Raw genomic sequence first — 56,181 nt, 5'->3', positions numbered from 1 at the left:
TGATCTGATCGAGGATGGCGGCGAGGTAGTTCAGGAGACGCGTCTGTTTGACTCGAAGCTGGGCGAGACCCGCTCCATGCGCTCTAAGGAAGAAGCGCACGACTATCGCTATTTTCCGGACCCTGATCTTTTGCCGCTCGAACTGGCGGACGACTTTATTGAAAAAATCCGCGCGACCTTGCCGGAACTCCCCGACGCCAAGAAAGAGCGACTGGTGTCGCAGTTTGGTCTCAAGCCCTATGACGCCGGCACGCTGGCGGACGACCGTGCGGCGGCTGACTACTTTGAAAAAGTCGCTGCGGGCCGCGATGGACGCGTTGCCGGCAACTGGGTGATGGGCGAGCTGTTTGGCGCGCTCAACAAACTCGGCCTGGATATTTCGCAGTCGCCTGTTTCAGCCGAGCATCTGGGCGAGCTGATTGACCTTATTTCCGATAACACGATCTCAGGACGCATCGCCAAGGATGTGTTTGAGATCATGACACAAACGGGTGAGGCGCCGGGCAAGATTGTTGAGGACAAGGGGCTGAAGCAGGTTACCGATACGGGAGCCATTGAGGCGATCGTGGATGAGGTGATTGCTCAGAATCCGGATAAGGTGGCCGAGGTGAAAGAGAAGCCCAAGCTGGCAGGCTGGTTTGTCGGCCAGATCATGAAGGCCAGTCAGGGCAAGGCCAATCCTGCAGCGGTCAACGAGATTCTGGCTAAGAAGCTTGGGCTCTAGGCAGCGGGTTTTCCCTTCGGTTCAAACCATCCGCGTACCTGCTAAGATTGTGGCGGGTGAAGTGGCATGGGGAGCAGTTCAATGAGGCGTGTATTTTCAGGATTTGGCGGAGCGGTTCTGGCGGCGCTGATATTTGGCGTGGTATCGCCTGCTGATGCGGGCATTGCCAAAATCAAAGGCCTGCATGACGACCATGAGCGGCCCGCACCGCTTATCAAGGCACCCGTGATGACGCTGAAGGAGCGGGGCAACATCTTTGTCATCATTGGCGGCGACTACGGCTTTGATCTGTTTGATGAGGGCGGCTCGCAGGTTGCCTCTTTTGCTGACAGCGACAGCGCAATCGGGTTTGAACTGCAACCGGGTCGTTACAAAGTCATCCCGCATATTGAAGGCGACGTTCATCATCACCAGTTCATTGAGGTGCTTATCAAGACGGACTGAGGTTTGTTCCTCGGCCGCATAAAAACAATTCGGGGGAGACTGCGGTGATTGATCTTTATACGTGGACGACGCCAAACGGGCGCAAGGTTTCCATCATGCTGGAGGAGGTGGGGCTTCCATATACTGTGCATCCGGTGGACATCAGCAACGGAAAGCAGTTTGAGCCCGCGTTCCTGAAGATCAGCCCCAACAACCGTATCCCGGCGATTGTCGATCAGGATGGTGAGGGCGGGCCGGTATCGGTTTTTGAATCCGGCGCCATCCTTGTCTATCTCGCTGAGAAGACCGGCAGGTTTCTGCCTGCGTCCGGTGCTGAGCGTGCGAAGGTGCTGGAGTGGCTGATGTGGCAGATGAGCGGCATCGGCCCGATGATGGGGCAGGCCAGTCACTTTGCGAACTCAGCCCCCGAACAGATTCCCTATGCCATTGACCGCTACATCTCTGAAAGCGGGCGGCTGATCGGTATTCTGGACAAGCAGCTTGCGGACAATGCGTTTGTTGCCGGTGAATATTCGATTGCAGATATGGCGATTTATCCCTGGGTTTCGGTGGGTTTCGAGCTTATTCGTGGCGCCAAGCCGGAGATTGTCGGCGACGGCAAAAACACGGAACGCTGGCTTAAAGCAATGGCAGACCGGCCCGGCGTCGCGGCTGGCATGGCAATACCTCCGGCACAAAACTAGGGGTGGTGTGGCGTTTACGCCTGCGAATCCCAAAAAAGATCGCATCTTTCCAAGTATTTGAATCGCTTAACTGATTGTTTAGGCACTCAGGCCAGCATCGCACCTGCAAGCATGTTCCAGAAGGAGCATGGGCAGCGCTTGGGGTGCTGCGGGCTCGTTGCCGGATCTGATCCGGCTTTGAGGTCTTGTTTCGTTCAGGGCGTCGGTAGGAGGACACCATGGCCCGTGTGGAACTTGATGATCTGAAGCGGTTTGAACTGGCAGCCGAGAAAGGCACCAGCGGGGCGCTTTACAATCTGGGGCTGATTTTCTCAGTCGGTAAAGGCGTCGAGCCTGATCTGGTGACGGCGCATAAATGGTTCAATCTTGCAGCCCTTCGCGGTTCTGATGAAGCTAAGGCGCAGCGCAAGGAACTGGCGGACATGATGTCAGCAGCCGAAATTGCCGAAGCCCAGCGTCAGGCACGTGAGTGGATGGCCAGCCACGCCTGAGGCCGCGGTTTTATGCATGGCAGCAGGCGTGAATGCGCCTGTTGACCCGACGATGTTCCCTGATGCATGACACACGCCGCATCGTGACCGCTGATTTCCGGCGGGGCGACAGCGGCGTTTTGCGTTTCATGCCACCACCTTTGGCCGTAGGAGGGGACACCCCATGTCAGACCAGGTCGAAAGCCTTTTGAACCTGCTTGATCTTGAGCCGATCGAGGTCAATCTGTTTCGCGGTCAAAGCCCTGCGGACTCTTGGCAGCGGGTGTTTGGCGGTCAGGTCATTGGTCAGGCGCTTGTGGCCGCGCAACGCACCGTTGACGAAGACCGTCACTGTCATTCGCTGCACGCCTATTTCATCCGTCCCGGTGATCCCAAGGTTCCCATCGTGTATGAGGTGGACCGCTCACGCGACGGGCGCAGTTTCACCACGCGGCGGGTGATTGCCATTCAGCACGGCAAGCAGATTTTCAATATGGCTGCGTCGTTTCACGCGCACGAGGAAGGCTACGACCATCAGTTTCCCATGCCGGATGTGCCTGGGCCTGATGATCTGCCGACTGAACTTTCCATGCGTGAAGCGGTGGTGGACCGGTTGCCCGAAAAAATGCGCGACCGGTTTTTGCGCCCGCGCCCGATTGAACTGCGCTTTGTCGAGCCGCCAAGCTATTTTGATGCTGAAAAGCGGGACCCGATCAGTCATGTCTGGTTCCGGGCCGTAGCGCCGGTGGGCGACGATGTGGCGCTGCACCAGTGTGTGCTGGCCTACGCCTCCGACATGACGCTGCTCGACACCTGCATCAACCCGCACGGCGTTACGTGGATGGACGGCAAGATACAGTCAGCCTCGCTGGATCACGCCATGTGGTTCCATCGCCCGTTCCGGGCCGACGAGTGGTTGCTCTACGCACAGGACGCCCCCTCAGCCTCGTTTGCGCGCGGCTTCAACCGCGGCAATATCTTCACGCGGAATGGCGTGCTGATTGCTTCCGTAACGCAGGAAGGTCTGATCCGGCCAACGTCGCGTTAGCCGCGCTGCGTCTTCAGAAGATCGCGGATTTCTTCCAGCAGCACCTCATTGCGTGGTGGCGTGGGTGCTTCGGCGGGCGCTTCATCCTGCTTGCGTTTCATTTGGTTGATCGAACGAACGATCAGGAAAACCACAAACGCGACAATCAGGAATGAAATCACGGCGTTGATGAAAAGGCCGTAGTTGAGCGTTGCCGCGCCTGCTTCGGTTGCTGCGGCCAATGATGCATAGGCATTGCCGTCGAGCGGTATGAAGAGGTTCGAAAAATCAACGCCGGCCAGAATGAGTCCGATGGGTGGCATCACGACGTCTGACACCAAAGACTTCACGATGGCTGTGAACGCACTGCCGATCACAATACCCACGGCAAGGTCTATGACATTGCCGCGCGATATGAACTCCTGAAACTCTTTGAACATGGGTTGCTCCCCCCGTTGGACGCCTTGATGGACGACTCAGTCGCGTGGACAAGTATGCCGTGGATGGGGTGGGGGCGTAAGTCAGGTCTAATTCTGGTAGTATTACGCTCATCGTCCGCGATCAGAAACTGTGAGCAATGCACCCATGAACATTGGTGAAGCGGCAAAAGCATCCGGCGTTTCCGCCAAGAACATTCGTTACTACGAAAGCATCGGGTTGATACCTGAAGTCAGTCGCACGAGTGCTGGATATCGCGTCTATGAGGAAGCGGACATCCACACATTAAGGTTCATTCGGCGGGCGCGGGGCCTTGGATTTTCGGTCAAGGAAGTAACGCAGCTTCTCACACTGTGGCAGGACCGCGACCGGGCAAGCGCAGACGTCAAGGCACTTGCGCTGGCGCATGTGGAAGAACTGCGGGCGAAAATCGACGAGCTGGAAGGGATGGCCAACACACTGCTGCACCTTGCCGGCAGTTGCCAGGGCAACAATCGTCCGAATTGTCCGATTCTGGATGATCTGGCGGGGCGCTAGTCAGCCTTCACAGCCGCGCGCTCACACAGGCCTTGACCTTCCAGTCACGGGAAGGTGCAGAGTTGTCAGTCAGAAGCGCATCCGTATGGGTGTGCGAATTGACAGGCGGCGCTATGACATCTCAGACCTCTCATGAAACGTCCCACCCGTGTCACGATGATGCGTCCCATGGCTGTTGTCACGGCAGTTCACGCCCGCCGGGTGAGCCTGCTGGAAAATACGATGTGGTGCCTGACGGGTATGGCGGTCAGGTCTATACGTGCCCGATGCACCCGGAGGTTCGTCAACCTGGACCGGGGGCGTGCCCCTTGTGCGGTATGGCACTTGAAGCAGAGGGCATTCCCGCCGTTGAGGAAGACACAACAGAACTGGACGACATGACGCGGCGCTTTTGGGTAAGCGCGGCATTGTCGTTTCCGCTGTTTGTCTATGCGATGGGCGATATGCTTCCCGGCAAGCCGTTTGATGGCCTCGTCAGTCCGGCGGCGGGGCAGTGGCTTCAGGCACTTCTTGCAACGCCGGTGGTGCTGTGGGGTGGCTGGCCGTTTTTTGTGCGCGGGGTTCAGTCTGTGCGCACGATGAACCTCAACATGTTCACGCTTATCGGGCTTGGTGTGTCCGTCGCCTTTGTTTTCAGTCTGGTGGCCATGCTTGTGCCGGGGGTTTTTCCGGCATCGTTTCGCGGGGGCGATGGGCGCGTTGGTGTTTACTTTGAAGCGGCTGCCGTCATCACGACGCTTGTGCTGCTGGGGCAGGTGCTTGAGTTGCGCGCCCGCAGTGCCACATCCGGTGCCATCCGCGCGCTTCTTGAGTTGGCTCCTCCCTTTGCCCGGCGCATCGGCAACGATGGGTCTGAGCGTGATGTGCCGCTTGACGATCTCGCCCTGAATGATTTGCTGCGCGTCAGGCCTGGTGAAAAAGTGCCGGTGGACGGCGTCATCGAAGAAGGTCGCAGCACGCTTGACGAAGCGATGGTGACCGGTGAGCCGATGCCTGTGCAGAAAGGCACGGGCGACCAGGTTACCGGCGGCACCGTCAATCAGGCGGGCGGTTTCACCATGCGGGCAACGCGAGTGGGAGACGACACGCTTCTATCGCAAATCGTGCGGATGGTGGCTGAGGCTCAGCGCAGCCGGGCACCCATACAGCGGCTCGTGGATACTGTGGCTGGTGTGTTTGTGCCCGTGGTCATTGCCGTGGCGATTGTGACATTTGCCGTGTGGTCCCTGTGGGGGCCTGATCCCGCAATGGTTTATGGGTTGGTCAACGCGGTGGCGGTGCTCATCATTGCGTGTCCGTGTGCGCTGGGGCTGGCAACACCGATGTCCATCATGGTGGGAACCGGAAAGGGAGCGCAGAACGGTATTCTCATAAAGAATGCTGAAGCACTCGAAACGTTCGAACGTGTGGATACAATTGTTGTGGACAAGACCGGCACCCTCACGCAGGGACGCCCGGAGCTTGTCATGGTGGAACCTGTAGCCGACGTCACTGATACCGAGTTGCTGCGCTTTGCAGCCTCACTTGAGCGGGCAAGCGAGCATCCGCTTGCAGCCGCGATTGTTGAAGCCGCGCAGCAACGCGGCATTGTATGTGACGACGTAACAAACTTCGTCACTGTCACAGGGCGCGGCGTGTCCGGTCATGTTGCCGGGCGTGAGGTTGCGGTTGGCAATCAGGCCATGATGCAGCGATTGTTTGAAATTGACGCGCGATGGGCTGCAAGGGCCGAGCGCGCCCGCGCCCAGGGCCAGACAGTGATGTATGTCAGCATCGACGGCGTACTTGCGGGCCTTGTCGGTGTCGCTGACCCGATAAAGGAAACCACGCCTGCAGCACTTGCTGCGCTGCATGAGGCCGGGCTTCGTATCATCATGCTGACGGGTGACAGCGCGGCAACTGCGCACGCCATTGGTGCGCAACTTGGCATGGACGAGATTCATGCCGATGTTCTGCCCGAAGACAAAAACCGTATCATACGCGAACTTCAGGAGGCCGGGGCCATCGTTGCCATGGCGGGGGATGGTATCAATGATGCGCCCGCACTGGCCCAGGCTGATGTTGGCGTTGCCATGGGTACGGGCACCGACGTTGCCATGCAAAGCGCCGGTGTCACGCTGGTGGGGGGCGATCTTACAAGTCTGGCCAAGGCGTATACGTTGAGCCGCGCGACCATGCGCAATATCCGACAGAACCTGTTTTTTGCATTTGTCTATAATGCTTTGGGTGTGCCGGTCGCAGCTGGCATCCTGTATCCCTGGTTCGGCCTGCTGCTCAGCCCGATGATCGCCGCCGCCGCCATGAGCCTCAGCTCTGTCAGCGTCATCAGCAACGCATTGCGGCTACGCGGCGTGCGGTTGTGAGCGCTTCATCCTGGAAACTGGCGGAGAGGAAGGGATTCGAACCCTCGATACGCTTTTGACGTATACTCCCTTAGCAGGGGAGCGCCTTCGACCACTCGGCCACCTCTCCACCGCCGGGGATACGCGGGAAGCTGTGGTTTTTCAAGATGCAATCTTTGCCCGGCGGCAAAAACGCTGATCTGAGTGTTTTGGCTCAGGCGGCGCGCTGGGAAATGGTGGTGCGGTGGAGCAGGCGGTCGTGGCCGTCATAGCCGCCGCTGGCGCGGTGCAGCAGGCAGCGGTTGTCCCACATCACCAGCATGTTGGGCTTCCATTTATGGCGATACACAAACTTGTCCTGAGTCTGGTGAGCGTAAAGACGCACCAGCAGGTCGTTGCTTTTGTCGGGGTCCATACCCTTGAAGCCCTGAATATAGCCGAAGGTTGAAAACAATGCCGGGCGGCCGGTTTCCGTGTGCGGACGAACCAGCGGGTGCTCGTGCTTCAGGCGGGCTTCCTCTGAACTGATGATCCGCATGGAGCGATCCTGTTCGGCGTCTTTCTCCTGACCATACATGCCGTCCGGTGCGTAGGCCGTTTCGGCGGAGTGGATGGCGATGGCACCTTCCACGTCGGCCCTGAGGTCAGCAGGCAGGTGGTCATAGGCCATATGCTGATTGGCGAAAAATGTGTCGCCGCCCTGGGGCGGAATGGTGATGCCCATGAGGCAGGTGCCGATGGGGGGCTTTTCCTGAAAGCTCCAGTCGGTGTGCCAGCCTTCGGCAAACAGGGGCGATTTTTCATCTGCGCGACGAACAATGGCGGCAATGTTCTTGCGGCCATCAATGGGGGCAAAAAACGGGTCGTGCCCGAAGTCGCCAAAATACAGCGTGAACCGTTCCAGATCGTCGTCAGTCATGGGCTGATCGGGAAACGCCAGCACGTGGTGCTCAAGCCACGCGGTGCGTATATCGGCAACGGTTTTTGCATCCAGCGGTTTTGTCAGGTCGAGGCCGGTGACGAATGCACCGCAAGCCTCGCCGGTTGGTTTCACAGAAATCATGATGGGGTTTCCCTTTGCCGACTTTTATTTTTGCCAAGTTTGCCTGTTTCTCCACCACCTGTCATTCCCCAGCTTTCGTTCCGGCCCCAGCTTTCGTCCCGGCCCCAGCTTTCGTCCCGGCCCCAGCCTTCGTCCCGGCCCCTGCTTTCATCCCGGGAGGTGTGGACTTAGGGTTGTGGGATGAGCAAAAAACCAAATGCAGACTTTGATGCGGTTCTGGCTGCAGCACCCAAGGCGGCGAAGCCTGCTCTTACCCGCATACGGACACTGGTTCATGAGGTTGCTGCTGACATTGCTGCGACGGGTGGCGTGGTTGAGACGCTCAAGTGGGGGCAGATGTCATTTCTGCCAGCCAGACCCCGCGTGGGCACCACTGTGCGCATGGGGGTGGCAAGTGCCAACCCACCGCTTTTGGGGCTCTATTTTCATTGCCAGACCACGCTTGTTGAGACGTTTCGCGAAATCTATGCGGATGCGTTCGGGTTTGAAGGCAACCGCGCACTTCTTGTTGATCTCAGGAAGCCGTTTCCCGACGCCGAACTGCGGCATTGCATCGCGATGGCGCTGAGCTATCACGCGACCAAACGTGCGGCCAACAAGGCTGCATCGCGCTAGATATCGACAAACTTTGACACCACCAGAATAACAATGCCCAGCGGCGCGACGTAGCGCAGGCAGATGGTGAGGTACGTTTTGACGGGACCATCACCCAGTCCCGGCACAATGGCGCGGCTGGCGAAGATGGCCATGCCCAGGCCGCTGGCAGGCAGCAACCAGGCGGACGTGGTTTCATCGAGGAAATCAAGCAGGCCAAGCCCCAGTATCGTGATGTGATCCCACGCATTGAGCGAGAGGGTTACAGCCATGCCACCCAGCCATGTGAGTGCTGTTGCTATCAGAGTTGCACCCGCGCCCCCCAGCGGTGTGACTTCATCTATCCAGTGGCGCGCGATGATGAGCAGCGCAATGAGTGATGAGAACGCGGCGAGGAATGTGGCTGTGAAGAAGGCAAAGCCCAACCAGTTGCCCGAGGGCAGAAGCCCAAAGCCCTGAGGCAATGCAATGAACAGCAGGCCCGGTCCCGCGCTGGCTTCAAGGTCAAACGCAAAAACGATGGGAAATATGATGAGAGCTGCTGCAAACGCAATGGCCGTGTCGATAGCTGCAACAGCAAAGCCAAGGCGCGGCACGTTGGCACCGTCATCCAGATACGCGCCGTAAATCAACATGCCGCACATGCCAACGCTCAGGGTAAAGAAAGCGTGGCCCAGTGCCTCACCGAACGCTGCGGGGGACAGGGCTGAAAAATCAGGGGCGAACATGTAGGCGAGGGCTGCACCAAACTCGCCGGTGTTGGCGGCGACGAGCACCAGCATGACGATCAGCAGAACAGCAAACAGGGGCGCGACATAGCGCATGACGCTCTGCACGCCGCGTGTGACATCGAAATACACCACGATGCCCGCCGTTATGGTGATGATGGTGACGGCGATGAGTTGCAGGACCGGGTCTGCCAACATCGCGCCAAATGCGTCTGCACCGCTGCGCGCGGCGTCGCCTCCCAGGGCGGCGATGCCAAAATCCACCGCATAAATGCCGACCCACCCGGAGACGACGCTGTAGAACGCCAGAATAAGAAGCGCGATCAGTGCGCCCAGAGCGCCAAGCCCTCCCCAGGCAGATGACATGGCTTTTTCTTTTGCGGTCCGCAAAAAGGCGCGCGCTGGGTATTCGCCACCCTTGCGGCCGATCATTATCTCGCCGATCAACAGCGGCACTCCCAGCCCGATGAGGCAGGCGAGATAGAGCAACACAAATGCACCGCCGCCGTTCTCGCCGACAATGTAAGGAAACTTCCAGATATTGCCGAGGCCGACGGCGGAGCCGGACGCGGCAAAAATAAACATCAGCCGCGACGACCAGTGGGGCAAAGTGGGTGTTGAGGTAGCGATACTCATTTGCGGCGCTTTTTCCGGCCAAATGCACGGGGGACTTTATGGCAAGGGTCGCCCGTGGCAGTGTTGAAGCTAAACAATAACGCAATAAGCGGGACTGGGGGCAAGAGGTCTATGGCGAATATTCTCGACAAGCCGGTGGTGGACGATGTGTGTGCCAGCGCGCGGTGCAGTCATGATGCGCATGTAGGGCATGACAATGTCGTGCAGGGGCACGATGTGGTGCAGGGGCACAATGCACACCTGCTGGAAAATGACCTGTTTGGCTGTCCGTGTTGCGCACCAGAGATGGGCGAAGTCGGCATACTGTCGCTGCCGTATATGGCTGCTGCGACGAATGCCGCAGCCTGGCGAAACGACAGGCTGGGTGTGCCGCCTGTTGCCGTTGCCAACACCATTTTTGCAAATGCAACGGTCATAACTGCCGATGCGGGTTTCTCTGTTGCCGAAGCTCTGGCGGTGCATGACGGAAAGATTGTCGCTGTAGGGACGCTCGACGATGTGCGCGCGGCCATGCCTGATGATGCAACAGTGGTGGATGCCAGGGGCAAAACCATTCTGCCCGGATTCATCGAACCGCATATGCACTTCTTTATGATTGCCATGCTGGCGGGGCTGGAAGACGTAGGCGCCATTGCGTGCCCCACCGTGGATGCTGTGGTGGAGCGCGTGGGCAAACTTGCTTTGGCCGCCAAGCCCGGAGAATGGGTAATGGCGCGGCAGTTCGACCCGTCGTTGCAAGATGGCCCGGATGCCCTGACGTGCGATCTGCTCGACCCTGCCACCGGCGATGTGCCGTGTGTTGTTTTCAATGCTTCACTGCATATTGCCTACGCCAATTCAGCGGCGCTGAAGATCGCTGGGCTTGATGAGAATACGCCTGACCCCGATGGGGCAGCGTTTGGGCGCAACGCGGATGGGTCGCTCAATGGCGTGTGCCAGGGGGGGGCCGCGTTTAGCCAGGTGGTGTCGCACAACATGACCGCCATGGCGTTGGATGATGTTCCTGCCGCCTGCAAGGCTGTGTGTGAGAAGGCCAACAGTGTTGGCATCACAACGTTCTGCGATCAGGGTGCCGGCAGTTTTCAGGGCAGGGGCGAGGTTGATACCTTCAAGGCGTTTGCCAGGTCCGGCCATATGACGACGCGGCTGCGCTATTCGCTGTTTGGCGCGGTGGCGCATTTGTGGGATCAGCCGGACTTCACTGTGACGTTTGGCGATGGTGATGAATACGCCCGCGCCACCGGCTGGAAGTTTGTGTCTGACGGCTCCAACCAGGGCCGCACCGGGTTACAGCGCGAGCCGTATCTGGGCCGCGACTTTAACGGGCTGGCCTATGTGGAGGCGCAGGAGCTTAAAGAGCAGGTGACGCGCCGTGCGCTTGAGGGCTGGCAGGTTGTGGTTCATGCAAATGGCGACAAGGCGATTGATAATGCACTGGATGCGTTTGAAGCGGCCTACGCGGCGGGTGCGCCACGCGACATGCGCTACCGCATTGAGCATTGCTCGGTGTTGCATGACGAGCAGATCAAGCGGATGGCTGAGTTGGGCCTGTCGCCAAGTTTTCTCATCGGGCATGTGCACTACTGGGGCAAGGCGTTCAGGGATGAGATTTTTGGGGCGGAGAAATCAGACCTGCTTGGGCGGGCGCGCTCGTGCGATGAGGCAGGTATTCCGTGGACGGTGCATTCTGATGAGCCGGTGACGGAAATGGGGCCATTGCGCTGCATTGAAAATGCTGTCACCCGGCGCATGTGGCAGGAGCCTGAAAGTGTGCTCAACCCGGACGAGCGGGTGAGTGTGGAAGATGCGATTGTAGCTCTGACACGCACGGCAGCCTGGCAATGCCACTCAGACCACGAGGTGGGGACGCTTGAAGTGGGCAAGTTCGCTGATTTTGTCATTCTGGAGAAAGACCCGCGCATGGTGCCGGAAGACGAGATTTCCGCTATCCGTGTGCTGGAGACATGGACAGGCGGGCGCAGGGTTTTTGTTGCCTGATGGTGCTATGGGTACTCGTCCTCCCCCTTTTCGGGCATATGCTTTGCCATGACAAAAATCACTGACCTTTTTGTGCGTAACCGCCTTTGGGCGGAACGCATGAAGAGCATAAACCCGGCCTTCTTTTCATCACTTGCCGACCAGCAAAACCCGGAGTTTTTGTGGATAGGCTGCGCGGACAGCCGGGTGCCTGCGAACGAGATCATTGATCTGCGGCCAGGTGGCGTATTTGTTCACCGCAACATTGCCAACGTAGTGGTGCCGTCTGACCTCAACTGCCTGTCGGTTATTCAGTATGCGGTGGAAGTGCTGGGCGTAAAGCACATCATTGTGTGCGGTCACTATGGGTGCGGCGGTGTGCGTGCCTCAATCGACGAAGCGGATCACGGACTGATCGACAACTGGCTTCACCACATCCGGGATGTTCACCGCCTGTATGCCTCTGACTTTACGCCTGACATGAGCGAGGAACAGAAGGTGGACCGGCTGTGCGAACTCAATGTAATTGAGCAGGTGCGCAACGTGGCCAACACAACGATCCTGCGTCACGCCTGGGAGCGCGATAACCCCATTGAGGTTCATGGCTGGGTGTATTCCATCAAGGACGGGATCATACATGATCTGTGCACGCATACTGCTGACGGTCTAAAGGCCCGGTAGCGACGCGCCTGCCACAAATCCTGGTTTGGTGCGTCTGTTTACCTTTTGGATACTATTGGCGCGCAGAGTTTGATTTGCGGTTCATGCTGACCGCTCATCATTGTGCGAGATTCCGATGGCTTTCTGCCAGCTGGCCTATGTAAGCAATGTCGCAGCGCCCTATGCGCCTGATGAACTGTCGGCGCTTGTAGCCTGTGCCCGCCGCAACAATGTGCGGGATGACATTACAGGGCTTTTACTCGCCGGGCGGGGCGGTTTTGTGCAGGTTGTTGAAGGACCACATGCACAGATCCACTCACTGATTGACCGGCTGGAAAGCGACTACCGTCACACCAACATGGTGTTGCTGCAAAAGCGCGACGTTCATTTGCGGGCGTTTGCCGACACGCCGCTGGCTGTGCGTCAGGCGGATGCGGATTCATTGCGGCGGTTGGAGCAGGCGTTGCCGGTGCTGGCATCGGGGCTTTGTTCGCAGCTTACCGCTGAGGCTGTTGGGCTGGTTTACTAGGGGCCTAGTTTGACAGCGGAATGCACGCAGCGCCTGCTGCTTTGAGCGTCTGGCAGATGCCGCGCGCCGTTGCTTCATCCACACCCAGATATTTTGCGCGATACAGCGTGCCGGTTGCGCGTTGCAGCGGCTCAACCCTGAGGGTGGCGTTGGCGAGTTGCGGGGCGGCTTTTGCGGCTGTTGCAAGCTGTGCCTGCGCGGCGGCTTGCGTCGAGAACGCCCCAAGCTGGACACCCCATGTGCCGGGCAATACGCCTGCGGTCTGGATGGGGTCAGTAGCAGGCAGAGCAGGTGTTGGCCCTGCTGCAATGGTGCCCGCCTGAGCGGCGTTGAGTGCAGAGACAATCATCTGATCAGCAGCGGCCGGGGTCTGTGCGTTCCATACCACCGCAATAACGTCGCGGTCGCCGGCCCGGCCTGTTTGCGCGCGGTTGACGGCTGGCTGCACGGGGGTGGTGGCTGGCGTTGCAGAAGCATTTCCCGACAGGGCACTCAAAAAGTTGCGCGGGCCTTCATAGGTTTTGCCTTTCCAGGCAAAGCTGGTGCCGACCAGACCTTTGGCGCGTTCGGGGTAGCTGCGCATCAGCGCAAGCGAAAAACGGATCATGTCACGCGGTGTGGAAAACTGCTGCGGGTGCGGTGCACCGGAGATGTTGGCAAAGCTAGTGTTGGTCAGGCCAAGCTCGCTTGCCTTGGCATTCATTTTTTCAACGAAACGGGCTTCCGAGCCGGCCAGAAACTCTGCCAGCACGGCGGCCGCATCGTTGGCGGAGGCGGCCAGCACGGCGTTAAGCGCATCGCCTGCGCTGATGGTATCGAAGTGGTCGAGGCCCAGTGATGGTATCGGCTGGCGAATTGCCTGGCCGGATACGAAAATATTTGTGTCGGGCTTCACCGTGCCGGCTTCAAACGCCTCGAACATCAGATAGATGGTCATCAGCTTGGGCAGGGCCGGGGCGGGCTGGCGGGTGTCTGCATTATCCGCCACAAGTACATCACCATTGCGCGCGTCCAGCACAACGGCTGATGCGGCAGCATTGGCCGCGCCGCCAGCCGCAAGTGATGTGCTCAGCGTGGCTAAGCCAACTAAAATATATTTTGCCAGAACGTGCATAACCGCCGGTTCCCGGTTGGTGTGTGGTGACACAAGATTTACCCGCTAACCTTACAATCCACTTAAAAAGCTGTCAGTTGGGTGAATTATACCGGCTCGGCATTCCGATAATGCAACATTGGGGCGTGGGAATGGGGCGGTTATGTGATTGGCCCCCATATTTGGCTGCACAGCAGGTGCCTGTAAAACACCTTATTCTGGCAACACTTCCTTTACCCCGTTCAACGAGCATAGGCCTGTACTTCCATTTCGGGGAGAGGCCCCATGCGCATGTATTTTGACATCGGTATTTTGAGCCACGGCTGGTTTGGTCGGCTTGTCGCGTCCCGCGAAGCCATCAACACTGCTTTGGCTGCGGCGCTTTTGTTTGCGCTGGTTGTCGGCATGGCAGGCAAGGCCCACGCAGAAGAAGTTGTCGAAGAACTGGGCTCCTATGATCGCCAGATGCTCACCTCGCTTATTGAAGCGGTGATTGCAGTCGACGAGGGCGACGTGCTGGTGACGGCCGCGTTGCCTGAAGCTGCGACAACCGGCACTGGCCCCAGAAGCATTATTCCTACCCGTCGTCCTGATGTGGTGGCGGGGGCACTTTCCGGTGCGCCTGTTGCTGACCATTCCGATAATTCCCGGGCAGCGGCATCTGTGGTTGATCCCGGATTTGCGTTGCAGCTTGGCTCGTTTGCGTCGGCTGAAAACGCCCAGCGCGGGTTTGAAACCGCCAATGCGCAATATGGTTCCGTTCTCACGGAACATACGCTGTATGTGCAGCCCGTTGATCTTGGCAGCCGCGGCGTATTCCATCGCCTTCGTATTGGTGGCTTTGAAACCCTGCCGCAAGCCTCAACTGCCTGCGCTACGCTTGGGATTGCTGCAGCTGACTGCATGATTGTTTCCGCCACCCAGCTCTAAGCACAGATCCAGGTCTGACACTGTCCTGCTCAGCTTGCCGCATTGCTCTTTATGGGGTTGATGCGGCAAGCTTTTTTGTTTGTGCAAGGGCTGGGGACAATGGCCATGTCTGAAACACCCGATACACTCAAGCGCGCTGTCGGGCCTGTCCTGCTGACACTCTACGGTGTTGGTGTAACGGTGGGCGCGGGCATTTATGTGCTCGTGGGCAAGGTGGCCGGCGAAGCGGGTATGGCGGCGCCGGTTGCGTTTTTGATTGCCGGGATACTGGCCGGTCTGTCTGCGTTGTCGTATTCCGAAATGGCAACGCGGTTTCCCAGGGCCGGGGGCGAGGCGACTTACGTCAATGCCGGCTTTGGTCTGCCGTGGGTGACGTTGGGTGTTGGCCTGCTGGTGGTCTTTACAGGCGTAAGCTCTGCGGCGGCTGTGCTGCTGGGTTTCGTGGGCTATCTCAACGAGCTTGTTGCCGTGCCTACAATCTTCACGCTTGTTGGCGTGGTGGCCGTTCTGGGGGCCATCACGTTCTGGGGGGTTGCCCAGTCACTTGTTGTTGTGGCGCTGACAACACTGCTGGAGATCGGTGGGCTTTTGCTGGTGATTGGAGCGGGGCTTCCCTCATTTGGAAACCTGCCTGCAGCGTTGCCGGAGATGTGGCCGGGGCTGGACGCTATCGTCTGGCTTGCTGTTTTGTCGTCCAGCGTGCTGGCGTTCTTTGCGTTTATCGGCTTTGAGGACATTGTGAACATGGCCGAGGAAGTGCGCGAGCCGGACCGATCAATACCGCGCGCCATTATTGCGACCCTGCTGATAAGCACCGGTCTGTATATCGCGTTGGCCATTGTCTCGGTACTGACCATCGCTCCTGAAGTTCTGGCGCAAAGCGACGCGCCGCTTGCGCTTGTGTTTGGGGCCAGCGGCGGCAATGCGGATATTCTCAGCAGCATCGCCATTCTTGCCGTCGTCAATGGAGCCCTCATTCAGATCATCATGGCCTCGCGCCTGATCTATGGGCTTGCTCGTCTGGGGCGGCTTCCGGCCATTCTGGGCCATGTGAATGCGCGCACGCGGACGCCTGACGTTGCGATACTTGTTGTCATGGCGATTGTGCTGGTCTTTGCCATATCGCTGCCGATCGTTGAACTCGCATCATATGCATCACTGGCGGTGCTGCTGGTGTTCACCAGCGTCAATGTGGCGTTGCTGGTCATGCGCCGCCGACCGGACGATCGGCACGACGGGTTCCGCGTGCCCATAGCCGTGCCCGTTGTCGGTGCGCTGGCAAGCTTTGGCCTCTTTGTTTTTGGCGCAGGCCAGCAGGTTGCGCCGCTGTTTTATTGAGCAGGGGCGGGCGCTATCGGCACGGCTGCGGGTGGTGCTGAGGGCACAATGCCTGCGCGGTGCAAGTCTCTCACTAGTTCGACCGGCACCGGGCCGCCAGCAAGGCGGGCGCGGTAGATCTGTGTGTTTTCAAGAACCCGCTGTACGTAGTTGCGGGTTTCCGAAAACGGGATCTGCTCAACCCAGTCGATGGGGTCTATGCCCGGCGTGCGCGGGTCGCCATAGGTGGCGATCCACTCGTTCACGCGTCCGCCACCGGCATTGTAGGCGGCAATGGTGAGCACGTAAGAACCGCCAAACTCATCCAGCAAATCACCCAGGTGGGTTGTGCCGATCTGTGCGTTGTAGGCGGGGTCTGTCAGCAGGCGGGCGCGGTCGTAGGGCAGACCGTAGGCCTGCGCTGTGCGCTGTGCTGTTGCCGGCATAAGCTGCATCAGTCCGCGTGCACCTGCGTGGCTGACCGCCTGGGGATCAAACTCGCTTTCCTGCCGTGAGATGCCGAACGCCAGGGCGCGCTCCACAGGCGACCCGGCGGACACTACATTCGGCAGCGCGTTTACCGGATAGGCATAGTCCGGTAGCTCGATGCCTATGCGGGATGCAACCTTGGCCGTGCGCACGGCAAGGTTGGGGCGTCCTGCCTGCAACAGCCAGCTTGCCATAGCTTCCAGATCGCCTGCATCGGTGAAGTACCGCGACAGGTGGTAGAAGAACGATGTTACCAGGCGCTCCTCACCCAGCGCGTTCAGCATTTTCATGGCGTTGGCCGCGCTCGACGTTGTGAAGGTCTGAGGTTTCTGGCTCGATGTCGCAATGATGTTGAGAGACGTGTCGCCACCCAAAAGCGACTGGCGGGCCAACTGACCATAAAATGTCGTGTCGTGCTCGGACGCGCGCTGATAGTAAAATGCAGCGTCCTCCATGCGGCCATCCGCCTGGGCAGCGCGACCCGCCCAATAGGCGGCGCGCGCCTGGCTGATGGGGGTCTGCACATTGTTCAGCAGTGTGCGGAAATGGAAATAGGCACTTGTCGGATCATTGAGAAACCGTAGCGCCAGCCAGCCTGACAACCATTCACCTTCGGCAAAATCAACGCCAGCCGACATGCCGTGGCCGCGAACCAGATTGTAGGCGGTCTGATAGTCGCGCTCCTTGATGAGCCTGCGGGCGTGCAAATGCCGTTCACGCCAGAACTCGTCCGGGCGCACCATTTCATCGGCTGTTGTGGGGGCGCGCAAAATCAGCGGTACGGCGTCGTCCGGGGCACCGTTACGGCGGCGCCAGCGGGCGCGCTCGAACAGTAACCCGGGGTTGTCGGCAAGGCTGGCGGGCACGGCATTCACCGCGGCGTCCACGCCTGCGCTGCGGTTGATGAGGCGGATGCGTGCTTCTGCCAGAGCGGCTTGTTCAGCCCCTACCAGTGATGCCATCTGGCGGGCGTCGGTTGCGTCATTGTCCCACAACAGGCGGTCAAGGCGGCTGATATGGTCTTCGCGCCTGAGGACGGATGCATACTGGCGTACAATCTGGGCTTCGCGGGTGCTTTCAAAATCGTGTTCAATCCAGCCGGCGCGGATCATGTCAGCGCCGCGTTGTGCGTCACCGGCGGCAATCAACGTGTCGCCAAACCGTATTTTGCCTTCGCCGGTGATCGGCGGGTTCATGTCGAACCAGGATAGGATTGCTCCGTTGTCGCGCGTTTCGTCTAGCAGGGCCTGTTCAGCGCGGCGCTCCAGCCGGTCACGGCGGGGCCAGTCCTGATTGGCATTGAGAAACGACACGATCTCGGCGTGGCTGTTGCCGGCATTCTTGTCCTGAAGCTCCAGCCAGCGGATGATTTTTCGGGCGGTCTCATCGCGAATGCGGGCCGCGCTGGTGTTGGCGGCTGTCCAGTTTCCGGCCTGCGCATCGGCCAGAGCGGCCTGCACGAGCGCATAGTCGGACTGGGTAAGGTTAAGACCGGGCAGCGGCACCGTTGCGCCCGGATCAATGGCAGGCGGTGTCGGGCGGGCGGAGGGCACAGCAGGGGTTTGCGACTGGGCAAAGGAAATGGAAGCCGTGGCGGGCAGCAAAAGCACTGAGGCAAGTATCGCGAGGCTAAGGGTCGTCATAGGGCGGGGGGAACGCAGAACTGGGAACAACGCCATCTCTCCGGATCAGGGGGGATCACCAGTATAGACCTGAAATATGTCCGACGCTTGATGGAAATGCCGGGTTCGTAATGAATTGTATCCTGCCATTTATGCAACTGCTGCAAGGCGTCCCTGCGTGAACTAACGTTGCGGTAGCCGGTGGGTTCACATAATGTCCGCGCCCTTGGTGCAACAACGCCGAATACGGCCTGCACCTTCAATTTTTTGCGCTGCTGTCACTCAGGAACAAGTTCGATGTTCAAAGGTTCAATCGTCGCCCTTATCACGCCCTTTGACGGTGAGGCCGTGGACGAAAAAGCGCTGCGGGGCCTTGTGGATTGGCATGTGGAGCAAGGCACCCACGGCATTGTGCCCTGTGGCACCACCGGCGAAAGCCCGACGCTGACCCATGATGAACACATGCGGGTGACGGAGATTGTTGTGGAGCAGGCGGCAGGCCGCATTCCCATCATGGCGGGTGCCGGCTCAAACTCCACGGTGGAGGCCATCGAGTTTACCCGCCACGCCAAACAGGTGGGGGCGGACGGGGTGCTTGTGGTTACGCCCTATTACAACAAGCCGTCGCAGGAGGGCATGTACCAGCACTTCATGGCGGTGGCGGATGCCGCTGACATTCCGCTGTTCATTTACAATATCCCGCCGCGCAGCGTTGTTGATATGAGCGTCGAGACGATGGCGCGGCTGGCGAAGCACCCCAACATTGTGGGCGTGAAAGACGCCACCGCTGAGATTGACCGGGTGTTGCACACCCGTGCCGCCATCGGCCCTGATTTCATTCAGCTTTCCGGCGAGGACGGCACCGCGCTGGCGTTCAACGCCATGGGCGGTGTGGGCTGCATTTCGGTGACGGCCAATGTGGCTCCGGCGGCGTGCGCCGAGTTTCAAAATGCGTGTCTGGCCAAAGACTACGACCGCGCGCTGGCGATGCAGGACCGGCTGATCGGGGTGCATCAGGCGATGTTCTGCGAGACAAGTCCCGCGCCGGTAAAGTATGGCGTGAGTCTGCTGGGGCTGGCCGCCAACAGTGTGCGTCTGCCGTTGGTGGCAGCATCTGCGGCGGGCGAAGACCGTGTGCGCAAGGCAATGTCAGACGCAGGTCTGCTCAACAGCTAGAGGCTGTAAGGAAACGCACAATGGCACAGGCAAAAAAAGGGGCAGCGGGGCAGTACAAGATTGCTGCTGAAAACCGCAAGGCTCGCCATGCCTATGAGATTGGCGACACGTTGGAAACCGGCATTGCGCTTCAGGGAACCGAGGTAAAGGCCCTGCGGTCAGGCAAGGGCAACATTGGCGAGAGTTATGCGTCCATCGAGAATGGCGAATTGTACCTCATCAATAGCTATATCCCTGCCTACGAGGCCGCCAGCCGCTTCAACCATGCACCACGCCGGCCGCGCAAGCTGCTGGTTCATGCGCGTGAACTGTCCAAACTTTTCAACGCCGTGCAGCGCGACGGCATGACGCTGGTGCCGCTCAAGGTTTATTTCAACGAGCGTGGGCGCGCCAAGCTGGAACTCGCGGTGGCGCGTGGCCGCAAGGCGCACGACAAGCGCCAGGCCGACAAGAAGCGCGACTGGCAGCGCGACAAGGCGCGGATCATGCGCGAGCGCGGCTAGGTACTGCTCATATCGTCCGTGATCTGACGGAAAACATCTTCAAACATCTGCGTAGTCAGACGTCCGGTGTTCGTGTTGTAGCGAGAGCAGTGGTAGCTGTCATACAGGGTCACATCACCAAGGGCGTGTCGGCTGCCGTGCCCGAACGGGTGGTCTGCAAGTCTGTAGCCACCCATGCGCAGCACGCTTTCGTGAGCGACACGGCCCAGCGCCAGCATATGCGTGAGGTTCGGCAGAGCCTCTATGCGGCCCTCAAGGAACGCGCGGCAGGTGTTAATCTCAAGCGGTGTTGGTTTGTTTTGCGGCGGCACACACCGCACGGCATTGGTAATCATGGTGTTGTGCAGGGTCAGGCCGTCGTCAGGGCGGGCAGCATAAGTGCCCTTGCTCAGGCCAAACTTTTCAAGCGTCGCATACAGCAGGTCGCCCGCGTAGTCGCCGGTGAAGGGGCGCGCCGTCTTGTTGGCCCCCTGAAGGCCCGGCGCGAGACCGACGATGAGCAGGCGTGCCTTCTCATCGCCAAATGACCTGACGGGTCCGTTATGCCACTCAGGGTGGGCGGCGCGGTTGGCTTTATGGAACGCTACCAGGCGTGGGCAATGTGGGCAGGAGTAGTCAGGCTCCGGCGCAGGCGTGATGTCGGGAACGGACTTTGATCTGGTCATGCGGGATCATAGTCGTGTTCCCTCTCGTCGTCATACTCATAGGCATCATCATTGTCGTCGTCTTCATCGTCGCGGTCATCGTGCTGGTTACTGGCACCAGTGTTGCGGCCGATGAGGGCTTGCAGTGACTGAAGTTCAATGAAGCGGTCGGCCTGACGGCGCAGGTCATCGGCAATCATCGATGGTTGTGAACGGATGGTGGAAATGACGGTGACGCGAACGCCCTTGCGCTGGACGGCGGCCACCAGTGCGCGAAAATCGCCGTCGCCCGAAAACAGCACCATATGGTCGATGTGGTCGGCCAGCTCCATGGCATCGACGGCAATCTCGATGTCCATGTTGCCTTTGGTTCGGCGGCGGCCCTGCGCGTCGGTAAACTCCTTGGTGGGTTTTGTGACCATCGCGTAGCCGTTGTAATCAAGCCAATCGACAAGCGGGCGCAACGGCGAGTAGTCAGCTTCCTCGTTGAGGGCGGTGTAATAGAAGGCGCGGATCATGCGCCCCTGTTGGGAGAACGCATTCAGCAGGCGCTTGTAGTCGATGTCGAAATCAAGCGCCTTGGTGGCTGCATAAAGATTTGCACCGTCTATAAACAATGCAAAACGCTCGGACGGGTGAATATCGATTCCGGTGGCCATCGGGTGTCTATCCAAAACAAACAAAAATGCATATGTCGGCTCCAGATCAGCCGCGCTGTATAGGTCGGGAGATAGGGCGTTTGCCGTGAATGCAAAGGGAGACCAGGAAAGGTGATGGCCGACCGGATTTTTATCGGCTTTGGCGGCAATCTGGCCGGGCCTGCGGGCAGTCCGCGCCAGAGCATTGCTGCCGCTGCGCGCTTGCTTGGGCTGCGTGGCATTCATCTGGTGGCACAATCTGCGCTGTATGAAAGTGAGCCGTGGGGGGGCATTCGCCAGCCGAGGTTTGTGAATGGTGTCTGGGAAGCGCGCTCGCGGCGCAGTCCACAGCAGGTTCTGGGCATCTTGCTGGACGTTGAAAAGCAGCTTGGGCGTCGCCGCCGCGTGCGGTGGGGCGCGCGGGTCATTGACCTTGATCTGCTGGCGTACGGGTATGTCTCGGGTCAGTGGCAAGCGCCGGTGGCCCTGCAATTGCCCCATCCCGCTATCGCTCAGAGGGCGTTTGTGTTGCGTCCCTTTGCTGATCTCGCGGCGGGCTTTCAACCTGGTGGGCCAGGGGCACCGAATATCGGGCAAATGGCTGCCGGACTGCCGGTTTTTGCTCGCGCCGCAACGCGCCGGATCGTGGCGACACAGGGCTGAAACACTTGCTTTTGTGCAGTGCAAGGAGTACCTAGAGCTTACCGAATAACCAATGCCTCGTCGTCGTGGGCAGCATTTGCTGTTCACGCGGGAGGTTTTTGCGTCTCTCAGGCCTCGCGGATATCCGCTTGAATTGTCTGGGAAACCGCGCAAAACCGTCTTTCAGGAGTTGCCCCCAATGGCCCGCGTTACCGTTGAAGACTGCATCGACAAAGTCCCAAATCGTTTCGAGCTGGTGCTGCTGTCGGCCCGCCGGGCCCGTGCCATGTCGTCGGGCGCGGCGCTGACCATTGACCGCGACAACGACAAGAACCCCGTTGTGGCACTTCGTGAAATTGCCGAGGAAACGGTTGACTGCCAGGAGCTGCGCGAGGACGTGATTGCGGGCCTTCAGCGCCACGCCATGAGCGAAGACTTTGACGCAGATGGCGCCGAGGACGGTGACGTGGCCGTTCCGCTGCAACTTGGTATGGAATCCCGTGCGGATGACATGCCCGCCGGTGACAGCTTTGGTAGCCGCGACATGAGTGATGAAGACCTGCTGCGCGCCCTGCATGATGCCGGCGAGAAGACAGCAGAACGTCCTGCAGGCAGCGATGAGGAATACCCGGACCTCTAGGCCCAAAAAGCCACCGGCAAAAAGCCGGACGATTGAGCCTGGCGCAGACCCTGTTCAGGGGGGCGCCAGTGCCGGTGCCTTGGGTAATTCTCCGGCTCGCGGGGTGCCGCCATTGCCATCATCTGGCGGTCAGGCTGCGGTTCCTCCAAACACTGACTCTTCAACCGACGTATCCGCCTCTGTTCGGGTTGCGGACATAAATCAGCCTGTTCTGCCGGTAGCGAAAAAGCCGCGCGAGCGGCGCAGGATGATCCGCCAGTATGATCTGGTTGAGCGGGTCAAATCCTACTATCCCGCCGTCGACGAATCTCTTTTGAACCGTGCGTATGTTTACGCGATGAAGATGCACGGGTCGCAGAAACGCGCATCGGGGGATCCGTATTTTTCGCATCCGCTTGAAGTGGCCGGCATCCTGACGGACCTCAAGCTGGACCCGGCCACCATTGTGACTGCGCTGCTGCATGACACGATTGAGGATACCGAAGCCACTCATGAGGAAATCGCCAGGCTGTTTGGCGAGGAGATTGCGCAGCTTGTGGATGGTGTCACCAAGCTGACGCGGCTTGAACTTACCAACGAAGATTCCAAGCAGGCTGAAAACTTCCGCAAGCTCATTCTGGCGGTTGCCAAGGATGTGCGGGTGTTGCTGGTGAAGCTGGCAGACCGGCTGCACAACATGCGCACGCTGGAGCACATCAGGAAACCTGAATCACGCCGCCGCATCGCGCAGGAAACCATGGACCTCTATGCGCCATTGGCGGGTCGCATGGGTATGCAGGGGTTCCGCGATCAGCTTGAGGATCTGGCGTTTGCGGAGCTTAACCCCGAAGCGCGCGATGCGGTGAAATCGCGCCTTGACCTCAAGCAGGAAAAAAGCCGCGATCTTGTGGTGCGTATTGCCGACGAGATCAAGCGCCGTCTGGCGGCTGTCGGTATCGAGGCCTGGGTATCAGGCCGCACCAAGACGGCATACTCGATCTGGAAGAAGATGGAGCGCAAGTCGATTGCGCTTGAACAACTTTCCGACATCTATGGCTTTCGCGTGGTGGTGGACAGCGTTGACGACTGCTACCGCGCGCTGGGCATCCTGCATGGTGCGTGGCCAATGGTGCCGGGTCGGTTCAAGGATTATATTTCAACGCCCAAGGGCAATAACTACCGCTCGATCCACACCACCGTTGTGGGGCCTGAACGCGAGCGTGTGGAAATGCAGATCCGCACGCTTGAAATGCACGAGGTGGATGAGTTCGGCGTGGCCGCACACTGGTTCTACAAGGACTATGTGGAGAACGGTTCTAAGAAATCGGTCAGCGCATCCGACGAGTTGGTTGCTCCGTTCCGCTGGCTGCGCGAAGTGGTGGAAATGCTTGAGCATGACGCCACGTCGGAGGAGTTTCTGGAGCACACCAAACTTGAGATGTTTCAGGATCAGGTGTTTTGCTTCACGCCCAAGGGTCGCCTGATTGCCCTGCCGCGCGGCGCGACGCCGATTGATTTTGCCTATGCGGTGCATACTGACATTGGCGACCGGTGTGTTGGTGCGATGGTGAACGGGCGGCATATGGCGCTGCGATCTGAACTGCAAAACGGTGATGAGGTCGAGATCATGGCGACCGGACAGCAGGTGCCGCCGCTGAGTTGGGATGACATTGTCGTCACCGGCAAAGCCCGTGCAGCTATCCGCGCACACAGACGGCGCGCCGAGCGCGAGCAGTATGTGCGGTTGGGGCGCGGCATTGTCGAAGCCTCGCTGCGCACGGAAGGCCTGCCGGTGGATGAGGCTGCGCTCGAAGTTGTGGTGCATGATCTGCCGGCGTCAACGCTTGAAAGCCTGTTTGAGCAGGTGGGCCGTGCGACGCTCAATGTCGAGACGGTGGTGCGGGCCATGCTTGTGCATTTCACACCGGAGAAAAAATCACGACGCCCGAAAATCAAAGGGGCAAAGGTTGCAGCCGGCTCTGAGCGCGCGCGCGAGGACGGTACGCTGCCGCGCGGCCGCCCTGACGCCATTCCCATTACGGGGGCGGGTGTGGGCACCAGCGTCACGCTGTCGCCGGTATCCTTGCCGATACCCGGTGACCGGATTGTCGGCATCATGCAGCCTGGCAAGGGCGTTGAGGTTTATCGTATCGATAGTCCGGCGCTGGCCGCCTACGACGACGATCTTGATTGCTGGATCGCGGTTAAATGGGACATCGACGCCGATGAGCACCGGCAGTTTCCCGCCCGTATCGCGCTTGTGTTGGCCAACGCGCCCGGCGTGCTGGGTGAGGTGGCAACCGTTGCAGGCAAGCACGGCGCAAACATCGAAAACCTGACAACCACCGACCGCAAGCCGGATGTGTATGAGATGACAGTCGATATTGGTGTTGAAAGCGCCCAGCATCTTGAGCGCTTGCTGACCGGGCTGCGCGGCCTCAAGAGCGTGTCGTCGGCAAAGCGGGTCTATGGCTGACCCCGTTTTCATTTTGGGGCGAGTTTGCTATTGAGCAGCCCATGACAGACTCACAGAACATTCGAAACTCGATTGATGTTGAAGGCACTTCGGCCCCCATGGGACTGGAGGATGTGCTGGACGAGTTTCGCGCGGCCGGGGCGCTTCTGGAGGGGCATTTTGTGCTGTCCTCAGGGCGGCATTCGGGCACTTATCTGGAAAAGAACAAGGTCTTCATGGACCCGGCCCGCACGGCGCGGCTGGCCAATGCGCTGGCAAAAAAGGTTCAGGCGACGGTCAAGGGCGGTATTGATGTGGTGGTGGCACCGGCTGTTGGTGCCATCATTCCCGGCTATGAAATGGCTCGGCAGCTTGGGCTTAAATCCATGTTCACCGAGCGCGAGGAAGGCAAGTTCGTGTTCCGCCGCAACTTCGTGCTGGCACCCGGTGCACGCGTATTGATGGTCGAGGACATTGTCACCACGGGCCTGTCGTCACGGGAGTGTCTGGCGGCCATTCGCGAGGCCGGCGGGGAGCCGGTGGCGGCGGCGTGCTTTGTGGACAGGTCAGGCGGCAAGGCTCACCTTGGGGTGCCGATGGTGCCGCTGGCCCAGCTTGATGTGCCAAGCTATGCGCCCGACGAGGTGCCACCGGAACTTGCAGCCATCCCCATCGTGAAGCCCGGCAGCCGTAACCTCAAAAGCTAGCGCACTCAGCGCAGTCGGACGGTGCGCTTTGACATTGCTTTGGTGTGACACCAGATTGAGCCCATGACCAATTTACCAACCAGTTCGCCTTTGCGCCTTGGCGTTAACATTGACCACGTGGCCACCATTCGTAATGCGCGTGGGGGGATGCATCCTGACCCGGTGCGCGCGGCGCTGATTGCCGCGGCGGCGGGGGCCAACGGTATCACGGCTCATTTGCGCGAAGACCGGCGGCATATTTCTGACAATGACATTGCCCGGCTGATGCAGGAATTGGCGTTGCCGCTCAATCTTGAAATGGCGGCGACTGACGAGATGCTTGCCATAGCTCTCAACCACAAACCCCATGCGGTATGTATCGTGCCTGAGCGGCGCGAAGAGCTGACCACCGAGGGCGGGCTTGACGCTGCTGCTCAGCACAATCATCTGGCCCCCTATGTACGTGAGCTTGTGGATGCGGGTATGCGGGTATCGCTTTTTGTGAACCCTGACAAAGTGCAGCTTGCGGTGGCCAAGGCTTTGGGCGCGCAGGTGGTGGAGCTTCACACCGGAGCCTATTGCGACGCTCTGATTGACCAGGATGCGGAAGCGGCCGCGCATGAGCTGAGGCGTCTGCAAGCCGCTGCCCGTGAAGGGGCCGACATGGGCCTCGAAATGCACGCGGGCCACGGCATCACGTTTGAGGGTGTTACCGCCATTGCAGCCATCCCTGAACTTGTGGAACTTAACATTGGTCATTTCCTCATCGGCGAGGCCATTTTTGGCGGCCTTGATTCAACCATCCGCCGGATGCGCGGGCTGATGGATTCAGCGCGCCGCACCGGTAACGTAGCCACCGCGTAGGGCTTAGCGTAGGGGCGCGGAATGATCCTTGGCATCGGCAACGACCTGATCGACATCCGCCGCATCGAGCAGACGCTTGAGCGGTTCGGGGATCGTTTTATCCAGCGGATTTTTACCGATATCGAGCAGGCCAAGTCCGAGCGTCGCCTTAACCGGGCGGCATCCTACGCCAAGCGGTTTGCCGCCAAGGAGGCGTGCTCCAAAGCGCTGGGCACGGGCCTTCGACAAGGCACGTTCTGGCGCGATATGGGCGTTGCCAATCTGCGGAGCGGCAAGCCGACCATGGTGCTGACCGGCGGCGCGCTTGGGCATCTTGAGCGGATGACGCCGCGCGGTATGATTGCGCAGATTGACCTTACTATCACCGACGACATGCCGCTGGCGCAGGCGATTGTCATTATCTCCGCAGTGCCTGCGGAGAAGGTTGCCTGATCGTCATGCACAGCCAGACGCAAACAGATGGTCCCTTCAAGGTTGCAGCGCTTTATCATTTTGTGGTGCTGGATGACCCGGCAGCCCTGCGGCCCGGCATTCTGGCGGCATGTCAGGCAAATGGCCTGAAAGGCACCATCCTGTTGGCCAACGAAGGCATCAACGGGACCGTGGCAGGCAAGGCTGACGGTGTTGACGCGGTAATTGCAGAGCTGGCGGCGCGGCCTGAGTTTCAGGGGCTTGAAGTTAAATATTCCAGCGCGGACGCAATGCCGTTTTTGCGCCTGAAAGTCCGGCTGAAAAAAGAGATTGTGACCCTTGGCGTTGCCGGAGTGGATGCTGCAAACGGCAAGGGTGATTATGTTGATCCCACGCACTGGAACGCCATGTTGGCGGACCCCGATACGGTGGTGATTGATACGCGCAACGCCTACGAAGTGGCGATTGGCACGTTTGAGGGGGCAATCAATCCGGGTACGGAGAACTTTCGCGATTTTCCGGCGTGGTTTGACGACTTTGCAAAAACACTGCGCAAGGGCACCGGCACACCGCCCAAGATTGCCATGTTCTGTACCGGCGGCATTCGATGCGAGAAGGCTACAGCCTATGTGAAGACGCAGGGCTTTGACGATGTCCACCATCTCAAGGGCGGCATTCTCAAATATCTGGAAAACGTGCCCGAAGATGAAAGCCGCTGGAATGGCGAATGCTTTGTGTTTGACCAGCGGGTGGCTGTGAAACATGGCCTTGAAGAGGGCGATTACGACCAGTGCCATGCCTGCCGTATGCCTCTCAGTCCGCAGGAGATGACGTCAGACCAGTATGTGCCGGGCATTTCGTGTCCACACTGTCACGACACACGCACCGAAGCACAGCGCGAGCGCTACCGCGAGCGACAGCGGCAGATTGAAAATGCCGCACAGCGTGGCCGAAAGCATCTGGGCAGCCCATGAGCGGGCATCCCATTCTCTACAGCTTCAGGCGGTGTCCCTATGCCATGCGGGCGCGCATGGCGCTGCTGACAAGCGGCACCCCGGTGCGGCTGCGCGAAGTGGTGCTGCGTGATAAACCCGACGAGATGATCGAGGCGTCCCCCAAAGCAACTGTGCCGGTGCTGGTGCTGGATGACGGGCAGGTGATTGATGAAAGTCTGGCCATCATGCGCTGGGCACTGGCCCGCCACGATCCACACTGCTGGGTGCCCGGTGACGCTGATACATCAGCGCGTTGTGCCGACCTGATTGCCGAAGCGGATGGTCCTTTCAAGGACAACCTCGACCGCTACAAATATCCAACACGCTATGAGAATGTGGACCCGATTGCCGAACGTGACGCGGGACTGGTGTTCCTTAAAAGGCTTGATGAGATGATCGTGCAGGACGGTCAGCTACTGGGCCGGCAGCCGAGCCTTGCGGACTACGCCATTTTCCCGTTCGTGCGCCAGTTCGCGAATACGGACAGGGAGTGGTTTGATGCCCAGGCGCTTCCAGCCCTTCACCCGTGGCTTGAGGGACATCTCAAGTCGGCCTTGTTTGAGGCTGCGATGGTGAAACATCCGCAATGGAAAACCGGTGATCGTGAGCCTGTGTTTGGCGTGTCGCTTGAACGGGCATAGGCGGCGCGCTGCCTCAGATTCGCTTTGCAGCCACGAAACATTGCGAAATTGGCCAGATAAGGCTATCCAGCGCCTCATATATGGCAATTCTTCATGCTATTCGCGCAGAGTTGGGGCACAGTACCGACCCCCTGCACACTGCGGCGTGAAGGGTCTTTTCAGGACGTGTGGAAGCTTGTGAGCATGACGGACAAGACCAGGGCGGCGCAGTCCAGCGGGCTGATTGAAAACCTGCGAACCATTGGTTACGCGCTGTTGATTGCGCTGGTCATCCGCGCGCTGTTCTTTCAGCCGTTTTCCATTCCGTCTGGCTCCATGCTGTCGACGCTGCTGATCGGCGATTATCTGTTCGTATCGAAATACGCCTATGGCTACTCCAGGCACTCGCTGCCGTTCAGCCCGCCGCTGTTTTCAGGGCGCATTCTGGGCGGCGAGCCTGAGAAGGGCGATGTGGCGGTTTTCAAGCTGCCGACGGATGGCCGCACTGATTACATCAAGCGCGTTGTCGGGCTGCCCGGAGACAAAATACAGATGCGCGACGGTCAGCTTTTCATCAATGGTGAAGGTGTCCCGCGTGAGCGTGTCGAGGACTTTGTTGAAGAAGACCGTTTTGGCAATATCCGCCGCGTTGCCCGTTTCCGCGAAACCTTGCCCAACGGAAAGACCTATCTGACGCTCGATCAGGTGCCGTCAGGCTCTGGCGACAACACCGGCGTGTTCAGCGTGCCTGCCGGACATTATTTCATGATGGGCGATAATCGGGATAACTCGCAGGACAGTCGTGTGCCCGGTGCGGTGGGGTTTGTGCCGTTTGAAAATCTGGTTGGGCGGGCCGAGTTCATTTTCTATTCGACTGATGGTTCGGCGCGCTTCTGGGAGTTCTGGCAGTGGCCCGGCGTCACCCGCTGGGGCCGCATCGGGCAGGGCGTGCATTGACGCGCCAGGCCGCCGGTGCTGCCAGCAAGCTGATGCTAACGCTGGGACATGACTTCACGAATCCTGACCTGCTCGATCGGGCATTGACCCATGCCAGCGCGACCGCGGCGCAGGGGCCGGACAACGAGCGCATGGAGTTTCTTGGCGACCGGGTGTTGGGACTGGTGATCGCGGATGCATTGCTGACGCGGTTCCCTTCGGCATCCGAAGGCGAACTGGCACCACGGCTCAACCGGCTGGTGCGTCGGCAGACTTGTGCTGCTGTTGCGCGCGATCTGGATCTGGGACGCTTTGTGCATATGGCACCTGCTGAAGAAGCGCAGGGCGGGCGCGCCAAACCGGCCATTCTGGGCAATGCAATGGAAGCGGTGATCGCCGCGCTTTATCTGGATGGCGGGTTGGTTGCGGCGCAGACCTTCATATTGTCTGCATGGGCAAAGCAGTTTGAGGCTGTGGCCACCATTCCGCGGGATGCCAAGACGCAGGTGCAGGAGAAACTTCACACCATGGGGCATTCGCACCCGGACTATCGGGTGGTGTCGCAGGCCGGTTCTGACCATGCGCCTGTCTTTGAAGTTGAAGTTGATGCGGGCGCGGCAGGGTCAGCCGTCGGGTCAGGCCCCAGCAAACGCGCCGCAGAGCAGGCCGCAGCCGCAGCCCTGCTGACAGTACTGGAAAGCTCCTCATGAGTGACACGCCAACCTCATCCGGCTTCGTAGCGCTCATTGGTGCGCCCAACGCGGGCAAGTCCACGCTGCTCAATCAGCTTGTGGGACAGAAGGTGGCTATCGTCACACACAAGGCGCAGACCACGCGCTCGCGCATTCGCGGCATCACCGTCGAGGGCAGCAGCCAGATTGTGTTTGTGGATACGCCGGGTATCTTTACCCCCAAGCGACGGCTTGACCGCGCCATGGTAGCGGCGGCGTGGGGAGGGGCGGACGAAGCAGATGTGACGGCGCTCATTGTGGATGCCAAACGCACACGGCCTGATCATGAGGGCTTTCTGGCGATCCTGAAATCGCTGTCCGGCGCAAAGACGCCATGCCTTCTTGTGCTCAACAAGGTGGATGAAGCGCCACACGAAAGACTTCTGGAACTTGCAGCAGTGGCGAACGAGCATGTGGCGTTTGCTGACACTTTCATGATTTCAGCGCTTAACGGCGACGGCGTCGCGGACCTGCGCAAACGTCTTGCTGGCATGATGCCGGAAGGCCCGTGGCTTTATCCGGCGGACCAGGTGGCCGATTTGTCGCAACGGTTGCTGGCAGCTGAAATCACCCGCGAAAAACTGTTTTTGCGGCTGCATGATGAGTTGCCTTACGCCACCACGGTTGAGACCGAAGGCTGGACCGAACGGCCCGACGGCTCGATCAAGATTGACCAGGTAATTTATGTGGAGCGCCCCGGCCAGAAAGGCATTGTGCTGGGCAAGGGCGGCAAGACCACCAAGGAGATTGGTCAGGCGGCGCGCGAAGACATTCAGGAGGCGCTGGGGATCAAGGCGCATCTGTTCTTGTTCGTGAAGGTGCGCGAGGGCTGGGGCAATGATCCCGAACGTTACCGGATGATGGGTCTGGAGTTCCCCAAACAAGGCTGACGTCGGGCAGATGCGGTTTTCCACAGGTGGGGACAAACCGCTGAATTGTTGCAATTTTGTTGTCATGCTGTCTCAATCGCGGTGCCTAAGCAGTTGTTTTTGCAGCAACTCGCTCCAAAGCGCGCGCAACCCATTTGTCTGATTTTTCCCATTTTCCGGATTTTTAATGGACTGGATCGACGACGGCATTGTTCTGCATGTGCGTCCCCACGGGGAGGCGTCGGTCATTCTTGAACTTCTGACGCGAGATCATGGACGTCATCTGGGGCTGGTGCGGGGCGGCACGTCCAAACGTCTGCGCGGGCTCTTGCAGCCCGGCAACACCCTGCGGGCGCACTGGCGGGCGCGCCTTCAGGAGCATTTGGGCAGCTACACCGTGGAGCCGCTGGTGGAGCGGGTGTCTGTGGCACTGGCGAACCGCAAGGCACTTGGCGGGCTGACCGCTGCGGCTGCTGTGGCCAGTGCGGCGCTGCCAGAACGAGAGGCGCATCCGCGTGTCTATGACGGGCTGACGGTGCTGCTGGACACGCTGGATGACGCCGACACATGGCCCGCCGTTATGGCGCGATGGGAGCTTGGACTGCTGGAAGATCTGGGCTTCGGGCTCGATCTGTCAGCGTGTGCAGTAACCGGTGAAACCGAAAACCTGGCCTATGTCTCACCCCGTTCAGGCCGCGCGGTTACGCAGGAGGCTGCTGGCGTTTACAAGGAACGGTTGCTGAAACTACCGGCGTTTCTGGCGGGCGGTGACGGCTACGGGGCGGACGACATTCACGATGGTTTGCGGCTGACCGGTTTCTTTCTGGAGAAACGCGTGTTTGCTCCCGGTGACAGAGCCCTGCCGGTGCCGCGGGTGGCCGTGCTGGATGTGCTTGGTGTCTAGCTGCCGCTGATCGCCGCGCCGATGAGGGCCACGAAGGCCAGCATGGCAAACAGTGCCGTGCCCGCATACAGCGGTGTGTTGGTCACCGTGCGGCGGGTGCGCTGCACCTGTCGCCAGGGGATGACAAGGGCCGCGGGCAGCACCAGCAGCGTCGCGGCTCCCGCCGCCAGTGCAATGGCTGTCTCCTGGGTGAATAAAATCGGCGCGGGCGTGCCGTCGGGAATGCCGTAGCGGGCAAGCAGCGTGGCGAGAAAAGCGGCGATGCTCATGAACAGCCAGTATCGTGTGTTGGAAATCATTGTCGCCTCATCCCTGTTGCCCTTCGTTCATCCGGGCACATGCCCTTGACCCACTTTGGTGGGCGGGCGACCAAGAGTTTAGCCTGAAAATCCCTGATTCGGACCAGCCATGAGCAAGCCCACGACGCCGCCGGATAATGCCCGCCCGATTGCCCTGCGTGAGGCGCTCGAGGAGCGGTATCTGGCCTATGCACTTTCCACCATTACCCAGCGGGCCTTGCCGGATGTACGCGACGGGCTGAAGCCGGTGCAGCGTCGGCTGCTGTTTGCCATGCGCCAGCTCAAGCTGGACCCGTCAGGCGGCTTCAAGAAATGCGCCCGTGTGGTGGGTGAAGTGATTGGTCGCTATCACCCACACGGCGACCAGTCGATTTATGACGCGCTGGTGCGTCTCGCGCAGGACTTTGCCCAGCGCTACCCGATGGTGGAAGGCCAGGGCAATTTCGGCAACATAGACGGCGATAACGCTGCCGCCATGCGTTACACCGAAAGCCGCATGACCGAAGTAGCCCGGCTGATGCTGGATGGTCTGGACGAAGACACCGTCGATTTTCGCGACACATATGATGGCGAAGACGAAGAGCCGGTGGTGTTGCCCGGAGCGTTTCCCAACCTGCTGGCCAACGGCACCACGGGCATTGCCGTGGGCATGGCCACGTCCATTCCCCCTCATAACGCGGCAGAGCTTGTGGACGCGGCATTGCATCTCATCAAGCAGCCCAACGCGCGCGATGACACGTTGCTCAAATATGTGCCTGGTCCGGATTTTCCTACCGGCGGGGTGTTGATTGAACCGGCGGAGAGCATCGCCGAGGCCTATCGCACTGGTCGCGGTTCTTTTCGGTTGCGGGCGCGGTGGGAGAGCGAGGACACAGGGCGCGGTGGCTATCAGGTGGTGGTCACGCAAATGCCTTACCAGGTGCAAAAAGCCCGTTTGATCGAGCGGGTGGCGGACCTGCTGCAAGCCAAGAAGCTGCCGCTGCTCGCAGACATTCGTGATGAATCCGCCGAGGACGTGCGGCTTGTGCTTGAGCCGCGCAGCCGCACAATCGAACCTGAAGTGCTGATGGAAAGTCTGTTTCGCACGACTGATCTTGAGGTGCGCATACCGCTCAACATGAATGTGCTGACAGCAGGGCAGGTGCCACAGGTGCTCAGCCTCAGGCAGGTGTTGCAGGCATTTCTGGATCACCGGCAGGTGGTGCTGCGGCGGCGCACGCAGTTCAGGCTTGGCAAGATCGCTCATCGCCTTGAGGTGCTGGAAGGCTACCTTGCGGCCTATCTCAATCTGGATGAGGTGATCCGCATCATTCGTGAAGAAGATGAGCCGAAGAAGGAGCTGATTGCCGCTTTCAAGCTGAGCGAAGTGCAGGCCGAGGCGATCCTGAACATGCGGTTGCGCTCCTTGCGCAAGCTTGAAGAGATGGAAATCAAGGGCGAGCACAAAGCGCTGACAGCGGAAGCCAAAACGCTCAATGCGCTGATGAAGTCAGATGACAAACAGTGGGCGCATATTTCAGACGAGTTGAAAGAGGTGCGCTCGGCGTTTGGCAGCAAGACGGATATTGGCCGCAGGCGCACGCTGCTTGCGGATGCACCGGAGGTGGACGAAGCCGCTGTCGTTGAGGAGTTGACCGTCAAAGAGCCGATTACGGTGGTGTGTTCCGAAGGCGGCTGGATACGCTCCCTCAAGGGCCATGCGGACGATACGTCAGCGCTCAAGTTCAAGACCGGCGATGCGCCACGCTTTGCCGTTCATGCGCAAAGCACTGACAAGATTGTGCTGTTTGCCACCAATGGGCGTTTTTACACGCTGGATGCGGCCAAGCTGCCTGGCGGACGCGGGTTTGGCGAGCCGGTGTCGGTGATGGTTGATCTGGGCGATGGCGAAAGCATCGTGTCGCTGTTTGTCCACACGCCGGGACGTTCGCTGCTGGTGGCGTCGCAAACAGGCTACGGCTTTGTGGTGCCCGAAGATGACGTGATTGCGATGACGCGCAAGGGCAAGCAGGTGCTGAACCTTGCGGCCGGCGATGAGGCGCATACCTGCGTTGAGGCAACGGGCGATACGGTTGCGGTGATGGGCGAGAACCGCAAGCTGCTGTTGTTCCCGCTGGAGCAGGTTAGCACCATGTCGCGCGGCCGTGGTGTGCGGTTGCAGCGTTACAAGGATGGCGGGCTGCGGCAGGCCAAGGTGTTTGCGCTGAAGGACGGCTTCCGCTGGCGCGATGGTGGCGGTCAAAAGCAGATGGATGCCAAGACCCTGAAAGACTGGCGCGGCGACCGTGCGCAGGCCGGGCGGTTGCCGCCGCCGGGCTTTCCAAAGCGCGACTGGATTATTCTGGACGGGTCAGTGCTGGCGCGCGACTAGGCGCTGTTTCGCGCGACGAAGACATCATGGTGGTGGACACTATGGTGGTGGGCACTGGTTTTTTGAGGTGACGCTAAATCCAGGAACCGCAGGCGAGGGCTCTTGTGGCTCTGGACCCCGGATCAAGTCCGGGGTGACATTGCAGTGTGGGTGGTTTGGGAGTGCGCTTGGTTAGGGAGATTGCATGGTTAGCGCTCGAAACAATACTCACCATCCTCCGGTTTGACCGGGGGATCCAGTCAGCAGTCTCAACACACTGCAGTCTTACTCGACATCAAACACGTGGATGCGTTCGTAGCCCCAATAGCTGACCATCATCTGGTAACTGTCGCCGGGCGTATAGCGGGCGGCGTCGAGCAGAATCTCGTTGGTATCTTCAACAAATGTTTCAGGCTGCAGGTCGGCGTTCATCACCACCTGAGCGCAGTCTTCCTTGGGCTCACCCTGCACGAAGTTGCCGCCGCCATCGGCCACAAACCAGCGGTGGATGTGGCAGGGGGTGCGGGCTTCCAGCAGTTCGGGGTCGTCGGTGTTGTTTTGCAGCTTCACCGTGTAGGTCAGCGGCACCTCGCCTGAACGCGGCAGAATGACTGTTTGCGGCGCTGTGACGGTCAGGTGAATCGGGTCTTCATCCAGGTTCAGCCAGCCCTGCGAAATGGCAACGGCCAGTGCGCCGACCGCAGCCAGCATGATGAGGGTTGTGGTCATGTAGTTGGGGCCGCCGGTGGGCGCTGATGTTTTGGCCATGAATCAGTCCTTTGTGTCCGCTATCCGAAGACAACTTCGGGCAGCCATGTGGCGATCTCAGGGAACATCGACAATATGACCAGAGCAAGGATCTGGATGGCCACAAACGGCAATGCGCCTTTGTAAATGTCGGTGGTTTTGACTTCCGGAGGCGCGACACCGCGCAGATAGAACAGTGCAAAGCCGAATGGCGGCGTCAGGAAAGACGTTTGCAGGTTGATCGCCATCATGACGCCCAGCCAGATGGGATCAACGCCCATCATAAGCAAAATGGGGGCAACTACGGGCACAACAACAAACGTGATTTCAATAAAGTCGAGGAAGAAGCCGAGCACGAACATCACAAGCATGACGATGATCACGGCACCCACTACGCCGCCGGGCATGGAACTCAAAAACTCATGCACGGTATCGTCGCCGCCAAGGCCCCGGAACACCAGGCTGAACAACGCCGCCCCCACCAGAATGACAAACACCATGGAGGTAATTTCACTGGTGGTGCGCACCACCTGACCCAGGCATCCATTGCTCAGGGTGCGTGCCAATGAAACGAGTACGCCCCACGCCACAATGGCGCACAGTACGAAGGCTGCGAACGAGGCAACCTGTGTGCCTGTGCTGACAGTGGCGAGGCCCATGCGCAAATCGAATGAGCCGGTGAGAATGAACAGGCCGAGGATGGCACCAGCGGCAAGTACCGGCGGCCAAACGCCATTGACGTGAAGTGCTGCCAGCGCCCGCAGCGGCAGACGGCGCAGGGCCGGGGCTGAATTGTGGGCGGCAACGTCCATGCCGGTGGTGCGGTAGCCTGCCAGCAGTGTTGCGCCGATAGCGCCCACGGCGGCGGCTTCGGTGGGGGTGGCAACGCCTGCCAGAATGGAGCCAAGGACTGATACCATCAGCAACACCGGCGGCAGCAGCGCGTGCAGAATGGCGCCGAAGCCGGGTGCGTTTTCGAGTTCGCTCGCGTCGAGCGCGGGGGACGAGGCAGGGCGCAACCAGGCGGTGAGAAGCTGATAGATGATGTAGAGACCCACCAGCATCAGTCCCGGCAGGAGCGCACCGGCGAACAGATCACCGACAGATATGGCATCGGGTGAAAAGTTGCCCAACGACAGTTGTGCATTCTGGTAGGCGCTGGACATCACGTCGCCCAGCAGCACCAGCACGATGGAGGGTGGAATGATCTGGCCCAGCGTACCGGCTGCGGCAATGGAGCCTGTGGCCAGTGCCGGGTCATAGCCGCGCCGCAGCATGGTGGGCAGAGAGAGCAGGCCCATGGTGACAACGGTGGCCCCGACAATGCCGGTGGACGCTGCCAGCAACGCGCCCACAATGGTGACCGAGATGCCAAGGCCGCCGCGCATGGTGCCAAACAGGCGGCTCATGTTTTCCAGCAGCTCTTCCGCCACCCGGCTGCGCTCCAGCATCACGCCCATGAATACGAACAACGGCACCGCGATGAGCGTTTCGTTGGTCATGGTGCCGAAAATGCGCTGCGGGAAGGCACCCAGGAATGACAGGTCGAAAACGCCCAGCGAATAGCCCAGTACGGCAAAAATCAGCGCTGTGCCCGCCAGCGTGAAGGCAACAGGAAAGCCCGCCAGCAAAAACACGCAGGCGGTTGCGAACATCGCAATGTCGAGGATGGCGGCGAGGTCCATCAGAACAGTTCCGGCGGGGTGTCGGCAGAGGTTGGGTCGGGTGGCGTTTCAGCCCCCGTCAGTATGCGGACAGAATGCGCGGCCAGTGACACGCCCTGCAGTATCATCAACACGGCAAACACGATGATGACGCTCTTGAGCAGGAACACGCCGTGGATGCCGCTGGTTTCCTTCGAGCCTTCAAAGATCGCCCATGAGTTGGAGACATATGGCCAGGCCAGCCAGATGATGGCGACGCAGACAGGCATCAAAAAAAACACCGTGCCGCACAAATCCGTGAGTGCTTTGCGGTGGGGTGTGGCCTGCCGGTAAAACACATCAACGCGCACATGGCCGTTGTGCAGAAGGGTGTATCCCGCCGCCAGCATGAACAAAAATCCGTGCATATAGACGATGGATTCCTGCATCCAGATGGAGCCGATGCCAAATACGTAGCGCTGCACGACAATGATGAACTGCACCAGCACCATGATAAGCGCCAGCCACGCAACGGTGCGGCCGATGCGTTCGTTCAGGGCGTCAATCAGGCTGATGAGTTTCGTCATGCGGTGTGCAGTCAGCCAGCGCTGCCCGTGCGCATGTTGACGTAGGCCTCTTCTGAAATGCGGGTCCAGCGGATGGAGTTTTCGAGGTTCTGACGGAAACTGGCATAAATGCGCCCGGCGATTTCGCTTTCCTGCGACGCCTGTTCGAGCACTGTCTTGGAGGCATCACGGAAACCGCCAAACACCTCGTCGGAAAACTTCTCAAGGATTACGCCGTGGTTTTTGGTGAGGGTATCCAGTGCTGTGGAGTTGTTGTGGTTGAACTCGGCCAGCGTGTAGTCGTGCTCGGTACGGCACACCTGTTCGGCGATAGCGCGCTGGGACGGTGTCAGGCTCTCCCACACATCCTTGTTGAACACAGTGGCCAGTGCTGCGCCGGGCTCGTGGAAGCCGGGCCAGTAGTAGTATTTTGTGACCTTGTAAAAACCCTGCGCCAGATCGTTCCACGGGCCAACCCACTCTGTGGCGTCAATGGCACCTGATTGCAGTGCCTGATAAATGTCCGGACCCGGAAGGCTGACGGCGGCCGCGCCAAGCTGGCGCAGCACTTCGCCGCCAAGACCGGGCATACGGATTTTCAGACCCTTGAGGTCTTCGAGGCTCTCGATGCGCTTATTGAACCAGCCGCCCATCTGCACGCCGGTATTGGCGGACAAAAAGCCTTTGAGGTTGAACTGGCCGGAGAGTTCGTCCCACAATTCCTGACCACCTCCGTGATACATCCAGGCGGTCAGTTCGTTGGCGGTCATGCCGAAGGGGACGGCGGTAAAAAACGTGAAGCCGACAGATTTTCCCTGCCAGTAATATTCAGCGCCGTTGTAGCAATCAGCGGTGCCGGTTGAGACGGCATCGAAGCATTCAAAGGCGGGCACAAGTTCGCCGGCGGCATAGACCTTGACGGAGAGTTGCCCGTCGGTGGCTTCTTCAATGCGTTTGGCCACGCGCTCGGCAGATGTGCCAAGGCCGGGGAAGTTTTTCTGCCAGGTGGTCACCATTTTGAGCTGGCGTTTGCCGGTGACGATGGCGGGTGCTGCGGGGCTTGTGCCCGGTTCACAGTCCGCGGCAGCCGTGCTCTGGCCATTGTCGCACCCTGCAAGGGCGAGTGTGGCGGCGGCACCCGCTGTCACGGCGGCACCGGTCAGGAAATCCCTGCGTTTCATTATCGTCTCCCCGAAGATTTGACGCGCAGTATAGGGATGGGGTGGCCCCGTGCAATGCGGCACTTGGTTTGGCAGTGCCGGCTATCCGGGGGGCTTGAGGGGCGCCCAGCCGTCGAATGTCAGTGCTTCCAGCGGCTTGAAGCGGGCCTTGTAGGCCATCTTGCGGCAATCCTCGATCCAGTAGCCCAGATAGACATAAGGCAGGCCCAGCTCGCGGGCCTTGGCGATGTGATCCAGGATCATGTAGGTGCCAAGGCTGCGGGCCGTCTCGGCGGGATCAAAAAAGCTGTAGACCATGGACAGACCGTCATCGATCACGTCAGTCACCGAGGCACCCAGCAAATGGGGTTTTGTCAGCGGGTCGTCAATATCGATCCCGTCTGCACGGTGGCCCCAATACTCAAAAATGAGCGTGTCCACGGTGGTTTCCTCCACCATGGCGGTGAAGTCGTCTTCGTCCATGTCGGCCATGCCGCCATTGGCGTGGCGGTCTTGCAGATAGGCGCGCAAAAGCTCGAACTGGGGCTCGGTGGCGTGTGGTTCACAGGCGCGACGGGCGAGGTCCGCGTTGCGCCGGATGATACGGCGCTGAGACTGGGACGACGTGAACCTGTCCACCGGAATACGCACCGAAACGCAGGCTGAACACCCTTCGCAGGCGGGCTTGTAGGCAATGGTCTGGCTGCGGCGAAAGCCCGCTGTAGTCAGCATGGAGTTGATGGTGTCCGCGTCCGCATCCAGCAGATGCGTAAACACCTTGCGCTCCTTTCTGCCGGGCAGATACGGGCAGGGCTGCTCCGCCGTGAGATAGAAACGCGGGGCTGTTTTGCCGGGATGGTGGGTCAACGATGCAGGTTCCAGGTGCCTGAGTGGCGAATATCACAGACCATAATACCACGGCGCGAACAGGGAGAAAGTGATCCACAGAATAATCACCAATGGGGCGCCCGCCCGCAGAAAATCAGAAAAGCGGTAGTGGCCGGGGCCCATCACCAGCAGGTTGGTCTGGTAGCCCATTGGCGTGGCGAAGGAGCAGTTGGCGGCAAAGATCACCGCATAGACAAAGATCGTCGGGTCCACGCCAAGCTGCTGCGCGGTGCTGATGCCAATGGGCACAAACAGCACGGCGGTGGCGTTGTTGCTCAACACGTTGGTGAGCACTGCCACAAGCAGGAAGAACACGCTGAGCACCACCGCCGTACCGAACCCGTCAAACAGGGTGATGACCTGGGTGGCGATGAACATGGCGCCGCCGGTTGATTCCAGTGCCGTGCCAAGGGCGAGCGCGGCGCCAACCAGCAAAAAAATCTGTCGGTCGATGGCGCGGGCACCCTGACGCACGTTGAGGCAGCCCGACACAATCATGGCGAAGGCCCCGGCGACAGCAGCCACCACGATGGGCACAAGGCCAAGGGCGGCACTTGCAACGGTTGCGGCCAGAATGATCTGCGCCTTGCGGGCATTGCTCACATCGGGGATCTCGGTTGCAGACCACTCAAGCAGCAACACATCACGGCTGGTGCGCAGGCCGCGCACACTGTCGCGGGTACCGACAATCAGCAACACGTCGCCTGCTTCAAGGCGAATGTCACTCATCCGGGCGCGGATCATCCGACTGCGGCGCTGCACGCCCAGCACAATGCAATCGGTTTCCATGCGGAACCCTGCCTGCTCAATGTTGCGGCCGATCAGCCGCGAGCCGGGGGCGACAATGGCTTCCGCCAGCATCAGGTCGCGGATCGGACGTTGTTCGCCGTCCTCGTCAGGGTCCGAAGGGCCACCGTCCTGGTGGATGAGATCCTGAAATATCTCTGGATCCTGCTTTAGGGCTTCCATCAACGTGGCGCGGGTCGCAGCGATAATCATCGTGTCGCCGGGACGCAGCACCAAGTCTTCATAGGGCGGCAGGAACGGGTGCTCGCCACGCTGAACCATGCGTACAGTGATGTTCTTGAGCGCCGGGAACATGCCGCCCCTGGCTTTGGTTCCCACCAGCGGATGACCATAGCCAAGCTGCAACTGGGCGATGAACTGCTTGCCGGAGCCGCTCAGATCATCGGACAGATTGGCCCGTGACGGCATGATGCGCGGCAACAGGCCCGCAACATAGAGAATGCCAACGCCTGCCAGCACGAGGCCGGGAATGGTGAAATCAAAAAAGCCGATGCGGTCCATGCCCGCGCGTGTTGCAGCGCCCGCTGCCAGCAGGTTTGTGGATGACCCCAGCAGTGTGGTCATGCCGCCCAGAATGGAGGCATAGGACAGCGGGATCATCATCTTGGAGGATGAGACGGAGGCTTTGGCCGCCAGCGCGCTGACCACGGGAATGAAGATCACCGCGACGGGTGTGTTGTTCATGAAGCCCGACACCACCAGCACCACCACCAGCATAACGGCAAGCGTCAGCATTGGCGCACGCACGGCATTGGCGTTGCTGAGTTGGGCCATGCCTTCCAGCGCGCCGGACTGGAACAGGCCCTGACCGATGACCAGCAAAGCCAGCACGGCGATGAGGGCAGGGTCGGCAAGGCCTGCCAGCAATGTGCGCGCGTCAAGCAGGTTTGGTGTGCTTGGCGCTTCTACGGGAAAGACCTGAAAAAACACCAGAAGCCCCGCCAGCAGCGCCAGCGAAGTGATTTCAAGGGGGATGTCTTCTGACGCATAGGCGATGATCGCTGCAACGATGGCAATGAGCACCACCCACATCTGCCAGACGTGGGAAAGGTCGGCCTCCATGGCCGCATCTAGGCACGGCTCCGGGGCAATGCCAAGCGACGTTTTTCAGGGGCTGCGCCTAGGTGGAGATGATGGTTTGCGGTGTCGGGATTCGCTGTGGTGAATTGATGACCACGGTGCCGATGAGATAGTCGTGCAGGCAGCGGCGACGCCTGTTGAACAGCGGTACCAGCGCCACAAAAATGGTCACGACCCAGGTCACGTAAAAAACCAGCGTCTGCAGCGCGGCTTGCAGGTAACCGGGCCGCGCGCCATCCCAGGTGCGCACTTCAATGCCGGCAAAGCGCATACCCGGCGTGGCAGAAACCGGACTGCCGATGCTGAATGTAAAATAGGCCAGCCACAGGGCGGGAACGATGATGCTTGTGAGCGGCCACAACAGGCCGAGCGTGAGTGCTCCCAGAATGGCCATGATGATGGTTGTGAAAACAGTGACGACGGCCAGTAGCAGCCAGTCTATGACGAATGCCATGATGCGTTTGCCCAGCAGGCCGTCGAACAGCTCCGGGTAGTGGTCGGAATCAAGGTCAATGGGGTCGTTGGATTTGGCGTCCCGCCAGTGAACAGCCTCAGGCCGGTCCGGTGTTGTCACCTTTAGATCTCCCGGATTATTACGTCTGTATCCGTAAAATGGGGAGGCAGGGCGTCAACTGCAATAGGCAGCGTTTTGGGTGTGCGCTCAGCGCATCTGGCTTGGTGGCAATACGGGGGCTTCGCGCAACAGCACGATGGAGATGCGACGGTTTGCAGCCATATACGGGTCTTCGGGGAACAGCGGTTCCGAATCAGCCTTGCCGGCGACCTGATAGACGCGGTTGCCGTTGAGGCCTGCCTGCATCAGCAGCCGGCGGGCGGCATTGGCGCGATCTGATGTGAGTTCCCAGGACGTGTATTCGTCGCCGGTGCTCAATGGGTTTGCGTCCGTGTGACCGCCGATCGTAATGCGGTTGGGGAGCTGGTTCAGCGTGTTGCCGATGGCGTTGAGAAGAACACGTGTGCGCTCGTAGGGCACAGCACTTTCAGCGGGGAACATCGAGCGGCCTTCCTGATCCACAAGCTGGATACGCAGGCCTTCGGGTGTTTCGTCAATGATGATGTGCTTGGAGAGTTCGGCCAGTTCCGGCAGATCATTCAGCGACTGGCGGATGGACATTTCAGCGCGGGCAAAGGCGCGGGCCTCCTGCTCGGTTTCACCTTCTTCCAGGAACGAGTCATCCGGGTGGGGTTCTTCCGCGCCACGGGCCACCTTGTCGCCCATCTGCCCTTCGCCGGGTGTGCGGCCCTTGTCGTCACCTTCGGCTTCTTCATCCGCAGGCGGAGCAATGGACATGACGATGGCGGTTACTGAGCCGCCTTCGCGTGCACCGCGATTGTCGTGCGCTGTGCCGCCCAGAACACCGCCAGACCCTGACGTGGAGCGGCTGATATTTGGCGGCGCGAAATAGTCCGCAAGCCCGTCCTTTTGCTGCGGCGTCGTCATGGAGATGAGCCACATCAGCAGGAAGAAAGCCATCATGGCGGTCACGAAGTCAGCATAGGCGATCTTCCACGCACCACCGTGATGGGCGTGCGCGGCTTTTTTCACGCGCTTGATGATGATCGGCTGTTCGTTGCTGGCCATGGTGTGCGTTGGGTGCTTTCCGTTTGATCGCTATGTCGGCCTAGACCGGCTGCAAGGAGCCTGTCTTTTCTTCCAGCTCTGCGAATGTCGGACGGGTTTCTGTCAGCAGTGCCTTACGGCCAAACTCAACCGAAACGGCAGGCGGGTAGCCTGACAGGTGAGCGAGCAGGGAGGCCTTGATGCACTGGAAGTATTTTGCTTCGGCCCCGTAAGTGTGCTTCAGCGATGCGGTCATGGGTGCAAAAAAGCCATAGGCCACGAACACGCCGAGGAACGTACCCACCAGAGCACCACCAATCAGCTTGCCGAGGATTTCAGGCGGCTCATTGATGGAACCCATGGTTTTGATCACGCCCAGCACGGCGGCCACAATGCCCAGCGCCGGAGTGCCGTCGGCCAGTGCCTGCATGGCGTCAATCAGGTGGTGGCGTTCTTCGTGGTGAGTTTCCAGTTCCTCATCAATCAGGGCTTCCAACTCGTGAGGGTTTTCGGTGCCAAGGGTGATGAGGCGAATGTAGTCGCAGATGAAATCCACGGCGTGGTGATTGTTGGCGACGGTCGGGAACTGCGCAAAGATTGTGGACTCGTGCGGGTTTTCCACATGAGCTTCCAGCGCCAGGTTGCCTTTGGCCTTGGCCAGCTTGAAAAACTGGAACAGGCAGCTCAGCAGCTCAAGGTAGGACTCCTTGTTGTACTGCGAGCCTTTCATCAGCGCGCCCAGCGACCCACCAAACTGTTTGATGACGTGGCCGGGGTTGGCGATGATGAACGCGCCCATGGCGGCACCCAGAATAATCACGCCTTCGAACGGCTGCCACAGCACAATGAGCTTGCCGCCCATGGCTGCGTAGCCGCCGAGCACGCAGACGAAAACAGTGATAATGCCGATAAACAGTTTCATCGCGCGAAGGGTCCCACCCGCTAAACAGTTCAGCCCGCTCACCCCACGTGCGCAGACTTTTGCCGGAGTAATCTGACCTGCACAGTGCATGAGATGCGTTAACACGCGGTTGAGGTTGACAGGTGTGGTTAATGCTTTGCTAAAGCACCCCGTTGCCAGCCTGCGGCGGGTCGCCTAGAACGGCAGACAGCCGCCACTTCATGGCGATCCCTCTCACGCAGGCACATGCTTTATGACTGACGAAGCCAGACAATTCCGTAACGCACTTGGCTGCTTTGCCACCGGCGTGACCGTGGTGACAACGCGGCGCGCGGATGGCGCGCCTGTCGGCATCACCGCCAACTCGTTTTCATCGGTGTCGCTGGACCCGCCTTTGGTGTTGTGGTGCATCGACAAATCATCTGACCGGTTTGCGGATTTTGAAGCCTCAGACCATTTTGCGATCAATGTCCTGAGTGCTGAAGACATGGTCGTGAGCCAGGAGATGGCGCGGGCGGGAGCAAACTCCCTGGAAGACCATGCTCATGTATCGGGTGCTGCTGCAGGTATGCCGCTGATTGAAACTGCGCTTGCGACGTTTGAATGCGCCGTCGAGCATCGTCATGCAGGTGGCGATCATGTGATTTTGGTGGGGCGGGTGCTGGGGCACACCGCGACGACAACGGGTGAGCCGCTGCTTTACTTCCGCGGCAAATATGCAGCGATTGATGACTGACAACAGCTAGCCGCCGGTCTCGTCCTTCAGGCGTTTGAGATTGTCGCGCATGACAGTCAGCACTTTCACAGCATGGCGGTAGTCCTGCTGGCTGATACCTTCGATAGCGCGGGCATGGATCATGGTGAAAACGCCCTGACCCAAAAACTTGACCGAATGAAAATACGGCGTCAGCCACACCTGCTTTGAGCGCTTGTCGGTGGGGTGGGGGCGGCGCTCGACCAGCCCCTGTTTTGCCAGATCGTCCACATGGGCACCAACTGACACTTTGTGAAGCTGCAGGTCGTCAGCAAGCTGGGTGACTGTACGGCCGTCGTGTTCCATCAGCAGGGCCACCACCGCCGACTGGCCCCGGCTCATGGGCATACGGCGATCATATTCACCCGATAACAGCCGTCCGAACTCCTGCAACAGAGCCGAAAATGCCAGCGCATCTTCAATCTCACCCGCTCCCGGCTGCGGGGCGACCGCTGGTTTGGCTTTGTCCGGGCGCCCCTCGTGGGCGGTATTCTTGCTGTCAGTCATGTCGTGAGTATAGGCGCAATCACCTGTGTTTGGGCAACGCGGTTATCCGTCTGCGGGCTTCAATAACAGTGTGCCAATCGCGCCTGCTTCAATCTCGGCCCGATCCGTGGTCATGGGTACATGTCTGCCGTCAGACCACAAGGTGGCAAACGTGTCATACCACCTGGATGCCGGATTGCCGGACTGCCCTGTGGATATGATGTACACGGAATTGTTCAGGTCATCGAAGTCAAAAACCGCGCGATAGCCGGCCGCATGGACATTGGCGAACGGGCGACTGCCGGAGCCGGTCTGTCCGCGGTTGACTGTGTAGGGGCCGCCGGCACTGGGGCGCTCAAGGTTGAAGAAGCCGCGCAGGCCGGGGATGAAGCCCATGGGCAGGTGGTTGTGCACCACCGGGTGTGCCTCGCCCCATGACCAGTCTTCCATTTTCTCACCATACATCTCGGCAATGTCGCCAAGACCATCAGCGAAAGCCATGCGCACAATGTCGGTGCAGTGCTCGCGCTGTTGGGTGCGTACATCATCGCACCATTTTTCAGCAGCGGGATCAGTAACAGGATCAGCGGCGATGGCGTTGAATATAAATGCTTCGCGGCGCCGCGATGTGCTGTCCGCCAGGTCGCCGAGTTCATCCGCGTACAAACGGGTGTGCAGGCGCTTGAGGAAGGCGTGGAAAATCAGCGGTTCGGGCCCTGCTTTTTCCATTGTGGCATCCCAGTTGCGCAGCAGGGTTTGTGCCTGCGCCATCTGATCGGTTTCGGGTTCAACGCTGATCAGGTAGGGCAGCATCTGCTCGGCCATCAGTGATTTGTTGTCGGCCAGCATGGCCTCAAAACTTTGCACGTCATGAGCGCGCGATGCCTCAATCATCTGCTCGATGCGGTGGGCCCTGTAGGGGGCATCCCAACTTGCGGAAATAAAGTACGGGAAATCATCGGCGATGATCTTGTTGTTGGCGGTCGCAATAAAGCCGTGCGAGGGGTTGATGACACGCGGCAGTCCCTCATGGGGAATGAAGCCTGTCCAGTCGTTGTCAGCGTTCCAGCCTTTTGACGGCAACAGGCCGCCGGTCTCATGGGCCGGGCTTCTGACGGGCACGGCAGCAGGCGCGATCATGCCGATATTGCCGTCCACATCCGCCACAACCATGCTTTGCATGGGGGATATCTGTAGCCGGGTTGCGTCGTCGAACTCGGCTACCGTTTTGGCCTTTGTGTAGCGATAACCCGCTTCAATGGTGGTGTTGCTGCTGGAAAGGGCGGTCCATTTCAGCGCCACGACATGGCCGTCGGCGACAACATCCTCAAAGGTTTCTGCAATCGTATCGAGCACCGGGCCGTTGCGGGTTTCGCGTACGGTTATTGTTTCATCGTCACCAAACCGTACGCGGATGGTTTCGTCGCGGAGCGTAAAATCCGCCCAGCCGTCGGGTGTGCGGTACTGCGCCGGGTTGCCCGGGTTAACTTCCTCAATGGCCATGTCCTGAGTATCAGGCCCGGTATTGGTGAAGCCCCAGCCGATGTGATTGTTGCGGCCAAGAATGACCGAGGGGATGCCGGGAATGGTTGCGCCAATGACATTGGTATCGCCCGCATCCAGGTGCGCTGCATACCAGATGGAGGGTGCCAGCATCGTGAGGTGCGGATCATTGGCCAGCAATGGCTTGCCTGATCTGGTCCATTGGCCGTCCACCACCCAGTTGTTGGAAGCGCCGGGTGGGCCGGTGTCGGGTATGGCTGCGAAAATGCGCTCAAGGCCCAGGGTGCGATAAAGAGAAGCCATGTCGCGCACGGCGCGTTTGGCGTCAGCCGGGTAGGGTGGGTCGAAGGTCTTGAGTGCCTCGTCATCCAGCACTTCCATCAGGCGCGTGCGGGAAATCTCGCTGAAGGCATTACCTGACAGGCCCGCGGCAAGAAGCTTCACAAGGCCGACCGAGTCTGCGGGTGCCCAGGGTTCGGGCTCATGCCACAGCATCTGGAACTCAGGCGGCAGCGGCCTGTCCATGTTTTCCAGATAGGCGTTGACGCCTGCCGCGTAGCCATCAAGTACGGTGCGAAGCTCCGGCGACAGCACATCAAGGGAGCGTTGCGAGTGCCCGTACAAATCAAGTGTGCGGATCACCCGGTCGGCGGGCAGGGCGGCGGAGCCAAATACCTCTGAAAGGCGACCCTGCACCACGCGACGGAACAGTTCCATCTGCCAGAGCCTGTCCTGCGCGTGGGCCACACCCAGGGCGAAGGCTGCGTCCGGGTCCGACTCGGCAAAGATGTGGGGGACGGCATGTGCGTCCCGGATGACCTCGACCGGGGCAGACAGACCGGGCAGGTCCATGGTGCCCGCATAGTCCGGCACGGCACGCTCTGCGAGGCCGAGAAGCTGCAGGACCACCAGGCCAATCACCACGGCCAGCGTGGCAAGTGTGATGGCTGTCCAGCGAAGTATCTTGATCGTCATGGTCATCGTTATGTCCTGCGGCCTCCCCAAACACTCGTTCTTTGTTCCGGTCCCCACGTCCTTTGTTCGGGTCTGTGTATTCCGGTCGCGAGTGGTTTCATGTTTAGTGCGCCCAATACATATGAGCGGCTCCACACATAGGAGCAATCGGTAGGAGATACCACATGGCACGTGTTGCGTTTATTGGGCTTGGGGTCATGGGCTATCCCATGGCGGGGCATCTGGCGAAGGCCGGGCATCAGGTCACGGTCTATAATCGCACAACCATCAAGGCCAAGCAGTGGCGCGAAGCCTATAAGGGCTCCCACGGCGGCTCTGGTGCGTGGACGCCGGCCAAGGCGGCGGCTGAGGCCGAAGTGGTTTTCACCTGCGTCGGCAATGACGATGATCTGCGGTCGGTGACGCTGGGGCCGGACGGCGTGTTTCAGACCATGCAGCCAGGCACGGTCTTTGTGGACCACACGACGGCCTCTGCCGACATTGCCCGCGAACTGGCGGCAGAAGCAGACAAGCGCGGCTTTGGTGCCATTGATGCGCCGGTGTCGGGCGGTCAGGCAGGGGCTGAAAATGGCCAGCTGACCATCATGTGCGGCGGCGATCCCTATCACTACAAGACCGCTGAACCGATCATGTCCGCCTATGCCAAGCAGTCGCGCCTGCTGGGGCCTGCGGGGTCCGGTCAGCTGACCAAGATGGTCAACCAGATTTGCATTGGCGGGCTTGTGCAGGGCCTGTCCGAAGCCATTCACTTTGCCCAGAAGGCGGATCTGGATGTGGCGGGTGTGATGGATGTCATCTCCAAGGGGGCCGCCCAGAGCTGGCAGATGGAAAATCGCTGGGAAACCATGAACGAGGGCAAATTCGACTTTGGCTTTGCCGTTGACTGGATGCGCAAGGACCTTGCGATCTGCCTTGCGGAAGCGGCGCGCAATGGGGCCGATCTTCCCGTCACCCAAATCGTCGATGGCTACTACGCAGACGTGCAGGAGATGGGCGGCAATCGCTGGGATACCTCCAGCCTGATCGCCCGCCTCACCAAAAGCTAGGCGTGTTTCACCGGCCTCGCACCACCTGTTTGGCGCAAGGGCCGGGACAAAAGAGGGAAACGCTGCCATAGCGGGTCCTGTCCGTATGTCCGTGTCCTGAATGTCCGTTGTCCGTGTCCGGTCAGACCGCCATGGCAACGCATCCCACGCAGCAGGCCGGGGACAGGCCCATCACGCACTCCGCGCGGTTGTAACGCGAAGCTGTGCACAGGATACGGGTGGTCCAAAGGGGCGGGGATAGATTTTTTGTTGGAGCGGACACCACTAGCAATATGCTTCTCGGCAGTGACGGTGGTAGTGGTATCAGACTGAATAGACAGACGTTTTCAGATCGCATCATTGCGAAGACAATTGGCAAAAATTTCGGTGAACAAATCTGGTTTGGTCAAGATACCCAAGTGTCCAACATTGGGAACGACAATGACTTCAATGCCATGTGTCCGCAATTCCTCCGGCAAAGGAGCATCCGGTTTTGCGGCTTCGCTATTCATTGGGAGCGAAAGTTCTCCGACCAAGAATGTTCGGCGCATATCCATGGCAAAGTAGCTAGCCGCAAAGTTGTCATCAAGTTCTACAAGCGCAACAGAACTTGCATGAATTCCTCGCGGATCGGAAATCCCCCAACCTCCTGCTAGTATAGCAGATTCAACATCCCCTTTTACAGCTTTGCGTCTGAAGTCAGCCAGTATCTCGGGGAACACTGAAGCAACGAAAATCTCCTCATCATATGAAGCAATCAACTTAGTTCCGTCGCCGCCGCCAGGCGAGATATTTGCTTCAAATACAATGAGATGAGAGATGATCTCTGGTCGCATCTTCGCCAGAAAGATCCCCACTGTTCCGCCCATACTAAATCCGACAAGAACACAATCCGTGAGCCCTTCATTGTCCAATACCGCTGCTATGGTTGAGGCGTGATCTTGAAGTGACAATTTGATATTTTGCGTCGTTTCACTATGACCAGCGCCGAGATAATCGATTAACAGCGCGCCTCTTTCACGTATGAGTGGATGACTTGCGATATCCATGAAGTTGGCAGTTGAGGAGAAATTCAGACCAGCTAAAAACACCAGCGGTGAACCATTACCTGGTATCTGGTGATAGCGTATGATCGCGTCATACTGCTTAAGGTAAAGACTTTTCATCTAGTGCAGAACCAATTGTCTTTGTGATCCCTGAGGTTGTTGAATACGCTGGGAGGTCGTGCGCAAAGTTGCAACTGCAAAGCCCATCGACCAATTTGGTCCGAATACTAGGTTCTTGGAAGCGTGCCCCTCAAGCGATAACTCATTGTCGCTCACTATGGGCTCGATGCAGTCATGCGGCGACGCAGCGGAGTGTCGTAGTTGAAGGTTATGACAGTATCGGATGGACCAAGCTGCTCCGCAAATGAGAGGTAAAGATCCCAGTTGTCGGGTCCGTCGGCCATTCGCTGTGAAAGAATGCGTCCAATCTGATTTTTGATAATGAGTGTGGTTTCATTTCCGGCTTCGCTCCACGTATGCGATCCACGTGTGCCGAGATAATGCTGGACGTCTAAGAACTCACAAAACTCCTCAAAATTGACGTCATCTAGTTCTAGGTGTTTCCCGCTGGTTCGTTTCGCGTAATCAATGTAGGCAGAAAGGTCATTGTCAAATTTCTCAGCTCTGCCGCCAACGCCCGATGCGTTCGAACGGATCAATTCCCAAAGCTCTTGTGCGAGTGGCATCCCCGCCGGTTTTGAAAATCCGGCGCCAAGTATAAATAGGCGGAACTTCTTTCCGTCGATAGAGTTCTCGTCGGTCACATTAGCCGTCCCGCAGCCGCTCGGCCACGTCCTTGGCAAAGTAGCTCAGCACTCCGTCGGCCCCGGCGCGTTTGAAGGCCAGCAGGCTTTCCATCATCACGCGCTCGCCGTCCAGCCAGCCGTTGAGGGCGGCGGCCTGGAGCATCGCGTATTCGCCTGACACCTGGTAGGCGAATGTCGGCATCAGGAAGGTTTCTTTGACCCGCGCCACAATATCGAGATACGGCATTCCGGGTTTGACCATTACCATGTCGGCGCCTTCCTCGATGTCGAGTGCCACTTCGCGCAGGGCTTCCAGCGCGTTGGCCGGGTCCATCTGGTAGGTACGCTTGTCGCCCTTGAGCGCGCCGGACGAGCCAACGGCATCGCGGAACGGGCCGTAGAACGCGGACGCATATTTTGCCGCATAAGCCATGATCTGCACGTCAGTGTGTCCGGCACCTTCGAGGGCTCTGCGAATGGCACCGACGCGGCCGTCCATCATGTCTGACGGGGCAATGATGTCGCATCCGGCATCGGCCTGCACCAGCGCCTGCGTGGTCAGCACACTCAGGGTTTCGTCGTTGAGAATGGTGTTGCCGTCCATCAGCCCGTCATGGCCGTGGCTTGTGTAAGGGTCCAGCGCCACGTCGCACAAGACGCCAATGTCCGGCACCTGGCGTTTGATGGCGCGAGTGGCCGTGCAAACGAGATTTTCCGGGTTGAGACCCTCACTGCCGCGCTCATCGCGCAGGCCGGGTTCTGTGTAGGGAAACAGCGCGATCACCGGAATGTCGAGGTCGGCGGCCTGCGCGGCTGCTTCAACGGCGAGATCAACCGACAGACGGTCCACGCCAGGCATGGTGGCCACAGGCTCGCGGGTATTTTCGCCATCAATAATGAAAATCGGCCAGATCAGGTCGTCAGCCGACAGCGACGATTCAGCCACCAGGCGGCGGGTCCAGTGGCTCTTGCGGTTGCGGCGCGGGCGCGCGGCAGGGTAGCCGGGGCCTAAAAGCTCGGCAGGGCCTGCGGTGCTGGACGCAAGTTTTTCGATATTTGACGGATCGCGTTTTGTGCTCATGATTACTCAATAAGTCCGTGGCCCGGTTTGGGCAAGGTTGAAGACAGGCTGGACAATGCGGTTGATCCTGGCCTCAGCCCTTGAAGTGTCCGTAAACCGTCCAGCAACCGATCAGAATGAAGCCGACACCTGCCAGCAACTGAACCGGCACCACCTCAATATACCGTGCTGCATATGCGCCCAGCAGCACGGCAATACCGGTTGAAGCCGTCAGCGCAAGAGAGGCCACGGCGAAGACCAGCCAAGGATTGAGGCTTTCGTCAGTCGCGAACAAGAGCGAGGCAAGCTGTGTCTTGTCGCCAAGCTCGGCCATAAAGACCGTGATGAAGACGGTCATAACGGCATAAAGACTCATGGGAACTCTCCTGAAGATTTGTGCCTGTTGTGCGGACCGGCAGATCACATGCTCGTTTCGGCAACTCATGGTCAAGCCACGGAATGACAAAACGGGGATAACCTAAGCCATGCTCGTCACCCCGGACTTGAACCGGGGTCCACTCGCATCGGCAGGGTGCGCGGGGGGTATGGTTATTGTTGGCGGTGCGACGGCTCGCGTTGACGGCGCGCGGCGGCGTAGCTACACCCGGTGCGAACAAGAAACGTATGGGGAGCACAGGTGCCCATGGACTTTGCCCTGACAGAAGACCAGCGCGCGTTCTTTGAAACGGCGCAGGGATTTGCCGCCAACGAGCTGGCTCCCCATGCGGCGCGGTGGGATGCGGAGGCAATTTTCCCCGTTGAAACCATGCGCAGGGCAGCGGCGCTTGGCTTTGCCGGTATTTACGTGGGCGAGGAGTATGGCGGCAGCGGGCTGACGCGGCTTGATGCGGCGCTGATCTTTGAAGCATTGAGCCAGGGCTGCACATCGACCGCGGCGTATATCTCAATCCACAACATGGCGTCGTGGATGATCGACCGCTTTGGCAACGACGCGCAGCGCGCCAAGTTGCTGCCAAAACTCACCACCATGGAACTTGTCGCCAGCTACTGCCTGACGGAGCCCGGCGCAGGGTCTGACGCGGCGTCGCTCAAGACCAGGGCTGTGCGCGATGGCGACCATTACGTCATCAACGGAGCCAAGGCGTTTATCTCCGGTGCGGGCACGTCTGACGTGTATGTGTGCATGATCCGCACGGGCGGCGAGGGTGCGGGCGGTGTGTCGTGCATCGTGGTTGAAAAAGACACACCAGGGCTGTCGTTCGGGGCTACCGAAAAGAAAATGGGCTGGAACTCGCAGCCGACGGCTGCCGTCATTTTTGAGGATGCGCGGGTGCCGGTTGAAAATCTGATCGGCAACGAAGGCGACGGTTTCAAGATTGCCATGATGGGACTTGATGGCGGACGGCTTAACATTGGCGCGTGCTCTATTGGCACCGCACAGGTGGCGCTTGATACGGCCATTTCCTATGCGCAGGATCGGCAACAGTTTGGCAAGCCGATTGCGGCGTTTCAGGCAACGCAATTCAAGCTGGCGGATATGGCGACCGAGCTTGAAGCGGCACGGCTGTTGCTGCGGCAGGCGGCAACCAAGCTGGACCAGAAGGCAGCGGACGCCACCCAGCACTGCGCCATGGCCAAGCGCTTTGCGACCGATGTGGGTTTTGAGGTTGTCAATCAGGCGCTGCAAATCCACGGCGGGTATGGCTACCTGAAGGACTATCCGCTGGAACGCCATCTGCGCGATGTGCGGGTGCATCAGATACTTGAAGGCACCAACGAAATCATGCGCGTCATCATCTCGCGCGAAATGCTGAGTAAGTAAGCATATGTCCACAGACGAGATTTTGTTTGAGGTAAAGGGTGCGGCGGGCGTGGTGAGGCTTAACAGGCCCAAAGCGCTGAATGCGCTGACGCTGACCATGGTAAGGGCGCTGCACCCACAGCTTGTTCAGTGGGCGGATGACCCGGCGATTGAGCGCGTCATTGTGAAGGGCGAGGGCGACCGGGCGTTTTGCGCAGGCGGAGACATTCGCGCGCTCTACGACTGGGGCACATCGGGAAATGCGCTTGCGGTTGGGTTTTATGAAGAGGAATACAAGCTCAACACGCTTATCAAAGAATATCCAAAACCATATATCGCGCTGATGGACGGCATCACCATGGGCGGGGGTGTTGGCCTTTCCGTACACGGATCACACCGGGTGGTGACCGAGCGGCTCAAGTTCGCGATGCCCGAAACCGGCATTGGTCTGTTCCCGGATGTGGGGGGTACGTATTTTCTGCCGCGCACGCCCGGCTGCATGGGCATGTTCATGTCACTCACGGGTGCGCGGCTGAATGCGGCTGATGCACTGGTGGCGGGCATCGCCACACAGTATGTGGACAGCGTCAGGCTGGATGCGCTGATGGATGATCTGTGTGCTGCGGGCGCGGATGTTGACCGTGTGCTCGCCCATTATCGCGACCTTTCAGAAGATACGGGGGAGGCACCGATCGCGGCAATGCAGCGGCAGATTGATGCATTGTTTGCGGGCGGAAGCGTAGAGGATATTCTGGCAGCGCTTGATGCCGACGGCAGCGAGTGGGCCGCGAATCAGGCGGCCACTATCCGCACCAAATCGCCGACCAGCCTCAAGGTGGCACATCGTCAGATGGTCGTGGGCGTGCGCGCGGATTTTCGTACCTGCATGGCAACGGAGTTTCGCATCGTGTCGCGTATCATGACGCAGCGCGACTTTTATGAAGGCGTGCGGGCGACGATCATTGACAAGGACGGCGCACCCAACTGGCAACCGGATACGCTGGAGGCTGTGACGCGCGCTGATGTGGACGCGATTTTTGCGCCGCTGCCGGGTGGCGATATTGAACTGGGTTGAGCTTGGCTGAGGCTGGCAAGGAAAAATAATATGACGAAAATCGGGTTTATCGGGCTTGGCAATATGGGCGGGCCGATGGCGCGCAATCTACTCAAAGGCGGTCACGATGTGAGCGTGTTCGACCTGAGTGAGGTGGCCACCGGCGCGCTGCGCGATGCAGGTGCGACGGTTGTGGCCAGCGCCGGTGATGCGGCGGCGGGCGTTGACGTTGTGGTGTCCATGCTGCCTGCGGGCCATCACGTTGAGGCGGTGTATGGCGGTACCAATGGCGTGATTGCACGGGCTGACAAAGGCACATTGCTGATCGACAGCTCAACCATTGACGTGGACACGGCGCGCAAGGTGGCGTCGATGGCTGAGGCGCAGGGGCTCGCCATGGTGGATGCGCCTGTCTCCGGCGGTGTCGGTGGCGCTGAGGCGGGTACGCTCACATTCATGGTGGGTGGTGAGGCTGAGGCCTTTGCCCGTGCGCGCCCGGTGCTGGAACACATGGGCAAAAACATTTTTCATGCAGGCGGTGCGGGCAACGGGCAGGCGGCGAAAATCTGCAACAACATGCTTCTGGGCATTTCGATGATCGGCACGGCGGAAGCCTTCAACCTGGCGGAGAAGCTGGGGCTGGATGCGCAGACGTTTTTTGACATATCGTCCACAGCGTCCGGCCAGTGCTGGTCGATGACGAGCTACTGCCCGGCGGCCGGGCCGGTGCCTGCGTCGCCTGCCAACAATGATTACAAGCCGGGGTTTGCGGCGGCGATGATGCTTAAGGATTTGCGGCTGGCGCAGGCGGCGGCGGCAGGCTCAAAGGCACCCACGCCGCTGGGCAACGAAGCGGCCTCGCTGTACGGACTGATGGAGGCTGCGGGCAAGGACGGGCTTGATTTTTCCGGAATAATTAAATTGCTGCGGGGCGATATTTGAGCCGCGCGCCGTGCGTTTTCAGACTCTGTTAGCCCGTTTGCTTTTGGCGTTAACACACACGTAACTATCGCACCCAAGGCGGAAGGCCGTGTGTGGCTGAACGGGCGTTGAACGGGGCTGTTACGGGCGTGCCAAAATAGCGCCTAAGCCACTGGTTTTGTTCGCTAAAAATTACCTACAGTTTTAAGCATATTGCAGCGGCAGCTTCGCGCTTCATTAAGGTGGGGCGGCTAAAGTTCAGTCCGTGTTCGAGGTAATTCCCGTCCAGAAAGAGGCGGGGCGTATATCGGCGAACAAGCGAATGAAGAAGCCGGGAGAAGTTTTATGAGCATGAATGCTGCTGTCGCTCTTAAAGAGAATACTGCCGTTGCGGGCGAGGCCGATGGATCGGTTCTCAAGGCGCATTATCTTGAAACGCTGACCTTCGTTGAGCGGCTGCACCGCTGCCTTCTGGATGTCATCAAGGATGAGCTGGACCGCATCGGTTGTGATGAAATCAACAGCGTGCAGGCGCTGCTGCTGTTCAACATCGGTGATGCCGAGTTGACCGCTGGTGAGTTGCGCACCCGTGGCCACTACCTTGGCTCCAACGTCTCGTACAATCTGAAAAAGCTGGTGGATACTAAATACATCCATCACAAGCGATCTGAAGCGGATCGTCGCTCAGTGCGCGTGAGCCTCACCGGCAAGGGTCAGGAAATCAAAGAACTGGTGGATGAGCTGTATGAGCGTCATCTGCTGTCGCTCACCCCGGTTGGCGAAGTGGGTGCAGATGACCTTGAAACGGTCAACACGGCACTGCGTCGTCT

General features: G+C 59.4%; 57 protein-coding genes and 1 tRNA gene (2 of these 58 running past the window's edge). 34 read left to right on the top strand and 24 right to left on the bottom strand.

The features are described 5' to 3' along the window. From gatB to tesB, 5 genes are all read left to right on the top strand, one after another. Positions 1–724: the 3' portion of an Asp-tRNA(Asn)/Glu-tRNA(Gln) amidotransferase subunit GatB gene (gene gatB / locus RIB87_RS02975; protein WP_350143333.1), read on the top strand. Its footprint begins 740 nt before the window's first position; only the last 724 of its 1,464 coding nucleotides appear in the window; its start codon lies off the left edge, out of view; it ends in the stop codon at positions 722–724. Between the two features lie 81 nt (positions 725–805). Further along, the gene (locus RIB87_RS02970) at positions 806–1,168 is read left to right on the top strand and encodes a hypothetical protein (RefSeq protein WP_350143331.1); all 363 of its coding nucleotides are present in this window, start codon (positions 806–808) and stop codon (positions 1,166–1,168) included. A 44-nt stretch (positions 1,169–1,212) separates the two neighbouring features. Continuing rightward, positions 1,213–1,851 carry a glutathione S-transferase N-terminal domain-containing protein gene (locus RIB87_RS02965; RefSeq protein ID WP_350143329.1) on the top strand — a complete coding sequence of 213 codons (639 nt, stop codon included), beginning with the start codon at positions 1,213–1,215 and terminating at the stop codon, positions 1,849–1,851. A 218-nt stretch (positions 1,852–2,069) separates the two neighbouring features. After that, a complete protein-coding gene (locus RIB87_RS02960; protein ID WP_350143327.1) occupies positions 2,070–2,342 on the top strand; it encodes an SEL1-like repeat protein in 273 nt (90 codons plus the stop codon). Between the two features lie 163 nt (positions 2,343–2,505). Next, positions 2,506–3,369 carry an acyl-CoA thioesterase II gene (gene tesB, locus RIB87_RS02955; protein WP_350143325.1) on the top strand — a complete coding sequence of 288 codons (864 nt, stop codon included), beginning with the start codon at positions 2,506–2,508 and terminating at the stop codon, positions 3,367–3,369. On the opposite strand, the gene mscL is transcribed toward tesB, so the two are convergent. After that, on the bottom strand, positions 3,366–3,788 hold the full coding sequence (mscL, locus tag RIB87_RS02950) for a large conductance mechanosensitive channel protein MscL (protein WP_350143323.1): 423 nt from the start codon (positions 3,786–3,788) through the stop codon (positions 3,366–3,368). The genes tesB and mscL overlap by 4 nt on opposite strands. 145 nt (positions 3,789–3,933) lie before the next feature. Here mscL and cueR point away from each other — a divergent pair, with 145 nt between their 5' ends. After that, on the top strand, positions 3,934–4,323 hold the full coding sequence (cueR, locus tag RIB87_RS02945; RefSeq protein ID WP_350143321.1) for a Cu(I)-responsive transcriptional regulator: 390 nt from the start codon (positions 3,934–3,936) through the stop codon (positions 4,321–4,323). Between the two features lie 113 nt (positions 4,324–4,436). After that, on the top strand, positions 4,437–6,686 hold the full coding sequence (locus tag RIB87_RS02940; RefSeq protein ID WP_502943193.1) for a copper-transporting P-type ATPase: 2,250 nt from the start codon (positions 4,437–4,439) through the stop codon (positions 6,684–6,686). A gap of 18 nt (positions 6,687–6,704) precedes the next feature. Here the strand turns inward: RIB87_RS02940 and RIB87_RS02935 are convergent. Together RIB87_RS02935 and RIB87_RS02930 are read right to left on the bottom strand one after the other, a co-directional pair. Beyond that, positions 6,705–6,795: transfer RNA gene (locus tag RIB87_RS02935), tRNA-Ser, on the bottom strand. An 84-nt stretch (positions 6,796–6,879) separates the two neighbouring features. Next, entirely contained in the window at positions 6,880–7,728 is an 849-nt protein-coding gene (locus tag RIB87_RS02930; protein ID WP_350143319.1) for a TauD/TfdA dioxygenase family protein, read from the bottom strand. 180 nt (positions 7,729–7,908) lie between these two features. Between RIB87_RS02930 and RIB87_RS02925 the strand changes: the two genes are divergently transcribed. After that, complete coding sequence (locus RIB87_RS02925; protein ID WP_350143317.1) at positions 7,909–8,343, top strand: DUF1801 domain-containing protein; 435 nt, start codon at positions 7,909–7,911, stop codon at positions 8,341–8,343. Here RIB87_RS02925 and RIB87_RS02920 read toward each other — a convergent pair. Beyond that, a complete protein-coding gene (locus RIB87_RS02920) occupies positions 8,340–9,686 on the bottom strand; it encodes a sodium-dependent transporter (protein WP_350143315.1) in 1,347 nt (448 codons plus the stop codon). The genes RIB87_RS02925 and RIB87_RS02920 overlap by 4 nt on opposite strands. A 111-nt stretch (positions 9,687–9,797) precedes the next feature. Between RIB87_RS02920 and RIB87_RS02915 the strand changes: the two genes are divergently transcribed. The 3 genes from RIB87_RS02915 to RIB87_RS02905 all read left to right on the top strand — a co-directional run bounded on the left by RIB87_RS02915 (position 9,798) and on the right by RIB87_RS02905 (position 12,852). Then, positions 9,798–11,684, top strand: a complete 1,887-nt coding sequence (locus RIB87_RS02915) for an amidohydrolase (RefSeq protein WP_350143313.1) — start codon at positions 9,798–9,800, stop codon at positions 11,682–11,684. Positions 11,685–11,732: 48 nt separating this feature from the next. Beyond that, positions 11,733–12,344 carry a carbonate dehydratase gene (gene can / locus RIB87_RS02910; protein WP_350143311.1) on the top strand — a complete coding sequence of 204 codons (612 nt, stop codon included), beginning with the start codon at positions 11,733–11,735 and terminating at the stop codon, positions 12,342–12,344. Positions 12,345–12,459: 115 nt separating this feature from the next. Further along, positions 12,460–12,852, top strand: a complete 393-nt coding sequence (locus RIB87_RS02905) for a BLUF domain-containing protein (protein WP_350143309.1) — start codon at positions 12,460–12,462, stop codon at positions 12,850–12,852. Positions 12,853–12,856: 4 nt separating this feature from the next. On the opposite strand, the gene RIB87_RS02900 is transcribed toward RIB87_RS02905, so the two are convergent. Beyond that, positions 12,857–13,966, bottom strand: a complete 1,110-nt coding sequence (locus RIB87_RS02900; RefSeq protein ID WP_350143307.1) for a D-alanyl-D-alanine carboxypeptidase family protein — start codon at positions 13,964–13,966, stop codon at positions 12,857–12,859. 264 nt (positions 13,967–14,230) lie between these two features. Here RIB87_RS02900 and RIB87_RS02895 point away from each other — a divergent pair, with 264 nt between their 5' ends. Both RIB87_RS02895 and RIB87_RS02890 read left to right on the top strand, forming a co-directional pair. After that, positions 14,231–14,875: an SPOR domain-containing protein gene (locus RIB87_RS02895; RefSeq protein WP_350143305.1), complete on the top strand. Its 645-nt coding sequence runs from the start codon at positions 14,231–14,233 to the stop codon at positions 14,873–14,875. Positions 14,876–14,980: 105 nt separating this feature from the next. After that, complete coding sequence (locus RIB87_RS02890; RefSeq protein ID WP_350143303.1) at positions 14,981–16,213, top strand: APC family permease; 1,233 nt, start codon at positions 14,981–14,983, stop codon at positions 16,211–16,213. Here the strand turns inward: RIB87_RS02890 and RIB87_RS02885 are convergent. After that, complete coding sequence (locus RIB87_RS02885) at positions 16,207–18,324, bottom strand: lytic transglycosylase domain-containing protein (protein WP_350143301.1); 2,118 nt, start codon at positions 18,322–18,324, stop codon at positions 16,207–16,209. The genes RIB87_RS02890 and RIB87_RS02885 overlap by 7 nt on opposite strands. A 276-nt stretch (positions 18,325–18,600) precedes the next feature. Between RIB87_RS02885 and dapA the strand changes: the two genes are divergently transcribed. Together dapA and smpB are read left to right on the top strand one after the other, a co-directional pair. Further along, positions 18,601–19,479 (top strand): 4-hydroxy-tetrahydrodipicolinate synthase, encoded by an 879-nt coding sequence (gene dapA / locus RIB87_RS02880; RefSeq protein WP_350143299.1) that lies wholly within the window; start codon positions 18,601–18,603, stop codon positions 19,477–19,479. 20 nt (positions 19,480–19,499) lie between these two features. Then, positions 19,500–19,982 (top strand): SsrA-binding protein SmpB, encoded by a 483-nt coding sequence (gene smpB, locus RIB87_RS02875; protein ID WP_350143297.1) that lies wholly within the window; start codon positions 19,500–19,502, stop codon positions 19,980–19,982. Here smpB and RIB87_RS02870 read toward each other — a convergent pair. Both RIB87_RS02870 and RIB87_RS02865 read right to left on the bottom strand, forming a co-directional pair. Next, entirely contained in the window at positions 19,979–20,647 is a 669-nt protein-coding gene (locus RIB87_RS02870; protein WP_350143295.1) for a uracil-DNA glycosylase, read from the bottom strand. The genes smpB and RIB87_RS02870 overlap by 4 nt on opposite strands. Further along, on the bottom strand, positions 20,644–21,285 hold the full coding sequence (locus tag RIB87_RS02865; RefSeq protein WP_350143293.1) for a LabA-like NYN domain-containing protein: 642 nt from the start codon (positions 21,283–21,285) through the stop codon (positions 20,644–20,646). Before RIB87_RS02865 ends, RIB87_RS02870 begins: the two co-directional genes overlap by 4 nt. A 114-nt stretch (positions 21,286–21,399) precedes the next feature. Here RIB87_RS02865 and folK point away from each other — a divergent pair, with 114 nt between their 5' ends. The 12 genes from folK (at position 21,400) to recO (ending at position 31,996) form a co-directional block, all read left to right on the top strand. Next, the gene (folK, locus tag RIB87_RS02860; RefSeq protein WP_350143291.1) at positions 21,400–21,927 is read left to right on the top strand and encodes a 2-amino-4-hydroxy-6-hydroxymethyldihydropteridine diphosphokinase; all 528 of its coding nucleotides are present in this window, start codon (positions 21,400–21,402) and stop codon (positions 21,925–21,927) included. A gap of 178 nt (positions 21,928–22,105) precedes the next feature. Then, complete coding sequence (gene rpoZ / locus RIB87_RS02855) at positions 22,106–22,546, top strand: DNA-directed RNA polymerase subunit omega (protein ID WP_350143289.1); 441 nt, start codon at positions 22,106–22,108, stop codon at positions 22,544–22,546. A 247-nt stretch (positions 22,547–22,793) separates the two neighbouring features. Beyond that, positions 22,794–25,001 (top strand): RelA/SpoT family protein, encoded by a 2,208-nt coding sequence (locus RIB87_RS02850; RefSeq protein ID WP_350143287.1) that lies wholly within the window; start codon positions 22,794–22,796, stop codon positions 24,999–25,001. 98 nt (positions 25,002–25,099) lie between these two features. Then, positions 25,100–25,687 carry an orotate phosphoribosyltransferase gene (pyrE, locus tag RIB87_RS02845; protein ID WP_350143529.1) on the top strand — a complete coding sequence of 196 codons (588 nt, stop codon included), beginning with the start codon at positions 25,100–25,102 and terminating at the stop codon, positions 25,685–25,687. A 63-nt stretch (positions 25,688–25,750) separates the two neighbouring features. Beyond that, entirely contained in the window at positions 25,751–26,530 is a 780-nt protein-coding gene (locus RIB87_RS02840; RefSeq protein WP_350143285.1) for a pyridoxine 5'-phosphate synthase, read from the top strand. 21 nt (positions 26,531–26,551) lie between these two features. Further along, entirely contained in the window at positions 26,552–26,962 is a 411-nt protein-coding gene (gene acpS / locus RIB87_RS02835) for a holo-ACP synthase (protein ID WP_350143283.1), read from the top strand. 5 nt (positions 26,963–26,967) lie between these two features. Next, entirely contained in the window at positions 26,968–27,915 is a 948-nt protein-coding gene (gene trhO / locus RIB87_RS02830; RefSeq protein ID WP_350143281.1) for an oxygen-dependent tRNA uridine(34) hydroxylase TrhO, read from the top strand. Next, positions 27,912–28,577, top strand: a complete 666-nt coding sequence (locus RIB87_RS02825) for a glutathione S-transferase (RefSeq protein ID WP_350143279.1) — start codon at positions 27,912–27,914, stop codon at positions 28,575–28,577. Before trhO ends, RIB87_RS02825 begins: the two co-directional genes overlap by 4 nt. Positions 28,578–28,754: 177 nt before the next feature. Beyond that, positions 28,755–29,513, top strand: coding sequence for a signal peptidase I (gene lepB, locus RIB87_RS02820; protein WP_350143277.1), 759 nt, complete (start codon positions 28,755–28,757; stop codon positions 29,511–29,513). Then, a complete protein-coding gene (gene rnc / locus RIB87_RS02815) occupies positions 29,510–30,202 on the top strand; it encodes a ribonuclease III (protein ID WP_350143275.1) in 693 nt (230 codons plus the stop codon). The genes lepB and rnc overlap by 4 nt, the downstream gene beginning before the upstream one ends. Further along, positions 30,199–31,113: a GTPase Era gene (gene era / locus RIB87_RS02810; RefSeq protein ID WP_350143273.1), complete on the top strand. Its 915-nt coding sequence runs from the start codon at positions 30,199–30,201 to the stop codon at positions 31,111–31,113. The genes rnc and era overlap by 4 nt, the downstream gene beginning before the upstream one ends. Before the next feature lie 166 nt (positions 31,114–31,279). Beyond that, complete coding sequence (gene recO, locus RIB87_RS02805) at positions 31,280–31,996, top strand: DNA repair protein RecO (RefSeq protein WP_350143271.1); 717 nt, start codon at positions 31,280–31,282, stop codon at positions 31,994–31,996. Here recO and RIB87_RS02800 read toward each other — a convergent pair. Further along, the gene (locus tag RIB87_RS02800) at positions 31,993–32,295 is read right to left on the bottom strand and encodes a hypothetical protein (RefSeq protein ID WP_350143269.1); all 303 of its coding nucleotides are present in this window, start codon (positions 32,293–32,295) and stop codon (positions 31,993–31,995) included. The genes recO and RIB87_RS02800 overlap by 4 nt on opposite strands. A 109-nt stretch (positions 32,296–32,404) precedes the next feature. On the opposite strand from RIB87_RS02800, the gene parC reads away from it, so the two are divergent. After that, positions 32,405–34,666, top strand: a complete 2,262-nt coding sequence (gene parC / locus RIB87_RS02795) for a DNA topoisomerase IV subunit A (RefSeq protein ID WP_350143267.1) — start codon at positions 32,405–32,407, stop codon at positions 34,664–34,666. A gap of 264 nt (positions 34,667–34,930) precedes the next feature. On the opposite strand, the gene RIB87_RS02790 is transcribed toward parC, so the two are convergent. From RIB87_RS02790 to motA, 9 genes are all read right to left on the bottom strand, one after another. Beyond that, positions 34,931–35,413, bottom strand: coding sequence for a hypothetical protein (locus RIB87_RS02790; RefSeq protein ID WP_350143265.1), 483 nt, complete (start codon positions 35,411–35,413; stop codon positions 34,931–34,933). Between the two features lie 20 nt (positions 35,414–35,433). Beyond that, positions 35,434–37,077, bottom strand: a complete 1,644-nt coding sequence (locus tag RIB87_RS02785; RefSeq protein ID WP_350143263.1) for a TRAP transporter large permease — start codon at positions 37,075–37,077, stop codon at positions 35,434–35,436. Further along, complete coding sequence (locus RIB87_RS02780) at positions 37,077–37,622, bottom strand: TRAP transporter small permease subunit (protein ID WP_350143261.1); 546 nt, start codon at positions 37,620–37,622, stop codon at positions 37,077–37,079. Before RIB87_RS02780 ends, RIB87_RS02785 begins: the two co-directional genes overlap by 1 nt. Before the next feature lie 11 nt (positions 37,623–37,633). Continuing rightward, entirely contained in the window at positions 37,634–38,782 is a 1,149-nt protein-coding gene (locus tag RIB87_RS02775; protein WP_350143259.1) for a TRAP transporter substrate-binding protein, read from the bottom strand. An 81-nt stretch (positions 38,783–38,863) separates the two neighbouring features. Beyond that, a complete protein-coding gene (locus RIB87_RS02770; RefSeq protein WP_350143257.1) occupies positions 38,864–39,628 on the bottom strand; it encodes an arginyltransferase in 765 nt (254 codons plus the stop codon). A gap of 33 nt (positions 39,629–39,661) precedes the next feature. Beyond that, positions 39,662–41,518 carry an SLC13 family permease gene (locus tag RIB87_RS02765; RefSeq protein ID WP_350143255.1) on the bottom strand — a complete coding sequence of 619 codons (1,857 nt, stop codon included), beginning with the start codon at positions 41,516–41,518 and terminating at the stop codon, positions 39,662–39,664. A 58-nt stretch (positions 41,519–41,576) separates the two neighbouring features. After that, positions 41,577–42,110: an RDD family protein gene (locus tag RIB87_RS02760; RefSeq protein WP_350143253.1), complete on the bottom strand. Its 534-nt coding sequence runs from the start codon at positions 42,108–42,110 to the stop codon at positions 41,577–41,579. A gap of 87 nt (positions 42,111–42,197) precedes the next feature. Beyond that, positions 42,198–43,139 carry a flagellar motor protein MotB gene (locus RIB87_RS02755; RefSeq protein ID WP_350143251.1) on the bottom strand — a complete coding sequence of 314 codons (942 nt, stop codon included), beginning with the start codon at positions 43,137–43,139 and terminating at the stop codon, positions 42,198–42,200. Between the two features lie 40 nt (positions 43,140–43,179). Continuing rightward, positions 43,180–44,040, bottom strand: a complete 861-nt coding sequence (gene motA / locus RIB87_RS02750) for a flagellar motor stator protein MotA (RefSeq protein ID WP_350143249.1) — start codon at positions 44,038–44,040, stop codon at positions 43,180–43,182. Between the two features lie 232 nt (positions 44,041–44,272). Here motA and RIB87_RS02745 point away from each other — a divergent pair, with 232 nt between their 5' ends. Then, positions 44,273–44,755, top strand: coding sequence for a flavin reductase family protein (locus RIB87_RS02745; protein WP_350143247.1), 483 nt, complete (start codon positions 44,273–44,275; stop codon positions 44,753–44,755). A 6-nt stretch (positions 44,756–44,761) separates the two neighbouring features. Here the strand turns inward: RIB87_RS02745 and RIB87_RS02740 are convergent, their stop codons facing one another. Both RIB87_RS02740 and RIB87_RS02735 read right to left on the bottom strand, forming a co-directional pair. Continuing rightward, entirely contained in the window at positions 44,762–45,280 is a 519-nt protein-coding gene (locus RIB87_RS02740) for a MarR family winged helix-turn-helix transcriptional regulator (RefSeq protein ID WP_350143245.1), read from the bottom strand. Positions 45,281–45,322: 42 nt separating this feature from the next. Continuing rightward, complete coding sequence (locus RIB87_RS02735; RefSeq protein WP_350143243.1) at positions 45,323–47,743, bottom strand: penicillin acylase family protein; 2,421 nt, start codon at positions 47,741–47,743, stop codon at positions 45,323–45,325. Positions 47,744–47,901: 158 nt separating this feature from the next. Here RIB87_RS02735 and RIB87_RS02730 point away from each other — a divergent pair, with 158 nt between their 5' ends. Then, complete coding sequence (locus tag RIB87_RS02730) at positions 47,902–48,783, top strand: NAD(P)-dependent oxidoreductase (RefSeq protein WP_350143241.1); 882 nt, start codon at positions 47,902–47,904, stop codon at positions 48,781–48,783. A 326-nt stretch (positions 48,784–49,109) separates the two neighbouring features. Here RIB87_RS02730 and RIB87_RS02725 read toward each other — a convergent pair whose 3' ends face one another. From RIB87_RS02725 to RIB87_RS02710, 4 genes are all read right to left on the bottom strand, one after another. Then, positions 49,110–49,928, bottom strand: coding sequence for an alpha/beta fold hydrolase (locus RIB87_RS02725; protein WP_350143239.1), 819 nt, complete (start codon positions 49,926–49,928; stop codon positions 49,110–49,112). Positions 49,929–50,083: 155 nt separating this feature from the next. After that, the gene (locus RIB87_RS02720; protein WP_350143237.1) at positions 50,084–50,572 is read right to left on the bottom strand and encodes an SIR2 family protein; all 489 of its coding nucleotides are present in this window, start codon (positions 50,570–50,572) and stop codon (positions 50,084–50,086) included. A gap of 1 nt (position 50,573) precedes the next feature. Then, entirely contained in the window at positions 50,574–51,635 is a 1,062-nt protein-coding gene (gene hemB / locus RIB87_RS02715) for a porphobilinogen synthase (RefSeq protein ID WP_350143235.1), read from the bottom strand. A gap of 73 nt (positions 51,636–51,708) precedes the next feature. Then, on the bottom strand, positions 51,709–51,990 hold the full coding sequence (locus RIB87_RS02710) for a TMEM165/GDT1 family protein (protein WP_350143233.1): 282 nt from the start codon (positions 51,988–51,990) through the stop codon (positions 51,709–51,711). Between the two features lie 267 nt (positions 51,991–52,257). Between RIB87_RS02710 and RIB87_RS02705 the strand changes: the two genes are divergently transcribed. The 4 genes from RIB87_RS02705 to ldtR form a co-directional block, all read left to right on the top strand. After that, the gene (locus tag RIB87_RS02705; RefSeq protein WP_350143231.1) at positions 52,258–53,397 is read left to right on the top strand and encodes an isobutyryl-CoA dehydrogenase; all 1,140 of its coding nucleotides are present in this window, start codon (positions 52,258–52,260) and stop codon (positions 53,395–53,397) included. 4 nt (positions 53,398–53,401) lie between these two features. Next, positions 53,402–54,451 carry an enoyl-CoA hydratase/isomerase family protein gene (locus tag RIB87_RS02700; protein ID WP_350143229.1) on the top strand — a complete coding sequence of 350 codons (1,050 nt, stop codon included), beginning with the start codon at positions 53,402–53,404 and terminating at the stop codon, positions 54,449–54,451. A 30-nt stretch (positions 54,452–54,481) separates the two neighbouring features. Beyond that, positions 54,482–55,372 (top strand): 3-hydroxyisobutyrate dehydrogenase, encoded by an 891-nt coding sequence (gene mmsB / locus RIB87_RS02695; protein ID WP_350143227.1) that lies wholly within the window; start codon positions 54,482–54,484, stop codon positions 55,370–55,372. A gap of 330 nt (positions 55,373–55,702) precedes the next feature. Further along, positions 55,703–56,181, top strand: the 5' portion of a protein-coding gene (gene ldtR / locus RIB87_RS02690; protein ID WP_350143527.1) for a transcriptional regulator LdtR. It continues 40 nt past the right edge of the window; 479 of the gene's 519 nt are visible here — the first part of the coding sequence; it begins with the start codon at positions 55,703–55,705; its stop codon lies beyond the right edge, outside the window.

Source organism: Pyruvatibacter sp. (genome assembly GCF_040219635.1).
Lineage (GTDB): Bacteria > Pseudomonadota > Alphaproteobacteria > CGMCC-115125 > CGMCC-115125 > Pyruvatibacter.
Note: the sequence above shows the minus strand (reverse complement) of the source record. Positions and strands in the feature narration are given on the sequence as shown.

Excerpts from the sequence above, each read along its gene's own strand:
- RIB87_RS02970 (WP_350143331.1), top strand. The coding sequence starts at position 806 with ATGAGGCGTGTATTTTCAGGATTTGGCGGAGCGGTTCTGGCGGCGCTG.
- RIB87_RS02960 (WP_350143327.1), top strand. The coding sequence starts at position 2,070 with ATGGCCCGTGTGGAACTTGATGATCTGAAGCGGTTTGAACTGGCAGCC.
- tesB (WP_350143325.1), top strand. The coding sequence starts at position 2,506 with ATGTCAGACCAGGTCGAAAGCCTTTTGAACCTGCTTGATCTTGAGCCG.
- mscL (WP_350143323.1), bottom strand. The coding sequence starts at position 3,788 with ATGTTCAAAGAGTTTCAGGAGTTCATATCGCGCGGCAATGTCATAGAC.
- cueR (WP_350143321.1), top strand. The coding sequence starts at position 3,934 with ATGAACATTGGTGAAGCGGCAAAAGCATCCGGCGTTTCCGCCAAGAAC.
- RIB87_RS02940 (WP_502943193.1), top strand. The coding sequence starts at position 4,437 with ATGACATCTCAGACCTCTCATGAAACGTCCCACCCGTGTCACGATGAT.
- RIB87_RS02930 (WP_350143319.1), bottom strand. The coding sequence starts at position 7,728 with ATGATTTCTGTGAAACCAACCGGCGAGGCTTGCGGTGCATTCGTCACC.
- RIB87_RS02925 (WP_350143317.1), top strand. The coding sequence starts at position 7,909 with ATGAGCAAAAAACCAAATGCAGACTTTGATGCGGTTCTGGCTGCAGCA.
- RIB87_RS02920 (WP_350143315.1), bottom strand. The coding sequence starts at position 9,686 with ATGAGTATCGCTACCTCAACACCCACTTTGCCCCACTGGTCGTCGCGG.
- RIB87_RS02915 (WP_350143313.1), top strand. The coding sequence starts at position 9,798 with ATGGCGAATATTCTCGACAAGCCGGTGGTGGACGATGTGTGTGCCAGC.
- can (WP_350143311.1), top strand. The coding sequence starts at position 11,733 with ATGACAAAAATCACTGACCTTTTTGTGCGTAACCGCCTTTGGGCGGAA.
- RIB87_RS02905 (WP_350143309.1), top strand. The coding sequence starts at position 12,460 with ATGGCTTTCTGCCAGCTGGCCTATGTAAGCAATGTCGCAGCGCCCTAT.
- RIB87_RS02900 (WP_350143307.1), bottom strand. The coding sequence starts at position 13,966 with ATGCACGTTCTGGCAAAATATATTTTAGTTGGCTTAGCCACGCTGAGC.
- RIB87_RS02895 (WP_350143305.1), top strand. The coding sequence starts at position 14,231 with ATGCGCATGTATTTTGACATCGGTATTTTGAGCCACGGCTGGTTTGGT.
- RIB87_RS02890 (WP_350143303.1), top strand. The coding sequence starts at position 14,981 with ATGTCTGAAACACCCGATACACTCAAGCGCGCTGTCGGGCCTGTCCTG.
- RIB87_RS02885 (WP_350143301.1), bottom strand. The coding sequence starts at position 18,324 with ATGACGACCCTTAGCCTCGCGATACTTGCCTCAGTGCTTTTGCTGCCC.
- dapA (WP_350143299.1), top strand. The coding sequence starts at position 18,601 with ATGTTCAAAGGTTCAATCGTCGCCCTTATCACGCCCTTTGACGGTGAG.
- smpB (WP_350143297.1), top strand. The coding sequence starts at position 19,500 with ATGGCACAGGCAAAAAAAGGGGCAGCGGGGCAGTACAAGATTGCTGCT.
- RIB87_RS02870 (WP_350143295.1), bottom strand. The coding sequence starts at position 20,647 with ATGACCAGATCAAAGTCCGTTCCCGACATCACGCCTGCGCCGGAGCCT.
- RIB87_RS02865 (WP_350143293.1), bottom strand. The coding sequence starts at position 21,285 with ATGGCCACCGGAATCGATATTCACCCGTCCGAGCGTTTTGCATTGTTT.
- folK (WP_350143291.1), top strand. The coding sequence starts at position 21,400 with ATGGCCGACCGGATTTTTATCGGCTTTGGCGGCAATCTGGCCGGGCCT.
- rpoZ (WP_350143289.1), top strand. The coding sequence starts at position 22,106 with ATGGCCCGCGTTACCGTTGAAGACTGCATCGACAAAGTCCCAAATCGT.
- RIB87_RS02850 (WP_350143287.1), top strand. The coding sequence starts at position 22,794 with ATGATCCGCCAGTATGATCTGGTTGAGCGGGTCAAATCCTACTATCCC.
- pyrE (WP_350143529.1), top strand. The coding sequence starts at position 25,100 with ATGGGACTGGAGGATGTGCTGGACGAGTTTCGCGCGGCCGGGGCGCTT.
- RIB87_RS02840 (WP_350143285.1), top strand. The coding sequence starts at position 25,751 with ATGACCAATTTACCAACCAGTTCGCCTTTGCGCCTTGGCGTTAACATT.
- acpS (WP_350143283.1), top strand. The coding sequence starts at position 26,552 with ATGATCCTTGGCATCGGCAACGACCTGATCGACATCCGCCGCATCGAG.
- trhO (WP_350143281.1), top strand. The coding sequence starts at position 26,968 with ATGCACAGCCAGACGCAAACAGATGGTCCCTTCAAGGTTGCAGCGCTT.
- RIB87_RS02825 (WP_350143279.1), top strand. The coding sequence starts at position 27,912 with ATGAGCGGGCATCCCATTCTCTACAGCTTCAGGCGGTGTCCCTATGCC.
- era (WP_350143273.1), top strand. The coding sequence starts at position 30,199 with ATGAGTGACACGCCAACCTCATCCGGCTTCGTAGCGCTCATTGGTGCG.
- recO (WP_350143271.1), top strand. The coding sequence starts at position 31,280 with ATGGACTGGATCGACGACGGCATTGTTCTGCATGTGCGTCCCCACGGG.
- RIB87_RS02800 (WP_350143269.1), bottom strand. The coding sequence starts at position 32,295 with ATGATTTCCAACACACGATACTGGCTGTTCATGAGCATCGCCGCTTTT.
- parC (WP_350143267.1), top strand. The coding sequence starts at position 32,405 with ATGAGCAAGCCCACGACGCCGCCGGATAATGCCCGCCCGATTGCCCTG.
- RIB87_RS02790 (WP_350143265.1), bottom strand. The coding sequence starts at position 35,413 with ATGGCCAAAACATCAGCGCCCACCGGCGGCCCCAACTACATGACCACA.
- RIB87_RS02785 (WP_350143263.1), bottom strand. The coding sequence starts at position 37,077 with ATGGACCTCGCCGCCATCCTCGACATTGCGATGTTCGCAACCGCCTGC.
- RIB87_RS02780 (WP_350143261.1), bottom strand. The coding sequence starts at position 37,622 with ATGACGAAACTCATCAGCCTGATTGACGCCCTGAACGAACGCATCGGC.
- RIB87_RS02775 (WP_350143259.1), bottom strand. The coding sequence starts at position 38,782 with ATGAAACGCAGGGATTTCCTGACCGGTGCCGCCGTGACAGCGGGTGCC.
- RIB87_RS02765 (WP_350143255.1), bottom strand. The coding sequence starts at position 41,518 with ATGGAGGCCGACCTTTCCCACGTCTGGCAGATGTGGGTGGTGCTCATT.
- RIB87_RS02755 (WP_350143251.1), bottom strand. The coding sequence starts at position 43,139 with ATGGCCAGCAACGAACAGCCGATCATCATCAAGCGCGTGAAAAAAGCC.
- motA (WP_350143249.1), bottom strand. The coding sequence starts at position 44,040 with ATGAAACTGTTTATCGGCATTATCACTGTTTTCGTCTGCGTGCTCGGC.
- RIB87_RS02745 (WP_350143247.1), top strand. The coding sequence starts at position 44,273 with ATGACTGACGAAGCCAGACAATTCCGTAACGCACTTGGCTGCTTTGCC.
- RIB87_RS02740 (WP_350143245.1), bottom strand. The coding sequence starts at position 45,280 with ATGACTGACAGCAAGAATACCGCCCACGAGGGGCGCCCGGACAAAGCC.
- RIB87_RS02735 (WP_350143243.1), bottom strand. The coding sequence starts at position 47,743 with ATGACCATGACGATCAAGATACTTCGCTGGACAGCCATCACACTTGCC.
- RIB87_RS02730 (WP_350143241.1), top strand. The coding sequence starts at position 47,902 with ATGGCACGTGTTGCGTTTATTGGGCTTGGGGTCATGGGCTATCCCATG.
- RIB87_RS02725 (WP_350143239.1), bottom strand. The coding sequence starts at position 49,928 with ATGAAAAGTCTTTACCTTAAGCAGTATGACGCGATCATACGCTATCAC.
- hemB (WP_350143235.1), bottom strand. The coding sequence starts at position 51,635 with ATGAGCACAAAACGCGATCCGTCAAATATCGAAAAACTTGCGTCCAGC.
- RIB87_RS02710 (WP_350143233.1), bottom strand. The coding sequence starts at position 51,990 with ATGAGTCTTTATGCCGTTATGACCGTCTTCATCACGGTCTTTATGGCC.
- RIB87_RS02705 (WP_350143231.1), top strand. The coding sequence starts at position 52,258 with ATGGACTTTGCCCTGACAGAAGACCAGCGCGCGTTCTTTGAAACGGCG.
- RIB87_RS02700 (WP_350143229.1), top strand. The coding sequence starts at position 53,402 with ATGTCCACAGACGAGATTTTGTTTGAGGTAAAGGGTGCGGCGGGCGTG.
- mmsB (WP_350143227.1), top strand. The coding sequence starts at position 54,482 with ATGACGAAAATCGGGTTTATCGGGCTTGGCAATATGGGCGGGCCGATG.